The sequence below is a fragment of the Neisseria sp. P0021.S006 genome (genome assembly GCF_051956895.1).
Genome location: NZ_JBQCWZ010000002.1, coordinates 1 through 57,671 on the forward strand (window position 1 = coordinate 1; position 57,671 = coordinate 57,671).

Sequence of the window (57,671 nt, forward strand, 5' to 3'; positions counted from 1 at the left end):
ACGTGAAAACCGTGATGAGCAATCGCGGTATCGCCATGATGGGTTCAGGTTTCGCGCAAGGTATCGACCGTGCCCGTTTGGCTACCGATCAAGCTATCTCCAGCCCGCTCTTGGATAACGTTACTTTGGATGGCGCACGCGGTGTATTGGTAAACATTACCACTGCTCCTGGTTGCCTGAAAATGTCTGAGTTCAACGAGATTATGCGTATCGTCAACCAAAATGCACACCCTGAAGTGGAATGCAAATTTGGTGCTGCCGAAGACGAGAGCATGAGCGAAGATGCTATCCGTATTACCATTATTGCTACCGGCTTGAAAGAAAACGGTACTGACAACCAACTGCGTGCTGCTGCCCGTACCCAACAATTGGTACGCGGTGCGGAAGAAGCACCTCAAGCTCAAAGCCAAAGTAGTGCTGAAAGCCTGGTTCGTACCAACCGCAATATCCGTTCTATGAATCTGACTGCTGCTGATTTCAGCAACCAGTCTGTACTGGATGACTTTGAAATTCCAGCTATCTTGCGCCGTCAGCAACATACTTCTGATAAATAATCAGGATCATGTATGAAAAGACCTGCTTTTAAGGCAGGTCTTTTTTATGAGTAAAATAAACTTAAGGCCGTCTGAAAGTTTTCAGACGGCCTTAAGTTCAAATAAGGCAAATAACAAACTTACCCTTTATTGAGAATTTGCTTGTTTTCACCCTCACGACGCAACTCTTTGGGTAAGACAAATACAATGCTTTCTTCCGCACCTTCTCCTTCGCGTATGGTCTCGTGTCCCCAGTCTTGAATGGTTTGTAAGACTTCTCGAACCAAGACTTCGGGCGCAGATGCCCCGGCAGTGACACCGACCTTGGTTTTGTTTTCAAACCATTCTTTTTTCAGGTAGGAAGCATTATCGACCATATAGGCATCAACTCCTCGCAATGCGGCTACTTCACGTAAGCGGTTGCTGTTGGAAGAGTTGGGCGAGCCGACAACAATCACAATATCGCATTCTTCCGCCAATTCTTTAACGGCAGTTTGACGGTTGGTTGTGGCGTAGCAGATATCTTCTTTGTGCGGATTGCGGATATTGGGGAAGCGTTGGTTTAAAGCAGCAATAATGTCTTTGGTTTCGTCCACCGATAAAGTGGTTTGGCTGACGTAGGCAAGTTTGTCAGGATTTTTGATGTTCAGTCCGGCTACATCTTCCACTGTCTCAACCAAAAACATTTTACCCGGGGGCAACTGTCCCATTGTACCTTCTACTTCGACGTGGCCTTTGTGGCCGATCATGATGATTTCGTAATCTTGCTCATCGAGGCGGGCTACTTCTTTATGAACTTTGGTGACCAGAGGGCAGGTGGCATCAAAAACGCGGAAACCACGTTGTGCCGCTTCTTCCTGTACGGCTTTGGATACGCCGTGAGCAGAGTAAATCAGTGTGGCACCCTTTGGGACATCCGCCAAGTCATCGACAAAGACGGCACCTTTTGCCCGCAGATTGTCCACGACGAATTTGTTGTGAACGACTTCATGGCGGACGTAAATGGGCGCGCCGAATTCTTCGAGTGCACGTTCAACAATGCTGATGGCACGGTCAACACCGGCACAGAAGCCGCGGGGATTGGCAAGGATAATGGTTTTTTGAGTCATGTGCGTTCCGTTTTCAGACGGCCTTTGTGTCGTTTGAAGGTGTTTTTTTGTGCAGCAAACCGTCTATTACCAAGCAAACTGCGCCAACGCAGATAAAGCTGTCGGCAATGTTAAATGCGGGGTAGAACCAGTTTTGCCAATAGAAAAGCAGAAAATCGACAACGTGGCCGTGAATCAGACGGTCAACCACATTGCCAATTGCGCCGCCGATAATCATGGCTGCCCCCAGTTTGCCCCAGCGTCCAAACTCATCGCGCCAGATGGCACGGGCCAAATACAGGCTGATGACGACGGCCAGACCTAAAAAGAAGAATTTTTGCCAGCCGCCTTGGTCTGCCAAAAAGCTGAATGCCGCGCCTGGATTATAGGCAAGCGTCAGGTCAAAAAAGTCTGGAATGATATTGAGGCGTTCGCCTTCGGTAAAGTGTTTCAAGATTTCCCATTTGCTCAGTTGGTCAAGAATGATGGCAACGAGGGAAAGTAAGAAAAAGGGCGTTTTTGCAGAAGAGGATGAACTCATGTTTTCAGACGGTTTATGTAATAAAGGGCTTATTTTACCTGAAAGCAGGCAGGAAGTGTTTGCGATGGCATCGACGTTAAGGCCGTCTGAAAATAGAAACGCCGCCACTTGAATGTATCAAAGGGCGGCGTGGCATGTATGTGAGGGCTTATTGGTTTTTAAGTAATGGGAAGCCCAGTTTCTCGCGACTTTCAACGAATTTTTGCGCAACGATACGGCTCAGTGCACGAATGCGGCCGATGTAGGTTGCGCGCTCGGTAACGGAAATGGCGCCGCGTGCATCCAAGAGGTTGAACGTGTGGCCGGCTTTGAGTACAAGCTCGTAAGCAGGTAGGGCAAGACTGGTGTCTTCAACTGCAAGCAGGCGTTTAGCTTGTTCTTCGTAGTTGTTGAATTGGCGCAAGAGCCAATCGGCATCGCTGTATTCGAAGTTGTAGGTGGATTGTTCGACTTCGTTTTGATGATAAACGTCGCCGTAAGTGACGATGTTACCATCAAGGGTTTTTGCCCAAACGAGGTCGTACACGTTTTCTACGCCTTGCAAATACATGGCGAGACGCTCGATACCGTAGGTGATTTCACCAAGTACAGGGGAGCAGTCGATACCGCCGACTTGTTGGAAGTAGGTGAATTGGGTTACTTCCATACCGTTGAGCCAAACTTCCCAACCCAAACCCCAAGCGCCGAGAGTAGGGTTTTCCCAGTCGTCTTCGACAAAGCGGATGTCGTGTACTTTAGGGTCGATACCCAATTCGCGCAGGGAGTCGAGGTATAGGTCTTGAATATTGGCGGGAGCTGGTTTGAGCGCAACTTGGAATTGATAGTAGTGTTGCAGGCGGTTGGGGTTGTCGCCATAGCGGCCGTCTTTGGGGCGGCGGCTGGGTTGAACGTAAGCGGCAAACCAAGGCTCCGGGCCTAATGCGCGCAGGCAGGTGGCTGGATGCGAAGTACCGGCACCGACTTCCATATCGAAAGGTTGGATAACGGTGCAGCCTTTGTCTGCCCAGTAGTTTTGTAATTTGAAAATAATTTGTTGGAAGGTGAGCATGGTGGATGGAATAGATTGGAATAAAGAGGGTATTTTACTGTTTTGAGCTTGTTTTGGATAGGCTGAAGGAAGCGGCGTAGGTTATTTGCTGTTCAATAGGTCTGAAAAAGGGTCGTCTTCTGAAGAAACAGTGTATTTTTCTTGCGCCCATTCGCCTAAATCAATGAGTTTACACCGTTTGCTGCAGAAAGGGCGGTAGGGGCTGTCGGTGTTCCAAACGACTTTTTTGTGGCAGGTCGGACATTTTACAACAGGAGCGGTCATGCAGTTTCTTTCAGAGTTTTTGCAATGGATTGATAGTATTGATGCAAATGGGCAACCTTGATTTTTGCTTCTTCCATGCTATGGGTATTGTCCAATACATCGTCGGCATGCAGCAGTCTGTCACGTCGAGAAGCTTGGGTGGCCATGATTTGACGCGTTTGTTCTTCTGAAAAACCATTGCGCTGGTGTACGCGTTTGATTTGGACGGACTCTGGAACATCTACAACCAAAATACGGTCGGTCTCCGCTTTAAATGCCGGATTCTCAATCAAAAGCGGTACATCGACAATGCCGTAGGCGGATGAGGCAAGTTTTTGTTTCTGCTGTTGGATTTTGTTTAAGATTAATGGCAGAAGCAGGTTTTCCAGTTGTTTTTTAGATTGAGGCCGTCTGAAAACTTCTTCCCGTAAAGCCATACGATTCAGACGGCCTTTATGATCAAAAACCTCATCCCCGAAAAGCTGGCGGATGGCAGGAAGGGCTTCGCCGTTTTCAGCGGTCAGTGAGCGGCTGATGGCATCAGCATCGATAATGGGTACGCCAAGTTCGGCAAACATTTGGGCGATAGATGATTTGCCACTACCGATACCGCCGGTCAAGCCTATCCATAATGTCATTATCGGAATCCTGATTGTACGAGCCACCATTGTACCAGTTGGGTAATAGGTGCATTGGCAACCAAAATAATCCATCCTGCCACAGCAAGACTGGGACCAAAAGCAAAATATTGGCCTTTGCCGACACGGGCGATGAGTGCGCCCACCAGCCCGACTAAGGCAGCCATGAAGATCAGAACAGGCAAAATTCCTACGCCCAGCCATGCACCAAGCGCAGCCAAAAGTTTGAAGTCGCCATTGCCCATGCCGATTTTACCGGTCAGAAGTTTATAGACGGCGCATAAAGTATAAAGGCTCATATAGCCTGCGATTGCGCCTAAAACGGCTGAATGCAGGGGCACGAATGTATCATTCAGATTAAACAGCAGGCCGATCCAAATTAGGGGCTGAGTCAGGCTGTCGGGTAAATATTGAGTATTGGCATCGATAAAGGTCAGCGCAATCAATATGGCAGTCAGAATGAATCCGCCAATAGTTGCCCATGACCAGCCGTATTGCCATGCGACAATACCGAATAAGACACCTGTCAGCAGCTCAATCAGCGGATAGCGTATGCCGATAGCGGTTTTGCAGGAGTGGCATTTTCCTCCCAGGAAAACATAGCTGAGGATGGGGATGTTTTGCCAAAGTTTGATTGGGCTTTTGCATTTGGGGCAGCGTGAATCCGGTTTGCGCAGATTAAATGGCTGTTTTTCTTCGTCTTTCAGCTCGATGCCCAAATGCTCTTTAGAAAATTGTGTCCATTCGCGTTCCATCATTATCGGCGTGCGATAAATAACAACGTTCAGAAAGCTGCCAATCAGTAATCCCAAAATAACGGCTAAAGGAATAGCGAATGGCGCAAGAACGGAGAGGGCGTCGATGGCAGAGTAAATACTATCAAGCATATCAACCTACGACATTACCCAAGTTAAACAGAGGCAGATACATGGCAATCAGCAAGATACCGATGAGCGAACCCAATACCACCATGATGATAGGCTCCATCAAGGCAGATAAGCGGGAGACGGAGTTGTCTACTTCATCTTCGTAGAATTCGGCTGCTTTGTTCAGCATATCGTCCAAAGAGCCTGACTCTTCGCCGATGGCTGCCATTTGGATCACCATATTTGGGAACATATCTGTACTTTGCATACTGGATGTTAGCGACAGGCCTTGGGTTACCTTGGCTCGAATATCTTGAGTGGCTTCTTCATAGAGAATATTGCCGGATGCGCCTGCAACTGAATCTAATACTTCCACCAAAGGAACGCCGGCTGCGAAGAGGGTGGAAGTCGTACGCGCCCAACGGGCGATGGTCGCTTTTCGGACGATGGTGCCAAAAACAGGCAGTCTCAAAATCAAAGCATCGATTCGTTTTTGGAAAGTAGGCGATTTTTCATGGAGTTTGTACAGGCCGAAGGCCGAAACAATCAAAAGGATGATCATAATCCAGCCGTAGTCGACGAATAAATCAGACAAGTTCATGACAAGTTGGGTAAGGCTTGGTAACTCTGCACCCATATTGGCATAAACTTCTTTAAAGGCAGGTAGCACAAACATCATCATGATGAAGATAAGCGCAATCGCCACCACGATAATGGCAATCGGATAGGTCAGTGCGGTTTTGACTTTTTTCTTAATGGCTTGGGTTTTTTCTTTATAGACAGCCAGTTTGTCCAATAAGCTTTCCAATACGCCGCCGGACTCGCCTGCGCTGACCAGATTGCAATAGAAGCGGTCGAAATATTTTGGATATTTGGAGAATGATTTGCCTAATGCGCTACCTTGTTCGACATCGGAGCGAACCTGCATCAGCATTTCGGTCATGCTCGGATTGGAGTGGCCGCGAGCAACGATTTCAAAAGCCTGCATCAGCGGCAAGCCTGCCTTCATCATCGTTGCCAGTTGGCGCGTAAACACCGTGATGTCTTCTTGGGTAATACGGCGTTTGCGTGCGGTTTTAACTTTGCTGATACGCAAAGGGCGAATGCCTCTGCGTTGGAGTTTTTTGCGTGCTTCTTCTTCGTCTTTGGCAACTACTTCACCACGGACAAGACGTTCGGTCTCGGTATTTTTTCCTTCAAATGTAAAACGCTTGCCTTTGCTTCTTGAGCCGAACAGACTTCTTTTTTGCTCTGCTTGAGCCATGAGTTATCCCTTGTTTGTAAGAAATAAAGCGGACTGTTTCCCCGTACCGCTTTATTTTAATTTTCGAAAATATGGCAGTTTAGTCATTGGTATGAGCAGTCACTTCTTCCAACGAGGTCAGGCCTTGCATGACTTTCATGAGGCCGGCACGACGCAAGTCTACCATGCCTTCCTGATAGGCCATGTTCATGATATCAACTTCTGTACCGTTGTTCATAATGACTTTTTGCATTTCATCGCTGACCGGCATGACTTCATAAATACCGATGCGGCCTTTAAAGCCTTTGCCGCGGCAGCTGTCGCAGCCAACCGGGCGGTAGAGTTTCCAATCTTGAGCCAAGTCTGCATCGGTAAAGCCGGCTTTTTTCAATGCTGGAACCGGCGGGCGCTCAACTTCGCGTTTGCAGTTTGGACACAGTCTGCGCAACAACCTTTGCGCCATAATCAGGCTGACCGAGCTGGCGATGTTGAAAGGCGCAACACCCATGTTCAAAAGGCGGGACAGCGTGGCTGGTGCATTATTGGTATGCAGGGTAGAGAAAACCATGTGGCCGGTTTGGGCGGCTTTAATGGCGATGTCGGCGGTTTCCAAGTCACGAATCTCACCGACCATAATAATATCAGGATCTTGACGCAAGAAGGATCGGAGTGCGGCAGCAAACGTCAGGCCTTGTTTTTCATTGACGTTGACTTGGTTGACGCCTGGCAGGTTAATCTCGGCCGGATCTTCTGCCGTTGAAATATTCACATCTTCTGTGTTCAAAATACTCAGGCAGGTATAGAGCGAAACGGTTTTGCCCGAACCTGTCGGACCGGTAACCAATACCATGCCGTAAGGGCGGTTGATGGCTTCCAGCAGCATTTCTTTTTGGAAAGGCTCCAAACCGAGCTGGTCGATATTGAGCGATGTACCATCGGAATTTAGGATACGCATCACCACTTTTTCGCCAAACAATGTCGGCAAAGTGCTGACACGGAAGTCAATCGGACGGCCGTGTTTATGGAAGGCAATTTGAATTCTGCCGTCTTGCGGAATACGTTTTTCGGAAATATCCAAACGCGCCATCACTTTGATACGCGATGCCAACTGGCCGCGTACGGCGACAGGCGGCTGTACGACTTCACGCAATTGCCCGTCCACACGGAAACGGACGCGCGCCATTTGTTCGTAGAATTCAAAGTGGATGTCCGATGCGCCCGCGTTCAGGGCATCGGATAAGGTTTTGTGGATGAAACGGGGGATAGGGCCGTCTTCAGCTTCTTCATTGTCGATATAAAGCGATTGCGATTGCTGCGTTGCTTCATGTTCGTCGTTGATTTCTTTCAGAATGGTTGTCGAACGTTGACCCAGCCATTCCAGCAATGAGCTGAGCTGGTCGTCGGGAACTACGACCAAGTCGACACTTAAACCTGAAGCAAAAGCGATTTTTTGAAAGTTTTGGATTTGGGTTGGATCGGATACGGCGAAATAAACCTTGCGTCCGCGTTTGAAAATCGGAATGCAACGGTTTTGCACCATTTGCTCTTCCGTCAGAATGTCGCTGACTACATTATTGCGCGGGTAGTAGTGCAAATCCAAAAGGGGATAGCTGAATACGCGCGCAACTAACTCCCCCAAAGCTTTAGGGGAGATGATGCCGTCTGAAAACAGGTTGGGCAGGATTTCTTTGCCTGATTGTAAAAGGTTGTTGTAATGTTCCGCTTGTTGATTTGAGATGGTCTGGCTTTGAACCAAAACACGCAATAATCCGACACTCATTTTATTTTCCGTTTCTTGTGCAGTTTTCCCTTTAATTTAGAGGAAAGCCGTATTATTTTATCATTATTATGATTAAAGCATATATTTAATTATGCAAATCTGCTTAAGTTGCAAAGACATGCTTCTGCTTTAATTGTATTTTTATTTCAGACGGCCATTATAAAGCAAGGAGAATAGGCGTTAAACTCGATATTTTTGGATTATGATGAAAAAACAACAATTTTGTCGTATGAATCCAATCAATAACGAAATTATATTTCATGTTGCTATTGCTTGTTTGGAGATGGCAGAAAAGGTTGTTTTGATGGACAGACGGTTGGAATTTGAAATATGAAAAGGCCGTCTGAAACTGAGCAATCAGGTTTCAGACGGCCTTTTAGCTATTTAAATCCGATAGGATTGATTAGGCTTTGTTTTTCAGACGGCCATGCAATTCCTGTACGCTGTACACGCCCAAGTGTTCGCGGCTTTTTGCGCCTTCGCTCATGGCTTCGCCGCCGGCGATGGTGGTGTATTGCGGTACGCGTTGGGTGAGGGAGGTGCGGCGGATACTGTGGCTGTCGGTAACAGATTGTACTGTGCTGCCGACGGTGTTGACCACCAGTGCGATTTCGCCGTTTTTAATTGCGTCCACGATGTGTGGGCGGCCTTCCTGCACTTTGTTGACCGCTTGCACGATGATGCCGTGTTCTTTCAAGTATTCGGCGGTACCGCGAGTGGCGCAGACACCGTAGCCGAGTGCTTGGAAGTTTTGTGCGGTTTTGACGATGAGCGGTTTGTCTTCGTCGCGTACGGCGAGGAACACTTTGCCTGTTGTGCTCAAGCGTTCGCCTGCGCCGAGTTGGGCTTTGAAGTAGGCTTCGCCGAAGCTTGCGCCTACGCCCATGACTTCGCCGGTAGAGCGCATTTCAGGGCCGAGAATGGTGTCCACACCTGGGAATTTGATGAATGGGAACACGGCTTCTTTAACGGCGTAGAAGTCCGGGATGACTTCTTTTTCTACGCCTTGCTCTTTCAGCGAAATGCCTGCCATCACGCGTGCGCCGACTTTGGCGAGCGGTACACCGGTGGCTTTGGATACGAACGGTACGGTACGGCTGGCGCGTGGGTTTACTTCCAGTACGAAGACCACGCCGTCTTGTACGGCAAACTGTACGTTCATCAAGCCGACCACGCCCAGTGCGTATGCCATGGCTTTGGTTTGACGGCGGATTTCGTCTTGAATTTCTTCGTCCAAAGAGTATGGAGGCAATGAGCAGCCGGAGTCGCCGGAGTGGATACCTGCTTGTTCGACGTGTTGCATGATGCCGCCGATAACGACATCTTGGCCGTCTGAAACGCAGTCTACGTCCACTTCGATGGCGTTGTTCAAGAAGAAGTCGAGCAATACAGGGCTGTCTTCGGAAACTTGTACGGCTTCGCGCATGTATTTTTGCAACTCTTCGGCAGAGTGAACAATCTGCATGGCGCGGCCGCCGAGTACGTAAGAAGGACGGACAACCAACGGATAACCGATTTCTTCGGCTTTAACGAGGGCTTCTTCTTCGTTGTGGGCGATGCGGTTAGGCGGTTGACGCAGACCTAAGTCGTTCAACACTTTTTGGAAGCGTTCGCGGTCTTCGGCGGCGTCGATGCTGTCGGCAGATGTGCCGATGATGTTCACGCCGTTTGCCACCAATGCGTTGGCCAGTTTGAGCGGGGTTTGGCCGCCGTAATGCACAATCACGCCCCATGGGTTTTCGGTGCGGACGATTTCCAATACGTCTTCCAATGTCAGCGGCTCGAAGTATAGGCGGTCGCTGGTGTCGAAGTCGGTGGACACGGTTTCGGGGTTGCAGTTGACCATGATGGTTTCAAAACCGGATTCGCGCAGGGCGAGTGCAGCATGAACGCAGCAGTAGTCAAATTCAATACCTTGGCCGATACGGTTTGGACCACCGCCGAGAATCATCACTTTTTTACGATCGGAAGGACGGGATTCGCATTCTTCTTCGTAAGTGGAGTAGAGGTAGGCGGTTTCGGTGGCAAACTCGGCGGCACAGGTATCGACGCGTTTGTAAACCGGATGCAGTTTCAGCGAATAGCGGTGTTCGCGGACTTCTTTTTCACTTACGTTCAACAATTGTGCCAAACGTTTGTCAGAGAAGCCTTTGCGTTTCAGACGGCGTAAAGCGGCGTAATCCAAATCTTGCAACTGGCCGTCTGAAACCGATTTTTCTTCTTTCACCAAGTCTTCGATTTGCGCCAAGAACCAAGGATCGATGGCGCAGATTTCGTGGATTTCTTCCAGTGTGAAGCCTGCACGGAACGCATCTGCTACAAAAAGCATACGCTCAGGGCCCGGGTTGGCCAGTTCGCGGCGGATTTCCGCTTTGTCTTCGCTGCGCGGATTGAAGCCGCACAAGCCTGTTTCCAAGCCGCGCAGGGCTTTTTGGAAGCTTTCTTGAATGGTACGGCCCATCGCCATCACTTCGCCTACCGATTTCATCTGAGTGGTCAGGCGGTCGTCTGCGGCAGGGAATTTTTCAAATGCGAAACGCGGGATTTTGGTCACGACATAGTCGATGGAAGGCTCAAACGACGCGGGCGTGCGGCCGCCGGTAATGTCGTTGCGCAACTCGTCCAGCGTAAAGCCGACCGCCAGTTTGGCCGCTACTTTGGCAATCGGGAAGCCCGTTGCTTTAGATGCCAACGCGGAAGAACGGCTCACGCGCGGGTTCATCTCAATGACAATCATCTCGCCGTTTTCAGGGTTTACCGCAAACTGAACGTTTGAGCCGCCGGTATCCACGCCGATTTCTCGCAACACTGCCAACGAAGCATTACGCATGATTTGGTATTCTTTATCGGTCAATGTTTGTGCAGGCGCAACAGTGATGGAGTCGCCGGTATGCACGCCCATCGGGTCGAAGTTTTCAATCGAGCAGATAATGATGCAGTTGTCGTTTTTATCACGTACAACCTCCATCTCGTACTCTTTCCAGCCGAGAACGGATTGCTCAATCAGCAACTCATGCGTAGGCGAAGCATCAAAACCGCGTTCGCAAATTGCTAAGAACTCGTCTTTGTTGTAGGCAATACCGCCGCCCGAACCGCCCATCGTGAAAGAAGGACGAATCAGGGTAGGGAAGCCGACCTGTTCTTGCGCTGCCAAAGCTTCGTTCATGGTGTGGCAGACAAAAGATTTCGGGCAAGACAAACCGATTTTTTCCATCGCTTCTTTAAAGCGGCCTCGGTCTTCTGCTTTGTCAATCGCGTCTTCGGTCGCGCCAATCAGCTCGACGTTGTATTTCGCCAATACGCCGTTGCGCGCCAAATCCAGCGCACAGTTCAGCGCAGTCTGGCCGCCCATGGTAGGCAGAATCGCATCAGGTCGCTCCTTGGCGATAATTTTTTCCACCGTCTGCCACATAATCGGCTCGATGTAGGTAACATCCGCCATTTCAGGGTCGGTCATGATCGTGGCAGGGTTGGAATTCACCAGAATGACTTTATAGCCTTCTTCACGCAAAGCCTTGCAGGCCTGTGCGCCCGAATAGTCAAATTCGCAGGCCTGACCGATAACGATAGGGCCGGCGCCGATGATAAGGATGGATTTTAGGTCGGTACGTTTGGGCATGGGTGGGTCTCTTTGGGTTGGTTATTCAATATTTATAAGTGGTTTCAATCCGATAAATATATTCTTTGTCGTCAATCCAAACTGTAAACAATTCGTTTGGCTGTATTTTTTTCTCGCCTAAATTAGTATGCCAAATTTCAGTATCGAATGAACCAAAATTAAATTCACTGGCAGCTTTATCTAAAATGAAAGGATAAGTATTTTGTGCTTGTTTATGTTCTCCAAACCATCTTCCTTCAATAATTTTATTATTTTCTAATGCAGTCAGAATAATAAATTTATCTTCATTTTGAGGGCTGGCATTATCCAGCCAAACAGCAGTAATTCTTGAAAATTCCATTTCTCTATCCACAAAGATTGAATGACAGAAAGCAAGCGTAGGTTGGGTTGAAAACCCAACACAAACCGCTTAATTGTCTAAAGCATCGGGTTTGCTAACCCAGCAAGCTGTAGCCCACATGTAGGGTGTGTGCGGTACGCACGCACGCGTTCTCCATTTTTCCTGCAATTCCAACCTACCGCGTGCGTGCCTTGCGGCACATACCCTACCGATGGGTTCAAAGGTCGTCTGAAAAAATGCTCGCGGCGTTTGTTCCATCTGCCTTTCGATAAAAAGCTACCTGAAAAATTCCTGCCGTTGATATTTTGGTGACTCTTTTTCAGACGACCTTTTGCATTTTTATGTTGCACAGGCCGTCTGAAAACTTCCTTAAAAACTAGTGACAAACGTAATCAAGCCCAAAATGATGCCTGGGGCGTTCGCCAGCATGACGGGGTAGTCGCGTTTTTCTTTCAAAAAGCCGTAGGCAACCCATAATGTGCAGTTGATGGCGGCAACGAGGGGTTGCAACGGCGAGCCGGGGTTGCCGGCAAGGTTGTTTTGGATTTGTGGGATATAGGAAACGTACATACCGACGGCGGTTAGGGTGGCGACGACGGATAGAATGCGCATTTGCTTTTCTGTCATGGTTTTTCCTTTCTGATTAGAGGGTTGGGTTTCAGACTGTGTAGATGTTGAGAGAGTGTGTACCTGAATTTATATTTTTTGAGGTTTGGTTTTCAGACGGCCTGTTGTTGAGTTGAGTGTGGCCGTCTGAAACAATCAGCTTTATTGTTTTGCTGCTTTGATATTGTCAATGAATTTGTCGAACAGATAACCGACGTCTTGCGGACCCGGGCTGGCTTCGGGGTGGCCTTGGAAGCAGAACACGGGTTTGTCTGTCAGTTCGATGCCTTGTAAAGTGTTGTCAAACAAGGATTTGTGGGTAATGCGTGCGTTGGCAGGCAAAGTGTCAGCATCAACGGCGAAACCGTGGTTTTGGCTGGTAATGACGACTTTGCCGCTATCCAAATCTTGTACTGGATGGTTGGCACCGTGATGGCTGAAGCGCATTTTCAGGGTTTTTGCGCCGATGGCGAGGCTGATCAGCTGGTGTCCCAAACAAATGCCGAAAATCGGTTTGCCGCTTTCCATCAGTTTTTGTACGGCTTTGATGGCGTAGTCGCAAGGCTCAGGGTCGCCGGGGCCGTTGGACAGGAATATGCCGTCAGGATTGAGTGCCAACACGTCTTCCGCGCTAGTTTGCGCCGGAACGACGGTCAGGCGGCAGCCGCGTGAGGCGAGCATGCGCAGGATGTTAGTTTTGACACCGAAATCGTAGGCGACAACGTGGTAAGGCTGTTCGGAAGGGGTAATGAAACCTTTGCCCAATTCCCATTCGCCTTCGGTCCATTCGTAAGTTTCTGTGCAGGAAACTTCTTTTGCCAAGTCTTTGCCGACCATGCTGCCGAATGCGGCAATCAGTTCTTGTGCTTTTTCAACGGTGGCATCTGCACCGGTCAAGATTGCACCGCCTTGTGAACCTTTTTCACGCAACAGGGTGGTCAGGCGGCGAGTATCGATATCGGCGATGGCGACAGTTTTATTGCGTACCAAATAGTCGTGCAGGCTTTCGGATGCGCGGAAGTTGCTGTGCAAAAGCGGCAGGTCGCGGATAATCAAACCGGCGGCGTAAACGCTGCGGCTTTCTTCATCTTCAGCGTTGGTGCCAGTGTTGCCGATGTGTGGATAGGTAAGGGTAACGATTTGTTTGCAGTAGGAAGGGTCGGTCAGGATTTCCTGATAGCCGGTCATGGAAGTGTTGAACACGACTTCGCCGGAAGTCGAACCTTCGTAACCGATTGATGTGCCGTGAAATACGCTGCCGTCAGCGAGAACGAGAAGAGCCGGAGTGGTCATGATGGAATCCTGTTTGCCTGATGATGGTCGGTTCGAAAAAAATGGTCAGGCCGTCTGAAAAATAAAAATTGTTTACAAAAAAGACAGCCTTCGGAAATCTCGGCTAAAAAAAAACACGCTCCGCAGCATTGATTTTGCTGTGTAACGTGCTTTTTCAGACATAGCGGTCTATGCCGTAGAAGCAGTGTATTTTAAGTCAAAGTAATAGGAATTTCAAGCGTAGAGCCAATAATCGATAATTTAAAAACGTTTTATCTTTACGGTACAGTCCCTTGCTTTTGGAATGCCTGATGAATAAGGTTGAACTAAATATTCAGTCAGGCCGTCTTAAAACTGAGCAGGCAGATTGTTTCATTTTTGTTGTGTTTGAAATGCAGGTGTCGGGAAATTCAGCCGAATCAAACATGAAACAGGCTGTTTATGCTAGAATCGTAACCTTATAAAAAATAAAAACAACGTCATTTTTAGCTGAGATTATCCGATGAAAAAAGAACACATTATGCAAAACGCTCCATCAGGCCGCCATCGCCTCATTCATGCAAGCGTCGCTTCCGCTTTAGCGCTTATCAGCATTTCCGTTCAGGCAAATACGCAGCAATTTGCCCAAACTCCTTTTTACCTGCAAAACAAAACCGACGTCAGCGGCCAACCCAAAGTCAAACACAATATTATGTTTTTGATTGATGACTCGGGCAGTATGCAATGGAATGTACAAGGTAAGGAAACATCTGTACGGGCTGATAAAAGAATAACGATTACTAAGGAGGCCCTAAAATCGGTATTGAAAGAGTATGGCGAAAAACAACGATTCCAGTGGGGTTTGCAAACTCTGCATAACAATGGTCGTACTGATACTCCAGATGAGGGGGGCTTTACCGATGATTGGAAGGATGTTCAAAGGAGGGTAGATGGCATTGATCCTGGCCATGCTACGCCAATCACGCGCCGCTACTATGAAGTAGTCAAAAACTTTGTGATGCCCAATATCAAATACCGTTGTCAGAAGTCTTATGTGATTGTGATGTCGGACGGCGATGCCAATATGAGTTGTAGTAACCAGATTCCAGGTGAAGATCCTCGTTTATCTCGTAATACTAACTTCAACTACGATAGGGATTATTACTATTCAAACTATTACCGCGATATTGAACGTAGTGCGGGTACGTCTGCATACCAATATTTTGGTCCGTCTGAAGTGAAGGCTAATGATGATAGCTATGGGAAAGGTAAATTCTTTAATGGTGGAGGTCGTATCAAAGGATACTTTGATTTTCTACCTTATCAATATGATAATGATTTTGGCTTGCCTGAGAATGAAAAGAAATTGCTATGTCAATCTAGTAAATATAAGCATGAGTATGATCCTAATTATGGTAGGTATATGTGGGTAGCTGCAGGCGAAATTATTGTTCCTTATTGGGATAGGAACTATAAGGATGAAAAACGCGGTATGCGTTTCTTTAGCCAGACTTTGGCAGAAAAAGACATTAAAACAGCAAAAGACGGTTCAGATGCTGCGGGTAAGAGCTGGGATGGTGATCCAAGCGATCCCAAAGGCATAGATTACAGCAAGCAATTGGTTCAGACTTTTACTGTGGGTTTTGGTGAGGGGATCTCTGAAGTTGGGAGAGAGTATCTGGAAAAGGGTGCGAGCCGTCCAGACTGGTATTTTAATGCTGCGAAAAAAGAAGATTTGCTTGAAGCCTTTAAAACCATTGTCGACAATATTGAAAATGACAGCAAAAATACGAAATTTGAAGGAGTATCCTCTACTGCTCCGGCAACGACCAGTATGGGTATTCCCGATATGGCGGCAACGGTTCATTTGAATACCGGCTCTTGGAGTAGTCAATTGCGGTTTTATAAATTGAACCGTGATGGTACACCTATCAATACGACTGAGTTTGTTCAGCCATCATTTAATAACCGCCTTACTTTGGTTAATGACGGCAGTAAGACCTATTTCATCGATAGAGTTGCAGATAATGAGGCTTCAAATGCCGATTTTGGCATTTCAGACGGTAGTGCGAAAGATAAGTTGGAATGGAAAAATGCATTGCTGAAATGGACTGGCCGAGTAGGTAGTGATGAAACCATCAAAGCGGATGCAGAGACAAAAGGTTATAGCCAGTCTTATCGAATTCGTCCGACAGATTCTGCTGATTCAAGTAAAGATGAACGTAATTTAGGCGATATTTTAGATGGTTCGGTTGCAGCTATTGGCGATAAGCGCGACAACCGTCAAGAGTTTTTGGTCTCTGCTGCCAATGACGGCATGGTACATATTTTCCGTAATGGTACGCCTAGCAATCCTTATGACTTGAAACTCAGCTATATTCCGGCAGGCATGGAGCGCGAGGACGATCAAGGTCAAGCGACAACTTTGGGCAAGGTTCTGAAAGATATTGCACGCGATGGTTACGGCTCTGGCACGCCGCACCGTTATATGGTTAATGGTGGCTTTGTTCTCCGCCAAACACCTGATAAGCAAACCTTTATGTTTGGTGCGATGGGTCAAGGTGGACGCGGTGCGTATGCGTTGAATATTGGTGCGGTAGCTAACAGCGATCGTAGTGGTTGGAATACGACTGTGCCTTTGTTTGAAACAAAAAAAGGCTTTGACAATAAGCTGGGTTATACCATTGGTTCGACACAAATCGGCCGTGTTTCCATCAAACGCGATACCACTCCGGTCAATCTGGAATCGAATGTGCGTTATGCGGGCTTCTTGGCTAGCGGCTATCGTACTGAGGATGTGAACAGTGCCGACAATGAAACGGCTTTGTATGTTTATGATATGACAGGGAAAGAGGCAGGGACAAAAAATACTGGTACTAATGTTTCTTCTTCTAAAGCCGGCAAGCTCTTAGCTAGAATTCCTGCACCGAATGGCAAAGGCGGCCTCTCTACCCCTACTTTGGTAGACACCGATTTTGACGGTATTGTTGATATTGCTTATGCCGGTGACCGTTACGGCAATATGTTCCGCTTCGACTTGAGAGGTAAAACCGAGTCTGAATGGTCGGCGCAAATGATTTTCCAAGGTTCGGGGAATCAACCGATTACGTCTGCGCCTGCGGTATCACGTCGTGGTAAAGATAAGTATGTCGTTATTTTTGGTACGGGTAGCGAGATTTATCAGAATGAACTAGAAGGTACTAACGGACAAATCAATGCCGTTTACGGTATTTACGATGATGTATCTACTGATGCGGTTTTGGCAAAAAGTAGTGAGTTGGAACAGCAAACCAGAGAAAGTGACGACGAACATATTTATGTCAGCGACAATAAGGTTGGTGAAGGTAAAAAAGGCTGGAGTCTGACTTTAGATCCGAATGAACGTGTGACTGTCAAGCCGACGATGATTTTGCGTACAGCTGTTGTGACCATCCGCAAGTATGAAACCAAAACAATTCATACTGACTCTTCTAGTACCGATGTTTGTTTACCGGACAGTACATCCACACAAACGACAGCGAAAACGATTATTCTGGGTGTAAATGCTGAAAATGGCGGTCGTTTGGGCTTGCGTGATGCGCGTATCTCCAGCAAGGATCGTACATTTATCAAACGCGAGAATAATGGCCAGATTTATTACGCCAACGGTATGACTTTTGATGGTGTTATCAACTTTACTTATATAAATTCCAGCAAAGCCGATGATTCTCCGGTAACTGCCGATGGCGATAGCGGCGGCACGGGTACGGATAAGGAGTTGAACGCTACGCCGAGCGTGCCAAACAATAAATGTTTTGCAACCAAAGGCGATCGCAGTCTCTTGTCTAACCAGCTGGTTAGCCTGGAAGTACAAGGCCGTACATGCGGACTCAAACGCATCAGCTGGCGTGAATTGTTCTTTTAATTGGTAAGGATTAAGCATCGAGGCCGTCTGAATTTTTTCAGACGGCCTTTTCTGTTGAGTGGTAGTAATTGAGAGATGCTGGATTAAAAAATGGAAAACTTTGTTTGTGGATATAACAAGCTTTGATCAAATTGAGAGCTTGGATAAAGTTAAATGACAGACTTAGGCTATTCTTTTTTAATTTTCTACTATTTGGCTAAGAAGTTAAAAGGCCGTCTGAAAAATATCTTTTCAGACGGCCTTTGATTTAAAAAGAGCTAATCAAGGAGCGCATTGTTAGATGCTGTTTTTAATAATTTTCCGCAGAGTGGATAGTTGCCGGCGGCTGACGGGCAGCGGGGTCGGAATATCGAGAATTTTAGCGCCCCATGTGGATGCGTATTCGTCGTTTTCGTCGTCGTCCAGTCGAATCAGGCTGTCGAGGGTGTGGCGGAAGACGAGGGCATTGCGATGGATGCGGATGACTTTGTCGCCCAGCAATTCTTCCCAGTAAACCAAGGTCTTCGGTAATTCGTAGCTGTGGCCGTCGCCGGTAAACAGATAGACGGTTTTGTGTTCCGCCATCAGGTAACGCGCCTGTTGCCATGGGATTTCAACCATGCGTTCGCGGTTGTACACTTTGAAATGGGTGAAACTGTCTGCTTTTTCGCGGTTTTTCTCGATGATGCGGTCAAGCGCGGTTTGCAGGCGGGTCATTTTGATCGGTTTGAGCAGATAGTCTGCGGCGGCCAGCTCAAACGCGCGCAGGGCGTGTTCTTCGTAGGCTGTGGTGAATACAATTTCCGGCTGGCGTTTGGCGGTACGCTTAATGCGTTCGACAAACTCGAGACCGTCGATTTCCGGCATGCCGATGTCGGCAAATACGATGTCGACTTCGTGGACACTCAGCCACTCCAATGCTGGCATGGCATGGTGAAAGACGTTGAGCAGTACGACATTGCACTCTTCCAATAATACACGTAAGCGTTCTGCTGCTAATACTTCGTCTTCTACAATAATGGCACTTGGCATAGCGGTATTCTTTTTGTTGTATCGTGGGAGATCTGCCGCGCTTTGTCATCCTCAATAACGCGTCAGCCGTATGTTGTTACAACCTTGAAATTATCAGTTTGTGACAATTTTAGGAAATTTTTAAAATATACATGATTTTTCGCTTCTTGGGCATGGTTTGGGATGAGTCGGAAGATTACTTACATAATTTTATGAAATATTGTAATACCCAGAGTAATTTTGTTGTAATCATGCTAATTCAGTCCGTGATAATGGACGATTTTGGGATTTTGTCCATTTGCCAGTGTGCCACCGCCCAATCGAGCAATTCCTGCGGACGGTTCATAGCAGGTGCATCGGGCAGGTTGAGGTAGGTTAGGACTTGGCGGAGAAGTTGTTCTTTTTGATTCAAATCCAAAGCCGGGGCAAGGGTTTGTTTCGACCATTTTTGCCCTTGGCTGTTGGTCAATAGGGGAAGGTGTGCGTAGGCCGGTGTGGGAACGCCGAGGCATTGTTGCAGATAGATTTGGCGTGGCGTGGAAACAAGCAAATCTTGACCGCGGACAATATGGGTTATGCCTTGGTCGGCATCGTCAGCAACCACGGCAAGCTGATATGCCCAATAGCCGTCGGCACGGAGCAGGACGAAATCGCCGATATCGTGTGCCAGATTTTGTGCGTAATGTCCGACAATGCCGTCTGAAAAACCGATCACGCGATCGGGAACTTGAATGCGCCATGCCGGAGTTTTGTTTTGCGTATCGGGTCTTTGCTGAGGATTGCGGCAACGGCCGTTATATACAAATCCGTCTGCGCCATGTGTTGCCGCCGCCTGCCAGTCTTTGCGGCTGCAATAGCAGGGATACACCAGCTCGGCTGCTTTGAGGTGGTCGAGGGTGTCTTGATATAGGTCGTAACGGCGGCTTTGATAGACGACTTCGCCATCCCACTCAAAGCCGAAGGCTTCAAGCGTGCGCAAAATGTCGGCGGCGGCGCCGGGCATTTCGCGCGGGGGGTCAAGGTCTTCAATGCGGACCAGCCATTTGCCCTGATGAGCGCGCGCGTCGGTATAGGAGGCGACGGCGGTCAGTAGGGAGCCGATATGAAGCAGGCCGGTAGGGCTGGGGGCGAAACGTCCTATATACATGGCAGGGTGGTTTTGTAGGGCAGGGGAAGTATGCCTGCACGGTATTCAAATCGTGATAGAAAAGGGCGTGCCGTACACGTCCGAATTTGGGTTTCAGACGGCCTGAGACTTTTCAAAATGATTTAAGTTTCTCGGCCGTCCGTTCAATCCGCTTAAGCCAAGGGAGCCAGTAGTTTGGCGAAAGCGTCTTCAAATTGTTTCAAACCGTCTTCCTGCAAACGAGTTGCCAAAGTTTCGACATCAATGCCGAGTTTCGCGGTTTCGGCAAGCTGCGCTTTGGCTTCGTCCACACCTTCGGTCAAAGTAGCTTTGGCGGTGCCGTGGTCGATAAAGGCTTTGAGTGTGGCATCGGGAACGGTGTTGACGGTATGGGCGCCAATCAGGCTATCAACGTACAACGTGTCAGGATAGGCAGGGTTTTTCACGCCGGTAGATGCCCATAAAAGTTGGACGCGGTTGGCACCTTTTTCGGCAAGTGCGGCAAATTCGCTGCTGCCGAAGTATTGCGCCCAATCTTGATAGGCGGCTTTGGCCAGTGCAATGGCGACTTTGCCTTTGAGGTGGTCGGGCAGGGTGGCGTCCAATGCGGCATCGACACGGGAAATAAAGAAGCTGGCGACAACTTGGATATGGGAAACGTCGTGTCCTGCTTCCAAACGTTTGGCAATGCCGCGCGTGTAGGCCGCATAGGCTTTGAGGGTTTGGGCGCGGGAGAAGAGCAGGGTCAGGTTGACGCTGATGCCGTCTGAAACGAGGATTTCAAGCGCTTCGATGCCTTCGTCGGTTGCCGGTACTTTAATCATGACATTTTTACGGCCGATGGCGGCGTGCAGGCGGCGCGCTTCTTCAACCGTGCCTTGTGCGTCTTTGGATAATTCAGGCGAAACTTCGAGGCTGACGAAGCCGGTTTTGCCGCCGGTGGATTCATGTTCGGCAAGACATACGTCGCAAGCGGCTTGTACGTCGGCAACCGCCATGGTTTCGTAGCGTTGTTTCGGGGTCAGGTTTTGCTGTTTGAGTGCGGCTACTTTATCGGCGTACAGGGCATCTCCGGCAAAGGCTTTTTGGAAAATGGCAGGATTGGAAGTTACGCCACACACACCTTGCTTCAGCATTTCTGCCAATTCGCCGCTTTGTACCAGCGAACGGGAGAGATTGTCCAACCAGATTTGTTGTCCTAATGCTTTAACGTCCGATAAAATAGTCATCTCTGATTCCTTTTACATAATAGGTTTGTTTGTGAAGTGGCGGTAATGCTACGCCGATTCGATGAATTTGAACAGTTTACAGCCGATTAATTTGGGCAAAACAAACCTAAATTCAAGCACGAAAGGTGGCTTTGATGGCGGAAAACACACTTTATCTCGACTGGGCGCGCGATGTATTGGATACGGAAGCCGAAGGTTTGCGCGAAATTGCGGCGGCTTTGGACCATGATTTTATCCGTGCGGCGGAAGCATTGTTGCACTGCAAGGGCAGGGTCGTCATTACCGGCATGGGTAAGTCCGGACACATCGGCCGCAAAATGGCGGCAACCATGGCTTCTACCGGCACACCTGCGTTTTTCGTCCATCCTGCCGAAGCGGCACACGGCGACTTGGGCATGATTGTGGACCACGATGTCGTGGTTGCCATTTCTAATTCCGGCGAAAGCGATGAAATTGCGGCGATTATTCCGGCGTTGAAACGTAAAAACATCACGCTTATTTGTATCACTGCCCATCCGACTTCGACCATGGCGCGTCATGCCGATATCCATATTACCGCGGCGGTTTCCAAAGAAGCTTGTCCGCTCGGCCTTGCACCGACTTCCAGTACGACCGCCGTGATGGCCTTGGGCGATGCGCTGGCGGTGGTATTGCTGCAGGCGCGAGCGTTTACGCCGGATGATTTTGCTTTGAGCCATCCGGCCGGAAGCTTGGGCAAACGCCTGTTGCTGCGCGTGGCGGATATCATGCACAAAGACGAAGCCCTGCCAGCCGTTTTGTTGGGCACGCCGTTAAAAGAAGCCATTGTCCGCATGAGTGAAAAAGGCTTGGGTATGTTGGCGGTAACCGATGCCGAAGGCCGTCTGAAAGGCGTATTTACCGATGGCGACTTGCGCCGTCTGTTTCAAGAACGCGACAGCTTTGCCGGTTTGAAAGTGGACGACATCATGCACGCCTCTCCGAAAACCATCTCTGCCGATCGTCTCGCCACCGAAGCTTTGAAAGCCATGCAAAGCGGCCATGTGAACGGTTTGCTGGTGGTCGAAGAAAACGGCGTGCTGATTGGCGCGCTGAACATGCACGATTTATTGATGGCACGAATTGTCTGAATCGACGGCAAAAACGTTTTCAGATGGCCTTATGCTAGAATAGGCCGTCTGAAACAAGGAAACCTTATGCAAAACCTCTCTTCCGACCTGCAACAACGCGCTTCAGGCATCAAACTGCTGATACTGGATGTGGACGGTGTTTTGACCGACGGCCGCATTTTTATTCGCGACAACGGCGAAGAAATCAAATCGTTCCACACTTTGGACGGACATGGTTTGAAAATGCTTCAGGCCAGCGGCGTGCAAACGGCGATTATTACCGGCCGCGATGCGCCTTCCGTCGGTATCCGCGTGAAGCAGCTCGGTATCAACTATTACTTCAAAGGCATTCATGACAAACGTGTCGCCTACGCCCAATTACGCGAACAGGCCGGTGTGGAGGAGCATGAGTGCGCCTTTGTCGGCGACGATGTTGTCGATTTGCCCGTGATGGTGCGTTGCGGATTGGCGGTCGCCGTCCCGGAAGCGCATTGGTTTACTTTGCAATACGCCCATTATGTAACCCGACGTTCCGGCGGCGCAGGCGCGGTGCGTGAAGTGTGCGATTTGATTATGCAGGCGCAAGGTACGCTTGAACCTGCTTTGAAAGAGTATGTACGATGAAAATCAGATGGCGTTACGGAATCGCCTTTCCGCTGGTGTTGGCCGTTTCACTCGGCGCACTGGCGGCGTGGCTCGGCCGCATCAGCGAAGTGCAGGTCGAAGAAGTCGTCCTCAATCCGAATGAGCCGCAATATTCGATGAAAGGCATCAACGGCAAACGTTTTGACCAAGAAGGCCGTCTGAAAGAAAACCTGAGCGCGGTCGATGCCGTCCAATATCCGAATAGCGCAGACGTGCATTTGGACAAACCACATCTTTCGTTTTACCGCGACGGCAGCCTGCTGTACGAAGTCGGCAGTGACAAAGCAGCGTACAATATTCAAAACAAGAAAGTCGTTTTTGAACAGAATGTTGTCTTAAACAAAGCGGCAGATGCCAAGCGTTTGGCCGGCATCGTCAAAACCGAACGCTTGAATGTCGATACCGAGGCGCAATACGCCCATACCGACAGCCCCGTTACTTTCCAATACGGACAGTCCAGCGGTCAGGCAAACGGCATGACTTATGATCACAAAACCGGTTTGCTGAATTTCCCTTCCAAAGTGAAAGCCACAATTTATGATACAAAAAATTTGTAAAACTTTAGCCCTTGTTGCCGTTTTTGCCGCCAGCCCGGCCTTTGCCCTGCAAAGCGACAGCAAGCAGCCGATTCAAATCGAAGCCGACCAAGGCTCGCTTGACCAAAACAACCAAAGCACCACCTTTTCCGGCAACGTCATCATCAAACAAGGCACGCTCAATATCCGTGCCGGCAGCGTGACCGTTTCGCGCAACGACAAAAGCGAGCAGTTGATGAAAGCCACCGGCTCGCCCGTCAAATTCAGCCAAGAGTTGGACGGCGGCAAAGGCGTAGTCAACGGCCAAGCCAATACCGTCATGTATTCTTCCGCAGCCAACCTCGTTACTCTGTCCGGCAATGCCAAAGTACAGCGCGGCGGCGATGTGGCCGAAGGTGCGGTCATCACTTACAACACCAAAACCGAGGTTTACACCATCAACGGCAGCGCCAAATCCGGTGTGAAATCCGCCGCCAAATCCGGCCGCGTCAGCGTTGTTATCCAGCCGTCCAGTACGCAGAAAAACAAATAAGAAAACACACAAAAAGGCCGTCTGAAAAAGTTTCAGACGGCCTGAGGTCAATATCGAAAGTCAACAGAATATGAGCGCAAACAACAGCCGTCTTGTGGTTCAAAACCTGCAAAAAAGTTTCAAAAAACGCCAAGTCGTCAAAAGCTTCTCCCTTGAAATCGAAAGCGGCGAAGTCATCGGCCTGCTCGGCCCCAACGGCGCGGGTAAGACCACCAGCTTTTACATGATAGTCGGCCTGATTGCCGCCGATGCAGGCAGCGTAATGTTGGACGGCCAAGAATTGCGCCACCTGCCCATTCACGAACGCGCCCGCCTCGGCGTTGGCTATCTGCCGCAGGAGGCCTCGATTTTCCGCAAAATGACCGTGGAACAAAATATCCGCGCCATTTTGGAAATCAGCATGAAGGACAAAAGCCGCATCGATGCCGAACTTGAAAAACTGTTGGCAGATTTGAATATTGAGCGCCTGCGCAACAACCCTGCGCCGTCCTTGTCCGGTGGCGAACGCCGCCGTGTCGAAATCGCGCGCGTGTTGGCCATGCAGCCGCGTTTCATTTTGTTGGACGAACCTTTTGCCGGCGTTGACCCGATTGCCGTCATCGATATTCAGAAAATCATCGAGTTCCTCAAATCACGCGGTATCGGCGTATTGATTACCGACCACAACGTGCGCGAAACCCTCAGCATCTGCGACCGTGCCTACATCATCAGCGACGGTACGGTATTGGCTTCAGGCAAGCCGGATGATTTAGTCAACAATGAACAAGTCCGTTCGGTTTATTTGGGTGAAAATTTCAAATATTGAATGCATATTTGACGGTATATGAGACCCTCATTTCAATTGAGGGCGGCTATAAATATTGGAATAATCACTAAAAATACAAATATAATACCGATAAACTAATCTTTCAGACGGCCTGCCGTATAAAGGCCGTCTGAAAAACTATCCATACATTTCGAATTAAACACTATGTCTTCACTCGTCCTTAAACTCAAACAGACCCAGCAGCTCAACCAGCGGCTGCAACAGTCTCTGCGCATCTTGCAGATGTCGGGTCTTGAGCTTGAGCGCGAAGTGGAAGACTGGTTGTCAGACAATCCTCTGCTTGAGCGTCCGGAAAGCGATGAATTTGCCGATAGCGGGCTCAACCGTGCGGTAACCATGCCGCGCGCAGGTCAGCAGTTGAGCGGCGACGATGCCGAAGATATTTGGAGCAACATCGCCGAAGAAGAGGATTTCAAACACTATCTGCATGCCCAAGTGTGCGAGCATCCGCTCTCGCAAGTGGAAGCGGCCTATGTTCACGTCTTGATTGATTTTTTGGACGAACAAGGCTACCTCACCGACAGCCTCGAAGAAATTATCGACCACACGCCGTTGGAATGGATGCTGGACGAAGAAGCCCTGCAAAACGCGCTGGATGTATTGCAAACCTTTGAGCCGCCCGGCGTGGCGGCGGCGGATTTGACCGAGTCGCTTATGTTGCAGTTAATGCGTTTGCCGGCTTCTCCTGCCCGACAAATGGCCGCGCATTTGGTGCAAAGTTCGCTTCAAGACTTAGGCAAAAACCGCAAACAAAACGTTCTGCGTTTCCGCAAACTTTATCCCGATACCGACAGCAAAACCATAGAAGCCGCGCTCGATATGATTGCCGGGCTCAATCCCTATCCAGCCTACGGCTTCGCCTCTGCCACGCCTACGCCTTATATTCAGCCTGACGTTTGGGTCAAAGAGGGCAAGGACGGCTGGGAAGTCATCAGCAACGAAGCGGCTTGGCCGAAGCTGCAGCTCAATCAGGAATATTGCGACCTGATGAAATCAGAGGAAGAGGGCGCACCGGAGTGGAAGGAAAAAATCAACGAAGCCAAGCAGCGCATTGATTCTTTGGAGCTGCGTAAAAGCACTGTCCTCCGCCTTGCCGAGTATATCGTCAAAAATCAGGAAGATTTTTTCATCTTCGGAGAAATCGGCCTGTCTCCCATGCTGATGAAAGATGCCGCCGCCGAATTGGGTTTGGCGGAAAGTACCATCTCGCGTGCCGCCAATCAGAAATATTTGTCTTGCCCGCGCGGCCTGTTTGCGTTACGCTATTTCTTCACACAGGCAGTCAATGCCGATGATGATGGCGAAGGGTTCAGCCAAGGCGCAATCAAAGCCGTATTGAGCCAGTTGATTGAAAGTGAAGACAGCAGCAAACCCTATTCGGACGAGACCCTCGTCAAATTATTAAAACAACGCGGCATTGAAATTGCCAGACGTACAGTTGCTAAATATAGAGAATCATTAGACATCCCACCGGCACACAAACGAAAATTTACCGAGTAGATATATTCCGATCCGTTTTGACGGACTAACCAACCGAAGGAGCTGTATCATGAATCTGAAAATCACCGGTCTGAATTTTGATGTTACCGAAGCCATCAAAAACTACGTTTCCGACAAGTTGGCACGAATCAGTCGCCACGCCGACAACATCATTTCCGTGACCATCACGCTCTCGGTGGAAAAAGTCAGCCAGAAAGCCGAAGCCGATGTGCATTTGGCAGGCAAAGATTTGCACGTTGAAGCGATTGAACAGGATATGTATGCCGCGATTGATGTTTTGATGGACAAACTCGACCGCGCTGTTTTGAAACATAAAGAAAAAAGCGGCGATGTCCGCAGTACTGTCAAACCTGCTGCCGAATAAAGTTTTTGTATGATAAAGGCCGTCTGAATATTCAGACGGCCTTTTGTTTTGCTAGATGTTTTAGACTGGCAATCTAGTTACTCACTTTTTCACCATTCCACGGTGCCACTTTAAACAGCAGCAACATGCCCGGTATGCCCAAAGCGAAACACAGCCAGTAGAAATTGAAGTAGCCCATCGCTTCAATCAGATAGCCTGCCGAAGCATTGATAAATGTACGTGGAACGGCTGACAGGCTGGTAAAGAGGGCTAATTGTGTGGCCGTAAATGCAGGATTGGTTTCACGAGCCATGTAGGCAACAAACGCCGCTGTACCCAGACCTACGCCCGCTGCTTCTGCCCCAATCACGGCCGCAAGCATCATTTGCTCTGTCAGTGTGATGGTTTCAAACTTGCCAAAATTTGCCAACCAAGCAAAGCCTAGAATAGTAACCCATTGCGCCACGCCGAAAATCCACAAAGCTCTATTGATACCGAGCTTTATCATCCAAATACCGCCTACAATACCGGCAATGACAGCAGGCCATAAACCGGCATTTTTGGCGATGAGGCCGATGTCGGTTTTGCTGAAGCCTATGTCCAGATAAAAAGGTGTAGCCAAAGAAGTGGCCATGCTGTCGCCCAGTTTGTAGAGAAAGATAAACAGCAATACCAATATGGCCTGTTTGATTCCTTTGCGGGAGAAGAACTCACTGAAAGGGTCAGAGACTGTTTGGGCAAATGTACGCGACACAGATGGTGGAATGTCAGGCTCTTTAGCTAAAAACAAGGTCATCAGCAGACCGGGCAGCATAAATAGTGCAGTAATGATGAATACGTTGTGCCAAGGCATCAAGTCGGCCAAAATCAAGCTGAGCGATCCGGGTACCAAAGCGGCGATACGGTAGGCGTTGACGTGGATAGAGTTGCCTAAGCCTAATTCTTCATCTGACAAAATTTCGCGGCGAAATGCATCCAATACAATATCTTGGCTGGCAGAGAAAAAAGCGACCACCAACGATAAGCCCATAATTACATATAAATGCTGAGCAGGATTTAGGAAGGCATAAATGAGCAAGGTCAGCAGCAAACCAATTTGCGTAACCAGCATCCAACCGCGTCGCCGTCCTAAAAAAGGTAATCTGACCAAATCAATGACGGGAGACCAGATAAATTTCCAAGTGAAAGGCAGCCCGATAAGTGCCATCAGGCCGATGGTTTTCAAATCGACATGTTCGCTGCGCAACCATGCCGGAATCAGGTTGATCAGAAAATAAAGCGGCAACCCCGAAGTGAAGCCTGTGAAAATGCAGATCAGCATTTTGCGCGAGAAAATTCGCTGCATAGTGCTGGTTTGGGGTGCGTTGGTCATAGTGGAATCAATAAAAAAGAAAAGGGATATTGTAGCAAAGATGGGGGATATGGCGAATGAACTTCTGCTATCTTTATTGAATAATAAAAGGCCGTCTGAAACTTTGACAAATTAAGTTTCAGACGGCCTTTTGTTGGAACAAGCCGATAGGTTTTTGAAATGTCCGTAAGACAGGCAGATATGTTTGTTTTACGGATATTTTATTTTCAGACGGCCTTCGATGCTGCGTTGCAGTTGCGGTAGAAGGCAATCAGACCGTTGGTGGAGCTGTCGTGTGCCGGGGTGCCGCGTTCGAGTTCGGGTTCGATGGTTTTGGCCAGCTCTTTACCGTATTCCACGCCCCATTGGTCGAAGGGGTTGATACGCCAAATTACGCCCTGAACGAAGGTGCGGTGTTCGTAGGCTGCCATCAGCATGCCGAGGTTGAAAGGTGTCAGGCTGTCGATGAGCAAGCTGTTACTCGGACGGTTGCCGGGGAATTCTTTTTGCGGCGCAAGACGGTCGCGTTCGTCTTGGGGCAGTGCGGCCAATTCGACTTGTACTTCGTCTAAGGTCTTGCCTTTCATCAGCGCTTCGGCTTGGGCGAAGGCATTGGCAACAGTAAAGCGGTGTTGGCGGTGGTTGCCGTAGATTGTGGTCATGGGGACGATGAAATCAACGGGAATCAGACGCGTACCTTGGTGCAGAAGCTGGAAGTAGGCATGTTGGCAGTTGACGCCTTCATCGCCGAAGACAATGCCGCCGGTGGTGCAGGAAACGGGTTGGCCGTCTGAAGTACGCTGTTTGCCGAGGCTTTCCATATCGAGCTGGTTGAGCCATGGGGTAAAGAGGCGCATATTGTGGCTGTATGGGACAACGGTTTGGCCGTCTGAATGTTGGAAGTTGTTGTACCAAACATTGATGAGTGCCATCAGGACGGGAATGTTGCGGCGGAATGGGGCCTCGAAGAAATGGGTGTCCATCGCGTGTGCACCGGCCAGCATTTTGCGGAATGCTTTTTCGCCGACTGCAACCATCAGCGGCAGGCCGATAGGCGACCAGACGGAATAGCGGCCGCCGACCCAGTCGGACATAGCAAAGACTTTGTCGGGGGAGATACCGAAATTTTGGGCTGCGGCCACATCGGCGGAAATGGCGCAGAAGTGGCGGTAGATGCCGGAATCAGGCAAACCTGCATCACGGTACCAAGTACGCGCCGCATAGGCATTGAGCAGGGTTTCTGGTGTGCGGAATGATTTACTGGCAATGCTGAATACGGTGGTTTCGGGGTTGAGACCGAGAAGGGTTTGGGTCAGGTCGGCATCATCGGAGTTGCTGACAAAGTGGACGCGGATGTTCTGCCAATAGGGTTGCAGCGCCTGTGTGGCCATGCGCGGGCCTAAATCGGAGCCGCCGATGCCGATGTGAACCAGGTCGGTAATCGGTTTGCCGGTAATGCCTGCGTGGGTGCCGTCTAAAAGTTGGCGTGCGAACTCGAGTGCGCGGTTGAGTTCGTGATGAACATTGGGCACGATGTTTTCGCCGTCAACGTAAACAGGTTTGGCATTGGCAGGCAGGCGCAGAGCAGTGTGGAGAACGGCGCGGTGTTCGCTGGTGTTGATTTTTTCACCGCTGCTCATGGCCTGCATATATTGTGGCAAATCGGCTGCTTCGGCCAGTTGGCACAATAAATCAAGGGTATTTTCATCCAGACGGTTTTTGCTGTAATCAAATAACAAACCGTGCAGAATTTCGTGCATATTGTTGAAACGTTCGGCATCTGCAGCGAAACGTTCGCGCAGGGTAACGTGTTGCGTATCGGCATGATGGGCTTCCAAGGCCTGCCATGCGTCTGAGTATGCGGTCATCTCGTTTCCTTAGTATGTAACGGTAAAATAAGCAGGATAGATAGGTATTTCCTGCTTTTTTGTAGTGGCTTGTAGTTTAACAAATTTGAACAGGTTTTGGGAGGTGGCGGGGGTGTTTTTGTTTAAGAAATGTATGCAAAATGAAAAAGAAATGATTGATTATCATCAAGTTTCTGTAAAAAAAAGGGGTATGACACCGATGTCTGCTGTGTTATCCTATGTAACATTATTGAAATCTTGTCGGGACGGGTCCGTAAGATGGCTACAATTTATGATGTCGCTGCTTATGCCGGGGTATCTCCCAAGACGGTCAGCCGGGTGATTAACGGCGATGCGCCGGTCAGTGATAAAACCCGTTCTAAAGTAGAAACAGCGATTGCTGCTTTGGGCTATATCCCGTCTTCTGCGGCGCGGATTATGCGGTCACACCGTTCCGGCTTGGTCGGTCTGATTACCGGCGCCATTTCGCGGACAGGCGAGAATACGGGCGGACACGGCATACCGGATATGTTCTTGATTAAGGGCATTCAGCAGCAGATTCGTGCACAAGGCAAGATTTTGATGATTGCCGACATCGACAACAAGCCAGGGCAGCCCGGTCAGATGGAGCCGCTGATCCGTACCTTTATGGAGCATCGTGCCGAGGGGATTTTATATGTGGCCGGTTTCCATCAGGAAGTATTGCTGCCGGAAGTGCCCAACCGTTGCCCGATGGTGTTGGTCAACTGTTTCGATTTGGCAGGTACGCCGTCGGTTTTGCCGGACGATGAAGCAGGGCAGTATGGCTTGGTGCGCCGGATTATCCAAAGCGGACACAAACGGATTGCTTATGTGACTTTGCAGCCGGGCGTAGAAGCAACGAGATTGAGATTGGCCGGATACCGCCGGGCTTTGGCGGATGCGGATATTGTCTTCGATCCTGATTTGGTGCAAACTGGTTATCCTGACTTCAGCAATGACAGCGGATCTTTGATTTCGGCTATTTTGAAACTGTTGTCTTTGACGCTTCCGCCGACGGTCATTTGCTGCGGTAACGATGAAATGGCAGTACGCGTGTACGGGATTTTGAGGACGCGCGGCGTGCGGGTTCCCGAGCAAGTTTCGGTTGCCGGCTATGATAACCACAGCGCGATTGCGGAGACGCTGTTTCCGCCGTTGACCAGTACCGAGCTGCCTTATCTGCGCATGGGCGCGATGGCGGCGGATTTGCTGTTTCAATACATTGAACACCCGACCGGCTCGGTTCAGTCAGTCAAGGTCGTTGGGGAAACCATCTGGCGTCAGTCTGTGATTAATAAATAGTTTCAGACGGCCTGAAAATAAGCTTTAAACAACGCAAACACACATCAAAATAAGATTATGTAAACGGTCAAAATAAAGGCCGTCTGAAAACAGGATTGCCTCATTAAAAAGGCGGCCCAATACAATAAAAGCGTCATACCGCTGAAATTGGAGTTTGTTGTTTCCATAGTTTATTATCCAGGAGTAGCCTTACTATGAAAATCTCCCCACAAGTGGCGATGACACTTCGCCAGATTATGCTGATGAACTTCGGTTTCTTCGGTATTCAATATAGCTTCGGGTTGCAGCAAACTGCGATTAACCCGATTTTCAGCTTTCTTCATGCCGATCCGAGCCAATTGCCGATTTTGAATATGGCAGGCCCGATTACCGGTTTGCTGGTGCAGCCGATGATTGGTGCGATGAGTGACCGCACTTGGGTGCCCGGATTGGGCCGCCGCCGTCCGTATTTCTTGATTGGCGCCATTGGTTGCAGTCTCTGTCTCTTTATCTATCCGCACGTTACCGCCTTGTGGGTGGCCGTATTGCTGCTGTGGCTCTTGGACATCAGTAATAATACTGCAATGGAACCTTTCCGTGCCTTCATTGCCGATACCGTTCCTGAACACCAGCAATCCACCGGTTTCTTGATGCAGTCTGTGTTTACCGGCTTGGGCATTACCCTGGCCAACGTTTCCCTCTATATCTTCCAACAAATCGGCTGGTTGCAACAAACTTCCGAAGCAGGCATTCCGTATTGGGTATTCGGTTCGTTTTATATTGGTGCGGTCTGCTCCATCGGTTCGGTTTTGATTACCGTTTTATCAACGGCCGAACGCGAGCCCAGCCCTGAAGAAATGGCGGCCATTAAAGCCCAGCCGAGCGGTCCGGCCCATGCTGTTAAAGATATTGTCGTTGCCGTGCGCGAAATGCCGACTGCCCTGTGGCAACTGGCCTTGGTGTATCTCTTCCAATGGTACGCGCTCTTCATCTACTGGCAATATATTTCCCACAGTATCGTCCAATCCGTCTGGGATTCGACCGTTGAAAATACCGAAGCGTATAGCCAAGCGGTTGCATGGACCGGCCTGGTAAACGGTTTTTACAACGTGATAACCTTTATCTCCGCCTTTGGCCTGATGTGGATGGCGCGCAAATACGCCGCCAAATATGTTCACGCCTTTGCCGTAACCCTTGCCGCACTAGCCTTGCTCACCATTCCGCACATCGGCAACAAATACCTGATGTTTGCGCCGATGATTGGTTTCGGTGTCGGTTGGGCAAGTATGATGGGCGTGCCGTTTATGATTGTGGTCGGTTCTATTCCGAAAGAACGTTACGGCGTGTACATGGGTATTGTGAACATGATGATTGTGATTCCAATGCTGATTGAAACCGTATCTTTCGGCTGGGTGTACAGAACTTTCTTGGGTTCAAACCCTGCCAACGCGATGACTTTTGCCGGTGTTTCCCTGGCCATTGCCGCAGCGGTGACCTTAACCATTAAAACTGCGGCCAAACCGGCTACTGCAGAATAACGAAGTTTTGATTTAAAACCAAAATGAAAAGGCCGTCTGAAACATGAAAGGGTTTCAGACGGCCTTTTTTGTCGAAACGGATTCCATTTGCTGACCTGATTCGGAAAGCCTTATTGTCGCTGCGCTACCGTTCATCACTCAAATTGGCTATGACTACCGATTTTGCTTTACAATATCCTTCTTTAATTTATTTCGTTTTACCATCCTGATGACAGAACACATTTCCGCTCCAAGTCCATCTCCTGTCGGTGAAGACTACCTGCTGTTAGGTCAATACGCCGAACGCGCCTATCTCGAATACGCCATGAGCGTGGTCAAAGGCCGCGCGCTGCCTGAAGTTTCAGACGGCCAAAAGCCTGTACAACGGCGTATTTTGTTTGCCATGCGCGATATGGGTTTGACGGCGGGGGCGAAGCCGGTGAAATCGGCACGCGTGGTCGGCGAGATTTTGGGTAAATACCATCCGCACGGCGACAGTTCTGCCTATGAAGCGATGGTTCGCATGGCGCAGGATTTTACCTTGCGCTATCCCTTAATCGACGGCATCGGCAACTTTGGTTCGCGCGACGGCGACGGGGCGGCGGCGATGCGTTACACCGAAGCGCGGCTGACGCCGATTGCGGAATTGCTGTTGTCCGAAATCAATCAGGGGACGGTGGATTTTGTGCCGAACTACGACGGCGCGTTTGACGAACCTGTACACCTGCCCGCCCGTCTGCCTATGGTGTTGCTCAACGGTGCGTCGGGCATTGCGGTGGGTATGGCGACCGAAATCCCATCGCACAATTTAAACGAAGTCACACAGGCGGCGATTGCGTTGTTGAAGAAACCGACGCTGGAAACCGCCGACCTGATGCAGTATATCCCTGCGCCCGATTTTGCCGGCGGCGGTCAAATCATCACGCCGGCAGACGAATTGCGTCGGATTTACGAAACCGGCAAAGGCAGCGTGCGCGTGCGTGCGCGTTATGAAATCGAGAAGCTGGCGCGCGGACAATGGCGCGTGATTGTGACCGAGCTGCCGCCGAACGCCAATTCCGCCAAAATCCTTGCCGAAATCGAAGAACAAACCAACCCGAAACCGAAAGCGGGAAAAAAGCAGCTCAACCAAGACCAGCTCAACACCAAAAAGCTGATGCTGGATTTAATCGACCGCGTGCGCGACGAGTCAGACGGCGAACATCCTGTGCGTCTTGTATTTGAACCAAAATCCAGCCGCATCGATACGGATACTTTCATCAACACGCTGATGGCGCAGACTTCTCTGGAAGGCAATGTGTCCATGAACTTGGTAATGATGGGTTTGGACAACCGCCCTGCGCAGAAAAACCTGAAAACGATTTTGCAGGAATGGTTGGATTTCCGCGTCGTTACCGTAACACGCCGTCTGAAATTCCGTTTGAGTCAAGTGGAAAAACGGTTGCACATCCTCGAAGGCCGTCTGAAAGTCTTTCTGCACATTGACGAAGTGATTAAAGTCATTCGTGAATCAGATGATCCGAAAGCCGATTTAATGGCGGCGTTCGGGCTGACCGAAATCCAAGCCGAAGACATTTTGGAAATCCGCCTGCGTCAGTTGGCGCGATTGGAAGGGTTCAAACTCGAAAAAGAATTGAACGAGTTGCGCGAAGAACAAGGTCGTCTGAATATTCTTTTGGGCGACGAAAACGAAAAACGTAAGCTAATTATCAAAGAGATGCAGGCGGACATGAAGCAGTTTGGTGACGCGCGCCGCACGCTGGTGGAAGAGGCCGGACGCGCCGTGCTGACACAAACCACCGCCGACGAACCCATCACGCTGATTCTGTCGGAAAAAGGCTGGATACGCAGCCGTGCCGGACACAACCTTGATTTGAGCCAAACCGCGTTCAAAGAAGGCGACCGCCTCAAGCAAACCATCGAAGGCCGCACGGTTTTACCCGTCGTCATCCTGGATTCATTGGGCAGAACCTATACGCTTGATGCCGCCGAAATCCCCGGCGGACGCGGCGACGGCGTGCCGGTTTCATCCTTAATCGAGCTGCAAAACGGCGCGAAACCCGTCGCCATGCTCACTGGTCAGCCCGAACAGCATTACTTGCTTTCAGGCAGCGGCGGCTACGGCTTTATCACCAAGTTGGCCGATATGATCGGACGCGTGAAAGCGGGTAAAGTGATCATGACCGTGGACAGCGGCGAAACCGTCCTGCCGCCGGTTGCCGTCTATGCTTCTTCGCTGATCAATCCCGACTGCAAAGTCGTACTGGCCAGCAGCGACCACCGTCTCTTGGCGTTTTCCATCGGCGAACTCAAAGTCATGCCTAAAGGCCGCGGTTTGCAGCTGATGTCGTTGGCTGAGGGTGCATCTTTGGAACACATTATGGTGACGACCTCTCCTGAGTTTACCGTTGTATCGGTCGGCCGACGCGGCGCAGAACATCAGGAAAAACTGCGTATTGCCGATATTGACGGCAAACGCGGTAAAAAAGGCAAGGTATTGGAAATATCAGGCCGTCTGAAAAGTTTGTCCTGAAACAAGAACAAATATATCTAAATAAATTAAATTTATACGACATTGCATGATAATAAAAAAGGTTCACTTATGAACAGAGCCAATCTTCAAGAACTGGGTAATCTGAGGGAGCGGATTCCCGGTGTAATCAACATTGCCCGAATAGCCATCGTCTTGCCGCTTTTGGTTTTGCACGCGTTCGGCAGCTACACGGGTGGCAACCTGATTGGCGTTTCGTTGCCGGCCGTTGAGTTTTATATCTGGGTAACGCTGTATTTCTTCCTGATTATGCTCTCCGTGCTCCGCCCGGGCTGGCAGTGGCAGTCTTTGGATTTGCCCAATGCCAGTGCCGTGGTCGACATCACCATGATGATGGTTTTGGTGTATATCTCCGGCGGTACGGCTTCTGGTTTCGGAATTTTGGTTTTGCCGTTTGTCGCCACGTCGTGTCTGCTCAGTTATGGCCACTATCCTATGCTGTATGCAGGCTATACGGCAATGTTGTTTATTTTGAACCTGTTTTTAGACGGCAGTATGCGTTTCGATTCATTTAATTGGGATGCAAAATCAGTGGCGAATTCTTTGATGCTGATCGGCGCCAGCTATCTGGTGGCGATGCTGACCTCGTTTGCCGCCCGTTATCTGGAGCAGGCCACAGAGTCCGCCAGCCGCCATCAACTGGCCTACCGCCGTATCAGCGGCTTGAACCATTTGGTTTTGAACCGCGTACAGGAAGCGGTTGTGGTGATTGATGCGACCCAACGCGTGTGGCTGTTTAACAAACAGGCAAAAATCTATTTCCCCAGCCTGATTATCGATCAGCAGGAAATCGTGTTCGGCGAACTGGTGGCTCGCTGGCAGCGTCAACCCGACAAACCTTTTGAAACCGATATCCATATTTTCCAACACGCCATGCACGTCCGAGCCGTTCCGCTGATTCAGGAGCAAACCGAGCTGCTGATGTTGTACGTCCGCTCATTGCGTGAAGTGGCTGCGGAGGCCATGTCCACCAAGCTGACTTCGCTCGGACAGTTGACTGCCAACCTCGCCCACGAAATCCGCAACCCGATGTCCGCCATCCGTCATGCCAGCGATTTGTTGCAGGAAGGCGATGAGGCAGATCCGCTCAAGGCCAAGCTCTACAACATCATCGACAGCAATATCCAACGTATCGACAAGATGTTGGAAGACGTATCCCTGCTTAACAAACGAGACAACATCAGCCGCCAGCCGATTAATCTGATGAAATTCTGGTTAGAGTTCAAGCAGGAATTTACCTTGAATAATCCCGATGCCATCGGTTGTCTGCGTATGAATATGGACGGCAACAATCTGACCGTATTGGTTGACCCCATGCATTTGCAGCAAGTGATGTGGAACTTGTGCAACAACGCTTGGAGACACAGCCGTCAGGACGAAAACGCCATTACCGTCCTTATCCGTTCAAGCGGCAGGATGCATATTTCCATCGTCGTGGCGGACAACGGCAAAGGCGTGCCGCCCGATGTACGAAATCATTTGTTCGAGCCGTTTTACACCACCGAAAAACAAGGCACCGGCTTGGGGCTTTACGTCGCACGCGAGTTGGCACACGCCAATATGGGGCAGCTGCATTATCACCCTGAAATGAACGGGTTTGAATTGATTTTACCGAAGGAGCAAGCGCAGGATGAATAAATTGCAAGAGCCGGTTTTGGTTGTCGATGACGAGGCAGACATCCGCGACCTGATGGAAATGACCCTGATGAAAATGGGTCTGCACGTCGATACTGCGGCTGGTGTTGAAGAGGCTAAAGACAAGCTGGACAACAACGATTATTCGCTGGTGTTGACCGATATGCGTATGCCTGACGGCTCCGGCCTCGAGGTTGTCCAATACATCGATGAACTGATGCTCGATACGCCCGTCGCCGTGATTACGGCTTTCGGCAATGCCGACCAAGCTGTTGAAGCCTTGAAAGCAGGGGCGTTTGATTATCTGCAAAAACCGATTACGCTGTCGCAGTTGCGTTCATTGGTTAAATCGGCAGTGTCGGTTTCAGACAATACTGCCGAACCCACGCCGTCTGAAAAAGTCAAATCGCAGCCTGCGCCTGTTTCTGCCGCCCTGTATAAACCCGAACCTCAGCCGGCTAAGCCTGTCGTTACGCCTCCTAAGAGCGTACAGAGTGAATTTAACCGGCCTTTGACTGTTCCGGAAGGGCTCAATTCCTTAAAAGAGCGTTTTTCGGCCGGCAGCATCAATCCTGCTTTGCAACAAGACGCACCTGTATTGGAAGGCGAGGACGATATGCCGCGCCTGTTGGGTACTTCGCCGCAAATGGTCGAAGTACGCCACCTGATTCGCAGATTGGCCCGCAGCCTTGTTCCTGTTTATATCTCCGGTGAATCCGGTACGGGTAAAGAGCAGGCGGCGCGCACGATTCACGAGCTGTCCGACCGCGCCGACAAACCATTTATTGCCGTCAACTGCGGTGCCATTCCTGAAAACCTGATGGAAAGCGAATTTTTCGGCTACAAAAAAGGCAGCTTTACCGGTGCGGATCAAGACCGTTTAGGTTTTTTCCAACACGCTGACGGCGGCACTTTGTTCCTTGATGAAGTTGCCGATTTGCCACTTGCCATGCAGGTCAAACTCCTGCGCGCCATTCAAGAAAAAGCCGTGCGTCGTATCGGCGATGCGCGGGAAACCTTTGTGGATGTGCGCATTATTTGTGCGACCCATAAAAACCTCGAAGCTTTGGTTGAAAGCGGCGCATTCCGTCAGGACTTGTATTACCGCCTCAACGTAGTCTCTCTGCATATGCCGCCTTTACGCGAAATGCGCGAAGACTTGGGCGCGCTGATTCTGTATCTGCTGTATAAACACCGTCACGGCAATCAAACCTACAAACTCAGCCCGAAAGCCCAAGAAGCCCTGTTGCATTACAGCTATCCCGGCAACTTCCGTGAGTTGGAAAACATCCTCGAACGCGCCGTTGCGCTAACGGTAGGCCAAGTGATACAAGTGGACGACTTGCAGATTCAAAATGCTCCGCAGGTTAAGGCAGAACGCAGCGGCTTCTCTTTTGACGATATTGCCGAACCCGACGCGCGTGAAACTACGCTCAATCACAGTCCCATTCCACCGTTTGATCCACGCACCATGCAGATACAGGATTACCTCGACCAAGTGGAACGCAGCATCATCGAGCAGGCTTTGCAGCAAACCCGTTACAACCGTACCCAAGCCGCCAAGCTTTTGGGCATCAGCTTCCGCTCTATGCGCTACCGTATGGAACGCTTGGACATCAATTAAAACGTTCAGACGGCCTGAGTTTTCAAGGCCGTCTGAAACATAAGCCTTATGTACAAGATTTATTTTGACGAAACCGCATCTACCGAACTTCGCAGCCTTGCTGCACCTTTCGGGCTGACCGTTATTGATCGGCAGCCTGAAGAAGGCAGTTTCCTTATCGCTGACGAAAGCGGCATCAGTTTGTGCCGCGCCGGTGAAAAAGGCCGTGTTCGCGTTGATTTTGATGGCGGTGCCGCCCATTATCGGCGCACTAAAGGTGGAGGCGAGTTGATTGCCAAAGCCGTCAACCATACTGCGCAACCGACTGTCTGGGACGCTACCGGCGGACTGGGGCGCGACAGTTTTGTGCTTGCCTCGTTGGGCTTGAATGTACAAACTTTTGAACAAAATCCTGCTGTTGCCTGTCTACTTTCAGACGGCCTCAACAGGGCAGGGCAAAGTGAAGAGACACGGGAGATTGCCCAGCGAATTATTTTGCACTTCGGCAATGCCGTTGATTTAATGCAGGAATTGTCCACGCAAAACGGCAGCCCCGATGTGGTGTACCTCGACCCGATGTATCCGGAGCGTCGCAAAACCGCCGCTGTGAAAAAAGAAATGGCTTACTTTCACGATTTGGTCGGTGCGGCACAAGACGAAGCCGAGCTTCTGAACGTTGCATTGAATACCGCCAAAAAGCGCATTGTCGTCAAACGCCCGCGCTTGGGTGAATTTCTCGATAGGCGCAAACCTGCTTATCAATATACAGGCAAAAGCACGCGTTTTGACGTTTACCTTCCGACAAGGCCGTCTGAAGACTAAAAGCAAACTTGCAACATATCAAAAGAAACCGCCGGCGTTATCAGCGCGGCGGCAAAGTGTGATATAAATACCCTTTCCCAAACTTCATTGGAGCAAACTATCATGGAATTAGTATTCATCCGTCACGGACAAAGCGAATGGAACGCGAAAAACCTTTTCACCGGCTGGCGCGACGTCAAGCTGAGCGAGCAAGGTTTGGCAGAAGCCGCAGCAGCAGGTAAAAAGCTGAAAGAGAAAGGCTACGAGTTTGACATCGCCTTTACCTCCGTTCTGACCCGTGCCATCAAAACCTGTAACATCGTTTTGGAAGAATCCGACCAACTGTTTGTTCCACAAATCAAATCATGGCGTTTGAACGAACGCCACTACGGTCAGCTGCAAGGTATGGATAAAAAACAAACCGCAGAAAAATACGGCGACGAGCAAGTCCACATTTGGCGCCGCAGCTACGACACCCTGCCTCCGCTGCTCGATCCTAAAGATCCTAACTCCGCCCACAACGACCGCCGCTATGCCAACCTGCCTAGCGATGTCGTACCTGATGGCGAAAACCTCAAAGTTACCCTCGAGCGCGTCCTGCCTTTCTGGGAAGACCAAATCGCTCCGGCCATCTTGAGCGGCAAACGTGTATTGGTTGCGGCACACGGCAACTCCCTGCGTGCGTTGGCAAAACACATCGAAGGCATTTCCGACGAAGACATCATGGGCTTGGAAATCCCAACCGGTCAGCCGCTGGTGTACAAATTGGATGAAAACCTGAAAGTGATTGAAAAATTCTACCTGTAAGGTAAAGAGAAAAAAGGACGTGTTGGACACGTCCTTTTTTGTACTTGTCAGTATCGAGGCCGTCTGAAGGCAGTTGATGGCGGGTGACATGAAAAAAGGACGCGTAAAGCGTCCTTTATGGAGATTAAACCCTGTATTACTGGTTTTTCTCGATAATTTCTTTGAGGTGAGGCATAGGGCTGTAACCGCTTTGGCTGCGGCCGTTAGGGAAGACCACGGTCGGTGTGCCGTTGAAGCCGAATTGTTCGCCCAATGAAGTGGTTTCTGCAACAGGGTTTTCGCAGTTTGCTTTGCCGCTTGGGAGTTTGCCTTTGCGCATCCAGTCGATCCATGCCTGGGTCGGATTAGGTTGACACCACAACAGCTCGGCTTTGCGCGCGGCATCAGGGTGCAGGCTCGGAATCGGCATCATGAATGTATAAATCGTGATGTCGGTCATTTTTTCAAACTCATGCTCCAAGCGTTTGCAGTACGGGCAGTCCGGATCGGAGAAAACAGCGACTTTCAGTTTGCCGTTGCCGCGTACTTCTTTGATGGCTTTATCCAAAGGCAGGGAAGCGAAGTCGATTTTGTTCAAATCGGCGGCGCGTTCTTCAGTCATGCTTTGGCGCGTATTGACGTTGATGAGGTCGCCAACGAGCATATAGTCGCCTTTAGCATCGGTATAGATGATTTGTTTGCCGCTGACGACAACTTCATAAATGCCTTTAATCGGTGTTTCACTGACGCTCAAAACTTTCAAATCTTGGGCGGCATAGACTTTTTCCAGACGCGCTTTCAAAGAAGCGGCAACGGATTTGTCGGCAGGCGCTTCCGCTTTGGCGGCCGGAGCAGGCGCCGCATTGGCGTTGGATACGGCAGGTTGACCGCATGCCAACAAAGGAAGGACGGCAAACGGCGTTAAGATTTTGATTAACTTGGTTTTCATGCGAGAGACTTGCGTGTGTTGAAAGTAAGGCATTGTATCAAACCTCTGTCATGTCTGCATTGTACTAAGGCTCAAATTATCGTCTGAAAATAGCTTTCGGCTGTTAAAATACGAAAAAATGATTTGATTGTTTGTATGATCTACCACCGTATTGCCGTAAACGTGCCGCTTTCAGACGGCCTTTTGACGTATTCCTATTCCGAGCCGCTTCCTCCGGGAACGCGGGTGCTTGTGCCTTTCCGCAATAAAACCGTTGTTGGGGTTGTGTGGGAAACGGATATTGCGCCGGATATGGATACGGCGCGGATTTTGAGTGTTCAGACGGCCTTTATGGAAGAAAAGCCGTTGCCTCAAAGCTGGCGTGATTTGTTGGCATTTACGTCGCGTTATTACCACTATCCGACCGGGCAGGCGGTGTTTGCCGCATTGCCGCAAGGTTTGAAGGAAACGCGCGTGGTGGAAATGCCGCAGCCGCCGTTGTTTTACGCTTTGAACGAAGCGGGTAGGGCGCAAACGCCGCCGCCGTCTCGGTTCAACAAAAAAGCGGCTTTGTGGGACGCGCTGCTGTCGGGCGGGATGACGATGGCGGCGTTGAAGCAGGTGAACGCGCAGGCGGCGAAATTAATTGAAGATTGGGCGGAACAGGGTTGGATTGAAACTATGGAAGCGGCGAAACCCGTTTTAAGGTCGTGCAATGGGCAGGCTTCGCACTCTGAATTTGTATTAAATGCTGACCAGCAGAAGGCTTCCGATGAAATTCAGACGGCCTTCGGTAAATTTCAGCCGTTTTTGCTGTACGGCATCACCGGCAGCGGCAAGACCGAGGTATATTTCGATGCGATGGCGAAAGTGTTGGCGCAGGGGCGGCAGGTGTTGTTTCTGTTGCCCGAAATCAACCTCACGCCGCAGCTTTTGAAGCGGGTGGAAGACCGTTTTGCCGATGTGCCGACCGCTGTGTTGCACAGCCAAATGGCGGCAGGCAAACGCACGCAGGATTATCTGCGCGCGATGTTGGGACAGGCGAAATTGGTCATCGGCACGCGGCTGGCGGTGTTCACACCGATGGATGATGTCGGGCTGATTGTGGTCGATGAGGAACACGACGGCTCGTTCAAACAGGACAACGAATTACGCTACCACGCCCGCGATTTGGCGGTGTGGCGGGCGAAGCAGAGCGGCTGTCCCGTCGTCTTGGGCAGCGCCACGCCCAGCTTGGAGAGCTGGCACAAGGCGCAAAGCGGCGCGTACCGCCTGCTGCAACTGACCGAACGCGCCCATACCACTGCGCAACTGCCGCAAGTAGACATCCTCAACGTAGGTCGTCTGAAACTCGACAACGGCTTCTCGCCGCAAGCCTTGCAGCTTTTGAAACAGAACTTTGAAGCAGGCGGCATGTCGCTGGTGTACCTCAACCGGCGCGGCTTCGCGCCCGCGCTGTTTTGCGGCGACTGCGGCCATACCTTCGGCTGCCCGAACTGCTCCGCCAAGATGGTGCTGCACCAACGCGCCCGCCAACTGCGCTGCCACCACTGCGACCACCGCGAACCCATCCCATTCAAATGCCCCGACTGCGGCAACCAAGACCTGACCGCCGTCGGCCACGGCACGCAGCGCGTCGAAGAAACCCTGCGCGCCTTCCTGCCCAAGGCCGCCGTCGTCCGCGTCGACAGGGACAGCACCGCGCACAAAAATGACTGGGCGGATTTGTACCGCCGCATCGCCGACAACGAAATCGATATTCTGGTCGGCACGCAGATGCTCGCCAAAGGTCATGATTTCGCGCGACTCAACCTTGTTATCGTGTTAAACGCCGACGGCAGTCTATACAGCGCGGATTTCCGCGCGCCGGAAAGGCTGTTCGCCGAGCTGATGCAGGTGTCCGGCAGGGCGGGGCGCGCCGACAAACCCGGCAAGGTGTTGATACAGACCCAACTGCCCGAACATCCCGTCTTCGCCGCCGTCAAAGCGCAGGACTACGCCGTGTTTGCCGAAAACGAATTGAACGAGCGACAAATGTTCGCCATGCCGCCCTTCGGTTTCCAGACTGCCGTCCGCGCCGACGCGCCGCGCGTTGCCGATGCGATGGAGTTTCTCAACGCCGCCAAAGAAACCATTGCTCCGCTTTTGCCTGAAAGCGTCTCCCAGTTCGGCGCCGCCCCCATGCTGATGGTGCGCCTTGCCGAACGCGAACGTGCGCAAGTTTTCCTCGAATCGACATCTCGACAAGATTTGCATCGCGCCGTGAGTTTGTGGGTACAAGTGTTACAGCAAAACAGGGACGGCAAAATCCGATGGTCGGTGGACGTTGATGTGCAAGAGGCTTGATTGAAATGATTCAATCAATATAGAAATAAAAGGCCGTCTGAAAATCTGTTTTTCAGACGGCCTTAAGTTTTGGAATCAGTTTAGAAGAATTTTGCAGCGATATAGCCGAGTGCAAGCAGACTCAAAACGGCGAATACGATAGCCATTGTAAGCAGAAACTGTGTTTTCTTCCTTGCTGCAAGTGCGGCCAGCTCAGGATTTTGGCCTAACTCTTCGCGTAGTTGGGATTCCAATTCAGCACGGATTTTCTTGCGCAGCTTTTTCTCTTCCTGCTCGCGTTCATATTTGAGCTTGTGGGCAATTTCGGTTTGTTTTTTATGCTCGAAAGAGATTTTTTCCTGCCATTCAATGCGCTTGCGCTGGATGGCCAGCTCATTTTTTTCTGTCAAATCAAAGTGGCAGGTTTTACATTCCTGTGCGTCGAGTTCGTCGATAATCGTCATGCAGACTGGGCATTGGATAGGGTCGGGCGTGTTGACTGCCAACACGGGTTCTTCTTCAACCGCTTCCAACTCCATAGCCTGACGGACGATTACGTCCAAACCTAAATAGCTGAAGTAATGCTGCGCATTTTCGCGCTCGTCTTGGGTGCATTTCTCGGCCACAATAGCTTGCGGACGCTCGGCCAAAGCTTGAATCAGACTCTCGACTTCGTTTTCAGGCAGGTTGTCATACAGGCAGGCATGGATGCGCTCCCTATCCGTGTTCGGCGGATAGGAAACGTATACGTCGAAAAATTTTTCTTGTTTGCTCATTGATATCCCATGAATATTTCGACTGCATCAACCAAATGGGTTGGGTCTGAGGTTTTGTTATTGTGTTTGAGCTGTTTTGGCTTGCGATGCAGGCAAAAACAGAGGCCGCAGTCTTAGGCAGACCGGATAGGGGGTGCCTTTGTGTCGTTAATCGGCTGGACAATGATTTTTTATTTATATGGCAATATGCATGTCCAATGTTATGTCTATTGTAGAGTAAATATTCACGCCCGATATTATTATTATAAGATAAATCCAATATTGTTTAAAATAAATTCACACAAAAGGCCGTCTGAAGATACAGACGGCCTGTTTTTCATGAAGAAACGGATTATTTATACGGAGAAGGACGAGCCGCAACCGCAAGTTGTTTCGGCATTCGGATTGCGGATGACGAATTGAGAACCTTGCAGGCTTTCGGTGTAGTCGATTTCTGCACCAACCAGATATTGGTAGCTCATCGGGTCGACCAAGAACGTCAGGCCGTTTTTTTGGATTTCGAAATCGTCGTCGTTTTTGATTTCATCAAAGGTAAAACCATATTGGAAGCCGGAGCAACCGCCGCCGTTGACGAATACGCGCAATTTCAAATCGGGATTGTTCTCTTCGGCGATCAGGTCGGCAACTTTGGTGCAGCAGCTGTCAGTAAAGATAATAGGGCTTTCGTCTGACATGATGTGATTCCTTTTATATGAATATTTTTACTATTGTCGCTCAAACCGTTAGCCAAGGCAAGTTTGTGCAGACAGGGTCTGCCAGCTTACATGGAGGGCATGGCAGAAATTTCAAGCACCAGTATGTCAGATTTAGATGCTTCTGCCAAACCATTCTACACGGCCGATGATGGCAACGTCGTCGGTCGGGTTTTTCAAGTCGATTTCAAAAGTAGGGTAGGCTTCGTTGGCAGAAATGACGTTGACGATGCCACCGGGTATCAGTTGCAGGCGTTTGACCAAAAGGTTTTCATTGAGGCGTAAAACATAGAGGCCGTCGCGCGGCGTGGTTTGGCCGTGGTTGATGAGGATGGTGTCGCCATCATTCAGCACGCCTTCCATCGAGTCGCCTTTGACTGAGATAACGGAAAGGTTTTTGATGTCTCGCGTTACATAATTTTCAATCCAATAGCGTCGGAACGCCATGGCGAATATGGGTTGCTCATCGCCGACGAGCTGGCCGTGTCCGGCCGCGGCCTGGATGTCGTAACGCGGTACGAAGACAAATTCGTCTATATCGACAGGGTTGCCTAGTGTGTCGGTTGCTGTGGCCTTTGGGGCTTCGGAATCAGGGAAGGGAGAACCTTCGCCTGTTAAAAGCCAGTCTATGCTGCAGCCTTTAAGTTGTTTGATTTTTTTTAGCGTTTCCGATTTCGGCAGGCCTCCTTCGTTCCAGATACGGCTGAATCCGGCGATGGTCATATCGATGTCGGCGGCAATTTTGGCTTGGCGGGCTTCATCTTTCCATAAGAAAGCCAGGCGGTCTTTAAAGGTATCCATGTTTATGCCTTTGTGGAGGTATGTTTTTTATATGGTTTGGACGATTTGAGTGTATTTTACCTTAGTTTTTATAAAATTGTAAGAAAAAAATTACTTCATCTAAGAAAAAGTATTGCATATTCTATTTTTTCTTAGTATTATTCGTTTTGTCTTAGATAAATCGATATTTCTAAATTTCTGTTCGATTTTTCTTAGTTTAATTTTATTTGGTTTAGTTTTTCTGATTTAAACCTGCTATATGATTATGATGAGAGGTGTGAAATGACTCGTTCGCGTAAAAATACTTTTTGGGTGCTGCTGGCGTTGGTACTGGGTTTTTTTGCTCTGCCTTTCGGATCTTCGGAGGCGCATGAGGCGGACGGTAATCTGACGGCTTCGGAATGCGAACGCTTGGGCAGCTTGAGTCTGGATCAGATGGACGGCAGGCTGCTGGCTTTTGCCAAAGAATGCGATATGGTGGAGGCTACCCACGATTGGGAGCAACAGTACGGCAACTTGAATGAAGAAGAAATGCTTGCCGGCGTAGTGTATGAGTGATGTTTGTGAATGAATCGATAAAGGCCGTCTGAATGATCAAAGTTTCAGACGGCCTTGTGTTTTTAATAATGATGGCTTAAGGCATCAATGGTGCATTAGTCAGGCCGGTGGTTTCGGGTAGGCCGAACATGATGTTCATATTCTGCACGGCTTGACCGGCTGCGCCTTTGACCAAGTTGTCGATGACGGAAAGAACAATCCACACATCGTCTTGTTCGGGCGCTTTTTGAACGCTGATACGACAAAGGTTGGCGCCGCGCACGCTGCGGGTTTCAGGTGTCGAACCTGAAGGCAGGATATCGACAAAAGGACTGTCGCGGTAGTATTCGCGCAGTAAGGCTTCAGGATCGGTATGTTCTTGCAGGTGCAGATACAGGGTGGCGTGCATACCGCGTATCATTGGAACAAGGTGTGGCACGAAAATCAGGCCGTCTGAAACATGGTCTTGCAGCCCGGACAGGGTTTGTCGGATTTCAGGCAGATGGCGGTGGCCGCCGACGCCGTAGGCTTTGAAGTTGTCGCCTGCTTCGCACAATAGGGCGTGGGTGCTGGCTTTGCGGCCTGCACCGGAAACACCGGATTTACAGTCGGCAATCAGCGGCGCATTGGCTTTCAGACGGCCAGCCTGAAGCAGTGGCAATAAGGGCAGGGAAACGCAGGTGGGGTAGCAGCCCGGATTGGCCACCAGCATGGCTTTGGCGATGTCGTCTTTGTGAAGTTCGCACAAACCGTACACTGCTTGGGAAACGAGTTGCGGCGCGGCATGGGTCATTTTGTACCATTGTTCCCATGTTGAGATGTCGCGGATGCGGAAGTCGGCAGACAGGTCAATCACGCGTACGCCTTTTTCGACAAGGGACGGTGCTTCTTTCATGGCCACGCCGTTGGGTGTGGCGAAGAACACGAGGTCGCAACGGTCAAGCCCGGCATCTTCGGGCGTTTGGAATGCAAGGTCGTAAATGCCGCGCAGGCTGGGAAAGTAGTCGGCAACCGCAATACCGGCTTCGCTTCGGCTGGTGACGGCAGTGACTTCTGCGTTGGGGTGGCTGCTGAGCAGGCGTAACAATTCAACGCCTGTGTAACCGGTTGCACCGACGATACCAATTTTAATTTTTGTGGTCATGGTGTGGCTCCTTTGTAGGGATGATGATGCGTTTGATTATATAGTAATTAATTGCCGTCGGTCAGAGGTGCTTGTGCCAAGCTTTGCAATAGAGGGTTAAACAGGCTGTCTGAAATATGGCATGAATAATATTCGAGAGCGGGTTTCAGACGGCCTGAGCGTTTGGAAAACGCAGTTTGCGGTTCGATTTGTTTGTTGATTTGTGGTGGGTGTTTCGTCTTTATCCTATCCATACGAACACAAAATAAAAATGTAAAAAAATGCCCCCGGGTTGGAGGACCGGAGGCAAGTATCCAAGGAGTATCTCTCATCAATAAGAACTAGTTATTTAGTACTATATCTCTTGTTAGGATTGAAAGCAAGCGTTTTGCACATTTTAACATTTAAATAATTTTTTCATTCAAATTCAGTGAGTTATCAGATAGGGATTGAATCTTGAGATGATGGTAATAGAGGATAGGCTAAGGACAATTAAAACGGCAGGCATCAGTGATTGGGAGCAGCCATACTCTGAGCATTACTCTGATGTGTGTGTACATGGCCATATTGATTGAGTCGGTCGGGGGGGGAAAGCTGAAATCTCCTGACTAACCGAATTGAGTTAAAGTGAGGGCTTCTTCAAACTGTTAGATAAAATAGCTGCAAGGCATGAAATGCGTGCGCAGATGAGGAAGGGTTTGTTTTTAAATATAGATCCCTGAATCATTTTATTTCATTTAAATTTGATATTGTCAAACCATCGAGCCAAAAAAAAGGTTGCCACCGGAAAGGAAGTCGTTGGCAACGAATGGAGGTGGTAATGCAATGAAAGCTAGATATAAGGAGTAGTGCCAAACTAGCTATAAGTAACTATATCGAAACTGTAAGAAAAATCAACACAAGTTGCCTGTTACTGGCAAAAATTTTTAGTCGGCTTGCCTAAAATCAAATTTTTGAGTAATTACTTGGTTGATGCAGGGGTTGGTAGCTCTAGCTGAATTTGTTTCCAGGCCGTCTAAAAATTTTCGGGGTGGTTGGCTATAATGCTGTTTTGGTTTTTTAAGGTCTTCGCAAAAATACGGTTTCGGGGTTTTAGGCTGAATGTGTACCCGATCTGTTTGCAAAGGTTTTGGGGTATGAGGAGAATGAGATGAAGAAAGTTTTGGTGTTGCAACATGGGGATTTGGGCGCGTGCGACTGGTCGGCGTTTGGCGGTTTGGTGTCTGCGCCATCAGGGAAGTCGGTGTTGCGTGTGCCGGTTTCGGATGATTTTGAATTGACGGACGAGATGCGTGCGGCGTTGATTGCGCAGCAGATAGATGGCGCGATGTTGCCGGATATGGCTTTTGCTGATTTGAGGCTGATTGTCAGCGATATGGATTCGACGCTGATTACGATTGAGTGCGTGGATGAGATTGCGGCCGGTGTCGGGCTGAAAGATGAGGTGGCCAAGATTACGGAGCAGTCGATGCGCGGCGAGCTGGACTTTGAGCAGTCTTTGCGCAAGCGTGTGGCTTTGCTGGCCGGTTTGGACGAGCGCGTGTTGGAAGAGGTGTACGAGAATGTGTTGCAGCTGTCGCCGGGCGCGGAATTTTTGTTGGAAGAGTGTAAACGGAATGATGTGAAGTTTATGCTGGTGTCGGGCGGATTTACGTTCTTTACGGAACGCCTACAACGGCGTTTGGGCTTGGATTTCCATTTTGCGAATGTGTTGGAAGTGGAAAACGGCAAGCTGACAGGCCGTCTGAAAGGGCGGATTATCGATGCACAGGCTAAGACGGATTTGTTGCGTGAATACCGTGAGCGTCTGGGTTTGGCTCCGTGGCAGGTGGTGGCGATGGGTGATGGTGCGAACGATATTCCGATGATAAGGGAGGCGGGATTCGGCATTGCTTATCGGGCGAAACCGAAAACTGAGGCGAATGCGGATGCGTGTGTGCGCTTTGGTGGTTTGGAGCGGATACGCGGTTGGTTTGCGTAAACCGGTTGAGGATATTTGTCAGTCAGGCTGTCTGAACAATCGGGAAACCGGTTTTCAGACGGCCTGATGTTTTATAAGGCGATAAAACGGTAGCCTTCGGCATCGACTTCGAGAATGGAGGCGTAATTGTCGCGCCAGTCGCCAAGTACGATGCGGGTGTAATCGGCGTTGCGATGGATGTTTTCGCGGTGGGTATGGCCGTGGATGAGCAGGGGCGTGTGGAAGCGTTGGACGGTTTCGTGGGTAAAGGCCGGATTGACATCCATGATGTCGGCGGTTTTGTGTTGCTTGTCCTGTTTGCTCTGTTTGCGGATTTTGGTGGCGATGTTCAGTCGGAGTGTGAGCGGCAGGAGCAGAAACAGGCGTTGCAGCCATTTTTGATGGACGGTACGGCGGAATTTTTGATAAGAATGGTCGTCGGTGCAGAGGGTGTCGCCGTGACAGAGCAGGGTGGGTGTGCCGAACAAGTCGATAACGGCGTACTCGGGCAGTAAGGTCATGCCGGTATCGCGGGCGAAGGTTTTGCCGATGAGGAAGTCGCGGTTGCCGTGGATGAAATAGCAGGCGACACCACGCTCGGTCAGGCTGCGGATGGTTTGCTTGATGATTTGAACCAAAGGGCTGTTTTCGTCATCGCCGATCCAAAAATCGAAAAGGTCGCCAAGAATGTATACGGCTTGGGCATGAACGGCTTTTTCTTGGATAAATTTCTGGAAGAGTGCGGTCAGTTGAGGATGGGATTCGCTCAGGTGCAAATCGGCGATGAAGTAAATCGGCATGATGATGTGGGACGTGTGGGAAGGGTTTTATTATAACTTGGGTTGTCGCGTTTGGTTGGGTTTGGTGTTTTTCGTTTGTAATGTAGTGATTTTATTGTTTTGATTTGGTGTGATAAAGGCCGTCTGAAACATCTTTTCAGACGGCCTTTGTGGTTTATAGGGCTTTGCCCTGATAAGTGATTTGTTTCAGCGTATCTTCTTGGTACAAGTCGCTGATGGGGACGGTATAGAAGAATTCGTTGCTGCGGACAAAGCGGTTGACCAAGTCTTTGTCGAGATGGAGGACATGGTGTCGCAGTTTGTTTAGGCCTTTGAATATCATGGTACTCCAACGCATATAGCCGTCTGAATTAGGACGGATGTCGTTCATGGCGTCAAGGGCGAGAAGTTTGCGGTTTTGCTCTTCTCTATCCAAAGGATGGGAATAGATGCTTTGGAAGTAAAACGGTTGCTCGGAGGATGGCGGCAGGCTGAGGGAAGAGCCTACTTTGCCGATAGGGAAGTCGTCGCTCAGATAATGTATGGTGTGCAAAAACAGATTGCCGCGGCGGTAATCGATTTTGCGCAGGGCTTCGATGGCGGCCAGCGCAGTATGTTGGTGGTCGGGATGCGCATCAATATTGGGGGACGGCGACACGATAATATCCGGCTGGAACGTTTCTATCAGATAGCCAAGGTTGTCTACCAAGCTGTTCCAAGTTGAGCCGGGTTTGAGGTGTTTCGCCAATGGGGATGTATTGGCACGACGGAAAATATAGACGTCGGTCGTATCGATCTTGGTCGATTTAATCTCTTTTTCCGGATTTTGGCGCATGGCGGTCAATGTGCTGTCGAAGTAGCCCAGTTGCAGGATGTTTTCAGACGGCACACCGGCCAAAAGGGGAACGGTCAGGCTGTTCCAAACGCGCATCCGGCCTTTTTGCAGATATTGTGCCTGGGTGTCGCAGTCGCACGTGCTATAAAGGTTGCCATAGTGGAAGCTGCCGCCTTCGCTAGCGGTTAAGGTGCAGATCATTGAATTGGCGGCGTGTTTTTCGTACAAACCGTATGCGCTGAGTTCAGCATCGTCGGCATGGGGCGCGAGGACAAGGATTTTTTTGCCGTCGAGGTTTTCACGCGGATAAACGGAGAGTTCGATTTCTTGATCGGGCAAGGACAGGTATTTGCCTTCCAAACGGATGGTTTTGTCACTGTCGGAGAAGGTGTCGCTCAGATTGATATAGCGCACGCCTTTTGCGCCGTATTCGAAATATTGCTTCCATTTGCCTTTGGATGAAATGGTTTCGATAAAAGGCAAGAACAGCAGTCCCATCCAGTTGGACTTGATACGGATTTTGGCAATGACGGTATCCTGTCCGCTGACAGTGGCGGGCAAGGTTAGGCTGCCGCCTTTGAGGGTAGCATGCGCGGTAGAGGGAAGGGAGGGATAGTTATAGTCTTGGTGTGTGTTATAGGCAAACTGTTTTTTGTGAATAATTGAAGTAATAATAAACAACAAAATAAAAAAAGTCAGTATCAGCCCCGTCAGTATCAGAAACATTGTTTGGTTCCTTTATTGTTGTAACAGTCATGATAGTGCTTGTGGAGCTTATTTGTTTGTTTTTCTTACAAACGGTTGTTTTTCATACTCTAACGTCATTAAAGTGAACATTTAAAATAAAACAGTTTGCGGGTTGATTATATATAAACGACCAAAATGTAGAAAGGCCGTCTGAAAAATTTGAAAGAAATTTCAAAAATTTCAGACGGCCTTGATATTTTAAAGGTTAAGCCGGTAAATTATGCTTCTTTTGTTTCAACTGCTTTCTGACGCAGACGTAGGCTTAACTCGCGAAGTTGTTTGTCGTCGACCACATTAGGTGCATTGGTCAGCAGACATTGTGCACGTTGTGTTTTTGGGAAGGCAATCACGTCGCGGATAGATTCTGCACCGGTCATCAGGGTAACCAGACGGTCGAGGCCGAATGCAAGGCCGCCGTGCGGAGGCGCGCCGAATTTCAGGTTGTCCAAGAGGAAGCCGAATTTCTCTTGTTGCTCTTCAGGGCTGATTTTCAGCGCGGCAAACACTTTCTCTTGTACGTCTGCGCGGTGGATACGGATAGAGCCGCCGCCGATTTCCCAGCCGTTCAATACCATGTCGTAGGCACGGGCCAGGCAGTTTGCAGGGTCGGAAACCATCAGGTCTTCATGACCTTCTTTAGGCGCTGTAAACGGATGGTGTACGGCTACGTAGCGGTTGGCTTCTTCGTCGTATTCGAACATTGGGAAATCGACAACCCACAAAGGTTTCCATTCGTCTACGAAGTAGCCGTTGTCTTTACCGTGTTCCAAGCCGACTTTAATACGCAATGCGCCGATGGCTTCGTTCACAACTTTGGTTTTGTCTGCGCCAAAGAAGATGATGTCGCCGTTTTGCGCGCCGGTACGCTCGATGATTTCTTTCAGGGCGTTTTCGGACAGGAATTTCACGATTGGAGATTGCAGGCCGCTGTTTTCGCCGTTGGAGAGGTTGCTGACATCGTTTACTTTGATGTATGCCAGACCTTTCGCGCCGTAGATGCCGACAAATTTAGTATATTCGTCGATCTCTTTGCGGCTGAATTTCGCACCGTTAGGCACGCGCAGAGCGACTACGCGGCCGCCTTTCATGTCGGCTGCACCACGGAAGACTTTGAATTCTTCGGTCTTCATTAGGTCGGTCAACTCGGTGAATTTCAAGTTGATGCGCATATCCGGTTTGTCAGAGCCGTAGTAGAACATGGCTTCAGAGTAAGGCATGCGAGGAAAGTCGCCCAAATCTACGTTTAAAGCATCTTTGAAGACTTGTTTGGCCATGCCTTCAGTGATGTCCATGATTTCATCCTCGTTCAAGAACGAGGTTTCTAAGTCGATTTGAGTAAATTCAGGTTGGCGATCGGCACGCAAGTCTTCGTCACGGAAACATTTGGTGATTTGGTAGTAACGGTCGAAACCGGCAACCATCAGCAATTGTTTGAACAATTGTGGAGATTGCGGCAGCGCGAAGAATTCGCCCGGATGAACGCGGCTTGGTACGAGGTAGTCGCGCGCGCCTTCCGGAGTGGAGCGGGTCAGCATCGGTGTTTCGATGTCGATGAAGCCTTGTGCGTCCAAGTAGCGGCGAACGCCCATGGCCACTTGGTAACGCAGGCGCAGGTTGCGTTGCATGGCAGGACGGCGCAAGTCGATAACGCGGTTGGTCAGGCGAACGTTTTCGCTGATGTTTTCATCGTCGATTTGGAACGGAGGCGTAGCGGCAGCGTTCAAGACTTCGATTTCTTTGGCAAGGATTTCGATTTTGCCGGAAATCATTTTGTCGTTGGTTGTACCTTCTGGACGGTTGCGTACGCGGCCGGTAATGCTTAAAACGTATTCGTTGCGGGAAGAGTCGGCAGCGGCAAATGCTTCCGGAGTATCAGGGTCGATAACGACTTGAACGATGCCTTCGCGGTCGCGCAGGTCGATAAAAATCACACCGCCGTGGTCGCGTCGGCGGTGTACCCAGCCTTTGACGGTAACGGTTTGGTCTAAGTATTGCTCGCTGATAAGGCCGCAATAGTTGGTACGCATAAAATCACCTTTTTATATTGTTCAATTTGAAAAGAAGGAAAGGCCGTCTGAAAAAAAGAAGACCTTAATTGTTGTGTTCGGTATCACCGTCTTCAGACGGCTTTTGGGCAGGTAGGGCTTTAACTGGTAAGTCGTCCGGCATCACCATGCCCAGTGAAATTACATATTTCAATGCCTGATCCACACTCATGTCCAGCTCGCGAACGTCGCTTTTTTTAACCATGATGTAGTAGCCGCCGGTCGGGTTGGGCGTGGTTGGGACGTAAACGGAAATATAGTCGTCATCTTGCGGCAGGCTGCCTTTGAGTTTGTCGGGGATATGGCCGGAAACAAAGGCTATCGTCCAAATGCCCGGTTGCGGAAAGGGAACCAGTACGGGGGTTTTGAACGAGCGGCTACTGTCGGAGAGCAGGGATTCGGAAACTTTTTTAACGCTGGAGTAGATGGATTTGACGACGGGAATGCGTCCTAAAAGGCTGTCCCATGCGCCGAGAATCCGTCTGCCCAATACGTTGGCGGCGAATACACCGGTAACGAACAAGACGACTGTGGCGGCGACGATGCCCAAGCCGGGAATGTTGAACCCCCAGAAATGCTGGGGCTGCCAGCTTTCCGGTAATAGGTTGATCAGTTTGTCGGCGGCGGAGATGATATAGCTCATCGCCCAGATGGTTACGGCAATCGGCAACCAAACCAGCACGCCTGTAATCAGGTATTTCTTTAAAGCCTTGGCGATTTTTCCGCTTTCGGCTGCGGCTTCTGTCATCTTTGTTTCATTCCGGCAAGTTTTGCCCAAACTTTGCATTATACGCGTTTGGACGCTAGGAAACGAGTATTTTAAACGAATGGCTTGTTTTGTTTCATTGTTTCAGACGGCTGCCTTGATTGCAAAGGCCGTCTGAAATAATATGGGGTCATTTAGATGCCGTCCCAGTCGTTGAACATCAGGCCGAAGCCGATGCCGTTTTGTTTGTGGTTGTAGTCAATCAGACTTTCGCCGTAGCCGTGGAAGCCGCGGACAACGCCTTTGAGTTTGCCTTTGATGGGGAAAGTATAGGCCGCTTCAACGGCACCGCGTCCGCTTTTCGGGTTGTAACGCAGGACGGAATAAACATTTTGCTTATCGTTGAAACGGTATTGGACTTTTAAGTCGCCGTAGCCCATGTATTTGTTGATGTCCGGATTGTCATCGTCATCCCCTTTTTGGTCGAAGGCACGCACCCAAACTCTAGGAATAACGGTCAGCTTGCCCCATTCCATACCGGCCATGGCGTAAACGCGGTTCCATGAGCGTGATTCGGGGCGGCTTTGACCGTTGGATTGGTGAACAAAACCTGCGCCAACCATGCGCAGTTTGCCGCCGAAAGGCAGGTCTGCTTTAACGGGTTGGGTAATGAAGATTTCAGGCTCGTAGTCGGTATTGCGGAACGGAGCGGATTTGCGGCCTTGGTTAAAGATTTGCCAGTCGGATTTTTGGGTGTAGCCAAACCATACGTCGGCACGGGTCTTGAATAAATCTTCGGCAATCTTGCTTTTGAAGGAAACCTGCATTTTGGTTTCGAGGCGTTTTTGCTCGCTGAATTTTTCCTGTGTGGTTACGCCGCGGCTGGGGGATTCCGGGTAATAGTTGGGGCTGCTGTTGTACCAAACGGGCATGAGGTACATAGGGTTGTGCTCGCGTACGCTCAACAGGCCGCGTGTGTCGTTTTTATCCAAATCGTACATCAGGCTTAAAGGTGTGTAGCTGTCGGTAGTTTCGCTTAATACGTCGTCTGAAATATTCGGATGGGTAGGGTTGTCGAATACGATGGCCGCTTCTTTTTTCTCGATGCTCTTGCGGACGCTTTGTTCGAGGTCAACTGGTGTTTTGGCGGTTTCGGTTTGCGCTTGCGGCAGTGGGAATTGAGGGGGGAGTTGCGCCGAGTAGATGTTGTCGTAACACGCCAAACGGGTGGCGTTGTCTTGAATGGTGGTGCAGTGTAGGGCGGTATCGGCGGCGGCCAGCGGGGCGGCGGCAATGAATCCGATACTTAGGGAATGTTTCAACATCTTGTTCATGAGAGTTTCCGTTGTTTTCCAGACGGCCTGATGAAAGGGTAAATGGTTTTATTTAGTTGGTTTGGACTGTGAATACGGCAATGCCCCTGAAAGGCAAGACCTCAGGGGCATCGTATCAGCTCGATTATCCTGCTTTGGTTATCAGGACTTCCAGCATCTGCATCAGTATTAAGCCAAAGCTTTTACTTTAGCAGACAGACGGCTTTTGTGACGGGCTGCTTTGTTTTTGTGGAATACGCCTTTGTCAGCGATACGGTCGATGACTTTAACGGATTCTTGGTAAACTGCTTGAGCAGCAGCTTTGTCGCCGGCTTCAACTGCTTTCAACACTTTTTTCACAGCGGTACGGAATGCAGTACGCAGGCTGGCGTTGTGGGCGCGTTGTTTAACCGACTGGCGGGCACGTTTGCGGGCTTGTGCGCTGTTTGCCATATTGAATATCTCCTGAAAAATAAATTCTGTAAACGCGCAATTTTAAAGACAGATTTCCTTATATGCAAGCTTTTTCTCTATAACGCGCGCAAATCAGCCGTATTTTGCCCAAAAACTACAGCCGGTGCAACGCTTTTGGTAAAAAGATGGTGTTGCTTTGCCTTATTTCAATAAAAATCAGATGGATATTGCTTTGCGTTTGCTTACGTTTCCATTACAATAACCTAACTCTGCGCCGGGGTGTTTATGGGGTGCAGGGTTTCTTATTTATTGACATTAACCACTCTTTCATCAGGAATCTGCCCGTATGAAAAAATCCGTATTAGCCGTATTGGCCGCATTGTCTTTGGCCGCGTGCGGCGGTGGCGAGAAAAAAGCCGAGCAACCTCAAGCAGGCAGCGCGCCTGCTGCCAATACCGAAGCAGCCGCCACCGATACTTTGAATATCTACAACTGGTCAAACTACGTTGACGAAAGTACAGTCGAAGACTTCAAAAAAACCAACAATTTGAAGCTGACTTACGATTTGTATGAAAACAACGAAACGTTGGAAGCCAAAATGCTGACCGGCAAATCCGGCTATGACTTGGTTGTACCCGGTATTGCCTTCCTGCCGCGCCAAATTGAGGCAGGTGCATACCAAAAAATCAATAAGGATCTGATTCCGAACTACAAAAACATCGACCCTGAATTGCTGAAGATGTTGGAAACCGCCGACCCTGGCAATCAATACGCCGTTCCATACTTCTCAGGTGTGAATACGATTGCGATTACGGCGAAGGGCAAAGAGCTTTTGGGCGGAAAATTGCCTGAAAACGGCTGGGATTTGCTGTTCAAACCCGAATACACCAACAAGCTGAAATCTTGTGGCATCGCTTTGTGGGATACCCCGAGCGAAATGTTCCCAATCTTGTTGAACTACTTGGGTAAAGATCCTAAAGGCTCGAATCCTGAAGATTTGAAAGCGGCGGCGGAAGTGTTGAAGTCTATCCGTCCTGACGTGAAACGTTTCAGCCCTTCCATCATTGACGAATTGGCGCGCGGCGATATCTGCTTGGCGGCAGGTAACGGCGGCGACTTGAACTTGGCCAAAGCGCGTTCCGAAGAAGTGAAAAACAACGTCGGCATTGAAGTGTTGACACCGAAAGGCATGGGCTTCTGGATTGAATCTTGGTTGATTCCGGCTGATGCAAAAAACATCGCTAATGCCCACAAATACATCAACTACACACTTGATCCCGAAGTGGCTGCGAAAAACGGTATTGCCGTGACCTTCGCCCCGGCCAGCAAACCGGCACGCGAAAAAATGCCTGCAGAGCTGGTGAATACACGTTCTATTTTCCCGAACGAGCAAGACATGAAAGACGGTTTCGTCATGCCTCAAATGAGCGCAGATGCGAAAAAACTGTCTGTCAACTTGTGGCAAAAAATCAAAGTCGGTTCAAATTAATTGTGAGCTGATTGTTTGAAGCAAAGCAAAGGCCGTCTGAAATTTTTCAGACGGCCTTTTTTGATGTCCCAATTTTTATCGTTTCAAAGCCAAAGTCAATACGCCTGCGGTTACCAAGCCTAAGCCTATCCATTCCTGCGTGCTTGGGCGCTCGTCTAAGAAAACGACGGCCATCAGGGCAACCAAGACCAGGCTGAATTTGTCGACGGGCGCGACTTGTGAGGCGTTGCCCAGTTGCAGGGCTTTGAAGTAGGCAAGCCAAGATGCGCCGGTAGCGAGGCCGGATAGGATGAGGAATGTCCAGTTGCGGCCGG

Annotated in this window: 50 protein-coding genes and 1 pseudogene (1 of these 51 running past the window's edge); 21 read left to right on the top strand and 30 right to left on the bottom strand. The window is 49.7% G+C overall.

The genetic code is table 11. The features are described 5' to 3' along the window. Nucleotides 1-554 (top strand): annotated as a pseudogene (locus ACTHUM_RS00630) (cell division protein FtsZ); the annotation flags it as partial. A 119-nt stretch (nt 555-673) separates the two neighbouring features. Here ACTHUM_RS00630 and ispH read toward each other — a convergent pair. From ispH to ACTHUM_RS00680, 10 genes are all read right to left on the bottom strand, one after another. Continuing rightward, the gene (ispH, locus tag ACTHUM_RS00635) at nt 674-1,642 is read right to left on the bottom strand and encodes a 4-hydroxy-3-methylbut-2-enyl diphosphate reductase (protein WP_440361233.1); all 969 of its coding nucleotides are present in this window, start codon (nt 1,640-1,642) and stop codon (nt 674-676) included. Nucleotides 1,643-1,655: 13 nt separating this feature from the next. Beyond that, nucleotides 1,656-2,162, bottom strand: a complete 507-nt coding sequence (lspA, locus tag ACTHUM_RS00640; RefSeq protein WP_039861846.1) for a signal peptidase II — start codon at nt 2,160-2,162, stop codon at nt 1,656-1,658. Nucleotides 2,163-2,310: 148 nt separating this feature from the next. Next, nucleotides 2,311-3,210: a glycine--tRNA ligase subunit alpha gene (gene glyQ / locus ACTHUM_RS00645; protein ID WP_004518869.1), complete on the bottom strand. Its 900-nt coding sequence runs from the start codon at nt 3,208-3,210 to the stop codon at nt 2,311-2,313. Between the two features lie 81 nt (nt 3,211-3,291). Then, a complete protein-coding gene (yacG, locus tag ACTHUM_RS00650; protein WP_004518868.1) occupies nt 3,292-3,474 on the bottom strand; it encodes a DNA gyrase inhibitor YacG in 183 nt (60 codons plus the stop codon). Continuing rightward, nucleotides 3,471-4,091: a dephospho-CoA kinase gene (coaE, locus tag ACTHUM_RS00655; RefSeq protein WP_004518867.1), complete on the bottom strand. Its 621-nt coding sequence runs from the start codon at nt 4,089-4,091 to the stop codon at nt 3,471-3,473. Before coaE ends, yacG begins: the two co-directional genes overlap by 4 nt. Further along, on the bottom strand, nt 4,091-4,978 hold the full coding sequence (locus ACTHUM_RS00660; RefSeq protein ID WP_004518866.1) for a prepilin peptidase: 888 nt from the start codon (nt 4,976-4,978) through the stop codon (nt 4,091-4,093). The genes coaE and ACTHUM_RS00660 overlap by 1 nt, the downstream gene beginning before the upstream one ends. 1 nt (nt 4,979) lies before the next feature. Next, complete coding sequence (locus ACTHUM_RS00665) at nt 4,980-6,221, bottom strand: type II secretion system F family protein (protein WP_004518865.1); 1,242 nt, start codon at nt 6,219-6,221, stop codon at nt 4,980-4,982. A gap of 79 nt (nt 6,222-6,300) precedes the next feature. Next, the gene (gene pilB, locus ACTHUM_RS00670; protein ID WP_004518864.1) at nt 6,301-7,980 is read right to left on the bottom strand and encodes a type IV-A pilus assembly ATPase PilB; all 1,680 of its coding nucleotides are present in this window, start codon (nt 7,978-7,980) and stop codon (nt 6,301-6,303) included. 403 nt (nt 7,981-8,383) lie between these two features. Next, nucleotides 8,384-11,599, bottom strand: a complete 3,216-nt coding sequence (gene carB, locus ACTHUM_RS00675; protein WP_070695288.1) for a carbamoyl-phosphate synthase large subunit — start codon at nt 11,597-11,599, stop codon at nt 8,384-8,386. 25 nt (nt 11,600-11,624) lie between these two features. Continuing rightward, the gene (locus tag ACTHUM_RS00680) at nt 11,625-11,939 is read right to left on the bottom strand and encodes a hypothetical protein (RefSeq protein WP_070695289.1); all 315 of its coding nucleotides are present in this window, start codon (nt 11,937-11,939) and stop codon (nt 11,625-11,627) included. 129 nt (nt 11,940-12,068) lie between these two features. Between ACTHUM_RS00680 and ACTHUM_RS00685 the strand changes: the two genes are divergently transcribed. After that, a complete protein-coding gene (locus ACTHUM_RS00685) occupies nt 12,069-12,251 on the top strand; it encodes a hypothetical protein (RefSeq protein ID WP_168165176.1) in 183 nt (60 codons plus the stop codon). Nucleotides 12,252-12,308: 57 nt separating this feature from the next. Here the strand turns inward: ACTHUM_RS00685 and ACTHUM_RS00690 are convergent, their stop codons facing one another. Then, nucleotides 12,309-12,566 (bottom strand): SemiSWEET family transporter, encoded by a 258-nt coding sequence (locus ACTHUM_RS00690; RefSeq protein ID WP_049331825.1) that lies wholly within the window; start codon nt 12,564-12,566, stop codon nt 12,309-12,311. Between the two features lie 141 nt (nt 12,567-12,707). Further along, nucleotides 12,708-13,838 (bottom strand): glutamine-hydrolyzing carbamoyl-phosphate synthase small subunit, encoded by a 1,131-nt coding sequence (carA, locus tag ACTHUM_RS00695; RefSeq protein ID WP_150540610.1) that lies wholly within the window; start codon nt 13,836-13,838, stop codon nt 12,708-12,710. Nucleotides 13,839-14,337: 499 nt separating this feature from the next. Between carA and pilC the strand changes: the two genes are divergently transcribed. Next, entirely contained in the window at nt 14,338-17,700 is a 3,363-nt protein-coding gene (gene pilC / locus ACTHUM_RS00700) for a PilC family type IV pilus tip adhesin (protein WP_224783384.1), read from the top strand. A gap of 276 nt (nt 17,701-17,976) precedes the next feature. Here pilC and ACTHUM_RS00705 read toward each other — a convergent pair whose 3' ends face one another. The 3 genes from ACTHUM_RS00705 to tal all read right to left on the bottom strand — a co-directional run bounded on the left by ACTHUM_RS00705 (nt 17,977) and on the right by tal (nt 21,045). Next, nucleotides 17,977-18,711, bottom strand: a complete 735-nt coding sequence (locus ACTHUM_RS00705) for a LytR/AlgR family response regulator transcription factor (RefSeq protein ID WP_003686784.1) — start codon at nt 18,709-18,711, stop codon at nt 17,977-17,979. Between the two features lie 238 nt (nt 18,712-18,949). Beyond that, nucleotides 18,950-19,837, bottom strand: a complete 888-nt coding sequence (gluQRS, locus tag ACTHUM_RS00710) for a tRNA glutamyl-Q(34) synthetase GluQRS (RefSeq protein WP_440361234.1) — start codon at nt 19,835-19,837, stop codon at nt 18,950-18,952. A gap of 152 nt (nt 19,838-19,989) precedes the next feature. Continuing rightward, a complete protein-coding gene (tal, locus tag ACTHUM_RS00715) occupies nt 19,990-21,045 on the bottom strand; it encodes a transaldolase (protein ID WP_004518856.1) in 1,056 nt (351 codons plus the stop codon). Nucleotides 21,046-21,179: 134 nt separating this feature from the next. Here tal and ACTHUM_RS00720 point away from each other — a divergent pair, with 134 nt between their 5' ends. The 7 genes from ACTHUM_RS00720 to hpf all read left to right on the top strand — a co-directional run bounded on the left by ACTHUM_RS00720 (nt 21,180) and on the right by hpf (nt 26,536). After that, nucleotides 21,180-22,154 carry a KpsF/GutQ family sugar-phosphate isomerase gene (locus ACTHUM_RS00720; protein WP_004518855.1) on the top strand — a complete coding sequence of 325 codons (975 nt, stop codon included), beginning with the start codon at nt 21,180-21,182 and terminating at the stop codon, nt 22,152-22,154. A 66-nt stretch (nt 22,155-22,220) separates the two neighbouring features. Beyond that, nucleotides 22,221-22,757, top strand: coding sequence for a KdsC family phosphatase (locus ACTHUM_RS00725; protein WP_004518854.1), 537 nt, complete (start codon nt 22,221-22,223; stop codon nt 22,755-22,757). After that, nucleotides 22,754-23,335, top strand: coding sequence for an LPS export ABC transporter periplasmic protein LptC (gene lptC, locus ACTHUM_RS00730; protein ID WP_004518853.1), 582 nt, complete (start codon nt 22,754-22,756; stop codon nt 23,333-23,335). The genes ACTHUM_RS00725 and lptC overlap by 4 nt, the downstream gene beginning before the upstream one ends. Continuing rightward, nucleotides 23,316-23,846: a lipopolysaccharide transport periplasmic protein LptA gene (gene lptA, locus ACTHUM_RS00735; protein WP_004518852.1), complete on the top strand. Its 531-nt coding sequence runs from the start codon at nt 23,316-23,318 to the stop codon at nt 23,844-23,846. Before lptC ends, lptA begins: the two co-directional genes overlap by 20 nt. A gap of 70 nt (nt 23,847-23,916) precedes the next feature. Then, nucleotides 23,917-24,651, top strand: coding sequence for an LPS export ABC transporter ATP-binding protein (lptB, locus tag ACTHUM_RS00740; protein ID WP_003679854.1), 735 nt, complete (start codon nt 23,917-23,919; stop codon nt 24,649-24,651). Between the two features lie 165 nt (nt 24,652-24,816). Then, on the top strand, nt 24,817-26,172 hold the full coding sequence (rpoN, locus tag ACTHUM_RS00745; protein ID WP_004518851.1) for an RNA polymerase factor sigma-54: 1,356 nt from the start codon (nt 24,817-24,819) through the stop codon (nt 26,170-26,172). Nucleotides 26,173-26,221: 49 nt separating this feature from the next. After that, nucleotides 26,222-26,536: a ribosome hibernation-promoting factor, HPF/YfiA family gene (hpf, locus tag ACTHUM_RS00750; RefSeq protein ID WP_004518850.1), complete on the top strand. Its 315-nt coding sequence runs from the start codon at nt 26,222-26,224 to the stop codon at nt 26,534-26,536. A 73-nt stretch (nt 26,537-26,609) separates the two neighbouring features. Here hpf and ACTHUM_RS00755 read toward each other — a convergent pair whose 3' ends face one another. Further along, a complete protein-coding gene (locus ACTHUM_RS00755; protein ID WP_191620593.1) occupies nt 26,610-27,860 on the bottom strand; it encodes an AmpG family muropeptide MFS transporter in 1,251 nt (416 codons plus the stop codon). Between the two features lie 233 nt (nt 27,861-28,093). Next, nucleotides 28,094-29,734: a glucose-6-phosphate isomerase gene (gene pgi / locus ACTHUM_RS00760; protein ID WP_070695292.1), complete on the bottom strand. Its 1,641-nt coding sequence runs from the start codon at nt 29,732-29,734 to the stop codon at nt 28,094-28,096. Nucleotides 29,735-29,992: 258 nt separating this feature from the next. Here pgi and ACTHUM_RS00765 point away from each other — a divergent pair, with 258 nt between their 5' ends. The 7 genes from ACTHUM_RS00765 to ACTHUM_RS00795 all read left to right on the top strand — a co-directional run bounded on the left by ACTHUM_RS00765 (nt 29,993) and on the right by ACTHUM_RS00795 (nt 39,929). Then, nucleotides 29,993-31,036 (top strand): LacI family DNA-binding transcriptional regulator, encoded by a 1,044-nt coding sequence (locus ACTHUM_RS00765; RefSeq protein ID WP_049344511.1) that lies wholly within the window; start codon nt 29,993-29,995, stop codon nt 31,034-31,036. A gap of 194 nt (nt 31,037-31,230) precedes the next feature. Next, nucleotides 31,231-32,553 carry an MFS transporter gene (locus tag ACTHUM_RS00770; RefSeq protein ID WP_049344509.1) on the top strand — a complete coding sequence of 441 codons (1,323 nt, stop codon included), beginning with the start codon at nt 31,231-31,233 and terminating at the stop codon, nt 32,551-32,553. Nucleotides 32,554-32,761: 208 nt separating this feature from the next. Then, the gene (gene parC / locus ACTHUM_RS00775; protein ID WP_004518843.1) at nt 32,762-35,065 is read left to right on the top strand and encodes a DNA topoisomerase IV subunit A; all 2,304 of its coding nucleotides are present in this window, start codon (nt 32,762-32,764) and stop codon (nt 35,063-35,065) included. 69 nt (nt 35,066-35,134) lie between these two features. Beyond that, nucleotides 35,135-36,721, top strand: a complete 1,587-nt coding sequence (locus ACTHUM_RS00780; protein WP_004518842.1) for a two-component system sensor histidine kinase NtrB — start codon at nt 35,135-35,137, stop codon at nt 36,719-36,721. Continuing rightward, on the top strand, nt 36,714-38,342 hold the full coding sequence (locus tag ACTHUM_RS00785) for a sigma-54-dependent transcriptional regulator (protein ID WP_004518841.1): 1,629 nt from the start codon (nt 36,714-36,716) through the stop codon (nt 38,340-38,342). Before ACTHUM_RS00780 ends, ACTHUM_RS00785 begins: the two co-directional genes overlap by 8 nt. A 48-nt stretch (nt 38,343-38,390) precedes the next feature. Beyond that, the gene (locus ACTHUM_RS00790; RefSeq protein WP_004518840.1) at nt 38,391-39,143 is read left to right on the top strand and encodes a class I SAM-dependent methyltransferase; all 753 of its coding nucleotides are present in this window, start codon (nt 38,391-38,393) and stop codon (nt 39,141-39,143) included. Nucleotides 39,144-39,245: 102 nt separating this feature from the next. Beyond that, nucleotides 39,246-39,929 (top strand): 2,3-diphosphoglycerate-dependent phosphoglycerate mutase, encoded by a 684-nt coding sequence (locus tag ACTHUM_RS00795; RefSeq protein ID WP_049337039.1) that lies wholly within the window; start codon nt 39,246-39,248, stop codon nt 39,927-39,929. A 136-nt stretch (nt 39,930-40,065) separates the two neighbouring features. On the opposite strand, the gene ACTHUM_RS00800 is transcribed toward ACTHUM_RS00795, so the two are convergent. Beyond that, nucleotides 40,066-40,857: a DsbC family protein gene (locus tag ACTHUM_RS00800; RefSeq protein WP_004518838.1), complete on the bottom strand. Its 792-nt coding sequence runs from the start codon at nt 40,855-40,857 to the stop codon at nt 40,066-40,068. 135 nt (nt 40,858-40,992) lie between these two features. Between ACTHUM_RS00800 and ACTHUM_RS00805 the strand changes: the two genes are divergently transcribed. Beyond that, on the top strand, nt 40,993-43,182 hold the full coding sequence (locus ACTHUM_RS00805; protein WP_004518837.1) for a primosomal protein N': 2,190 nt from the start codon (nt 40,993-40,995) through the stop codon (nt 43,180-43,182). A gap of 80 nt (nt 43,183-43,262) precedes the next feature. Here the strand turns inward: ACTHUM_RS00805 and ACTHUM_RS00810 are convergent, their stop codons facing one another. From ACTHUM_RS00810 to ACTHUM_RS00820, 3 genes are all read right to left on the bottom strand, one after another. Then, complete coding sequence (locus ACTHUM_RS00810; protein WP_004518836.1) at nt 43,263-43,937, bottom strand: hypothetical protein; 675 nt, start codon at nt 43,935-43,937, stop codon at nt 43,263-43,265. A 335-nt stretch (nt 43,938-44,272) separates the two neighbouring features. Then, entirely contained in the window at nt 44,273-44,611 is a 339-nt protein-coding gene (gene erpA / locus ACTHUM_RS00815; protein ID WP_003680162.1) for an iron-sulfur cluster insertion protein ErpA, read from the bottom strand. Nucleotides 44,612-44,743: 132 nt separating this feature from the next. After that, nucleotides 44,744-45,430 (bottom strand): S24 family peptidase, encoded by a 687-nt coding sequence (locus ACTHUM_RS00820; RefSeq protein WP_004518834.1) that lies wholly within the window; start codon nt 45,428-45,430, stop codon nt 44,744-44,746. Between the two features lie 261 nt (nt 45,431-45,691). On the opposite strand from ACTHUM_RS00820, the gene ACTHUM_RS00825 reads away from it, so the two are divergent. Beyond that, nucleotides 45,692-45,967, top strand: coding sequence for a hypothetical protein (locus ACTHUM_RS00825; protein ID WP_003680156.1), 276 nt, complete (start codon nt 45,692-45,694; stop codon nt 45,965-45,967). Nucleotides 45,968-46,043: 76 nt separating this feature from the next. On the opposite strand, the gene argC is transcribed toward ACTHUM_RS00825, so the two are convergent. Beyond that, a complete protein-coding gene (argC, locus tag ACTHUM_RS00830) occupies nt 46,044-47,090 on the bottom strand; it encodes an N-acetyl-gamma-glutamyl-phosphate reductase (protein ID WP_004518832.1) in 1,047 nt (348 codons plus the stop codon). A gap of 47 nt (nt 47,091-47,137) precedes the next feature. Next, nucleotides 47,138-47,323, bottom strand: a complete 186-nt coding sequence (locus ACTHUM_RS00835) for a hypothetical protein (protein ID WP_004518831.1) — start codon at nt 47,321-47,323, stop codon at nt 47,138-47,140. Between the two features lie 896 nt (nt 47,324-48,219). Between ACTHUM_RS00835 and serB the strand changes: the two genes are divergently transcribed. Then, on the top strand, nt 48,220-49,050 hold the full coding sequence (gene serB / locus ACTHUM_RS00840) for a phosphoserine phosphatase SerB (RefSeq protein WP_039861844.1): 831 nt from the start codon (nt 48,220-48,222) through the stop codon (nt 49,048-49,050). Between the two features lie 71 nt (nt 49,051-49,121). Here serB and lpxH read toward each other — a convergent pair whose 3' ends face one another. The 6 genes from lpxH to rpsT form a co-directional block, all read right to left on the bottom strand. Next, on the bottom strand, nt 49,122-49,832 hold the full coding sequence (lpxH, locus tag ACTHUM_RS00845) for a UDP-2,3-diacylglucosamine diphosphatase (RefSeq protein WP_198400576.1): 711 nt from the start codon (nt 49,830-49,832) through the stop codon (nt 49,122-49,124). 151 nt (nt 49,833-49,983) lie between these two features. Beyond that, entirely contained in the window at nt 49,984-51,369 is a 1,386-nt protein-coding gene (locus ACTHUM_RS00850) for a PIG-L deacetylase family protein (protein WP_004518827.1), read from the bottom strand. 239 nt (nt 51,370-51,608) lie between these two features. After that, entirely contained in the window at nt 51,609-53,417 is a 1,809-nt protein-coding gene (gene aspS, locus ACTHUM_RS00855) for an aspartate--tRNA ligase (RefSeq protein WP_004518826.1), read from the bottom strand. A 64-nt stretch (nt 53,418-53,481) separates the two neighbouring features. After that, complete coding sequence (locus ACTHUM_RS00860; protein ID WP_039861915.1) at nt 53,482-54,183, bottom strand: DUF502 domain-containing protein; 702 nt, start codon at nt 54,181-54,183, stop codon at nt 53,482-53,484. Between the two features lie 152 nt (nt 54,184-54,335). Then, complete coding sequence (locus tag ACTHUM_RS00865; RefSeq protein WP_004518824.1) at nt 54,336-55,475, bottom strand: phospholipase A; 1,140 nt, start codon at nt 55,473-55,475, stop codon at nt 54,336-54,338. A 168-nt stretch (nt 55,476-55,643) separates the two neighbouring features. Then, a complete protein-coding gene (rpsT, locus tag ACTHUM_RS00870; RefSeq protein WP_002212556.1) occupies nt 55,644-55,907 on the bottom strand; it encodes a 30S ribosomal protein S20 in 264 nt (87 codons plus the stop codon). Nucleotides 55,908-56,214: 307 nt separating this feature from the next. Between rpsT and ACTHUM_RS00875 the strand changes: the two genes are divergently transcribed. Beyond that, entirely contained in the window at nt 56,215-57,357 is a 1,143-nt protein-coding gene (locus tag ACTHUM_RS00875) for an extracellular solute-binding protein (protein ID WP_004518822.1), read from the top strand. A gap of 75 nt (nt 57,358-57,432) precedes the next feature. Here the strand turns inward: ACTHUM_RS00875 and ACTHUM_RS00880 are convergent, their stop codons facing one another. After that, nucleotides 57,433-57,671 carry the 3' portion of an EamA family transporter gene (locus ACTHUM_RS00880; RefSeq protein ID WP_003680126.1) on the bottom strand. Its footprint extends 193 nt past the window's final position, so the window shows 239 of its 432 coding nt (coding positions 194-432); its start codon lies beyond the right edge, outside the window; the stop codon is at nt 57,433-57,435.

Excerpts from the sequence above, each read along its gene's own strand:
- serB (WP_039861844.1), top strand. The coding sequence starts at position 48,220 with ATGAAGAAAGTTTTGGTGTTGCAACATGGGGATTTGGGCGCGTGCGAC.
- pilB (WP_004518864.1), bottom strand. The coding sequence starts at position 7,980 with ATGAGTGTCGGATTATTGCGTGTTTTGGTTCAAAGCCAGACCATCTCA.
- lptA (WP_004518852.1), top strand. The coding sequence starts at position 23,316 with ATGATACAAAAAATTTGTAAAACTTTAGCCCTTGTTGCCGTTTTTGCC.
- rpoN (WP_004518851.1), top strand. The coding sequence starts at position 24,817 with ATGTCTTCACTCGTCCTTAAACTCAAACAGACCCAGCAGCTCAACCAG.
- ispH (WP_440361233.1), bottom strand. The coding sequence starts at position 1,642 with ATGACTCAAAAAACCATTATCCTTGCCAATCCCCGCGGCTTCTGTGCC.
- ACTHUM_RS00835 (WP_004518831.1), bottom strand. The coding sequence starts at position 47,323 with ATGGATAGGATAAAGACGAAACACCCACCACAAATCAACAAACAAATC.
- aspS (WP_004518826.1), bottom strand. The coding sequence starts at position 53,417 with ATGCGTACCAACTATTGCGGCCTTATCAGCGAGCAATACTTAGACCAA.
- ACTHUM_RS00770 (WP_049344509.1), top strand. The coding sequence starts at position 31,231 with ATGAAAATCTCCCCACAAGTGGCGATGACACTTCGCCAGATTATGCTG.
- tal (WP_004518856.1), bottom strand. The coding sequence starts at position 21,045 with ATGACTATTTTATCGGACGTTAAAGCATTAGGACAACAAATCTGGTTG.
- erpA (WP_003680162.1), bottom strand. The coding sequence starts at position 44,611 with ATGTCAGACGAAAGCCCTATTATCTTTACTGACAGCTGCTGCACCAAA.
- ACTHUM_RS00820 (WP_004518834.1), bottom strand. The coding sequence starts at position 45,430 with ATGGATACCTTTAAAGACCGCCTGGCTTTCTTATGGAAAGATGAAGCC.
- lptB (WP_003679854.1), top strand. The coding sequence starts at position 23,917 with ATGAGCGCAAACAACAGCCGTCTTGTGGTTCAAAACCTGCAAAAAAGT.
- pgi (WP_070695292.1), bottom strand. The coding sequence starts at position 29,734 with ATGACCGCATACTCAGACGCATGGCAGGCCTTGGAAGCCCATCATGCC.
- carA (WP_150540610.1), bottom strand. The coding sequence starts at position 13,838 with ATGACCACTCCGGCTCTTCTCGTTCTCGCTGACGGCAGCGTATTTCAC.
- ACTHUM_RS00720 (WP_004518855.1), top strand. The coding sequence starts at position 21,180 with ATGGCGGAAAACACACTTTATCTCGACTGGGCGCGCGATGTATTGGAT.
- yacG (WP_004518868.1), bottom strand. The coding sequence starts at position 3,474 with ATGACCGCTCCTGTTGTAAAATGTCCGACCTGCCACAAAAAAGTCGTT.
- lspA (WP_039861846.1), bottom strand. The coding sequence starts at position 2,162 with ATGAGTTCATCCTCTTCTGCAAAAACGCCCTTTTTCTTACTTTCCCTC.
- ACTHUM_RS00785 (WP_004518841.1), top strand. The coding sequence starts at position 36,714 with ATGAATAAATTGCAAGAGCCGGTTTTGGTTGTCGATGACGAGGCAGAC.
- ACTHUM_RS00665 (WP_004518865.1), bottom strand. The coding sequence starts at position 6,221 with ATGGCTCAAGCAGAGCAAAAAAGAAGTCTGTTCGGCTCAAGAAGCAAA.
- ACTHUM_RS00875 (WP_004518822.1), top strand. The coding sequence starts at position 56,215 with ATGAAAAAATCCGTATTAGCCGTATTGGCCGCATTGTCTTTGGCCGCG.
- ACTHUM_RS00800 (WP_004518838.1), bottom strand. The coding sequence starts at position 40,857 with ATGAAAACCAAGTTAATCAAAATCTTAACGCCGTTTGCCGTCCTTCCT.
- ACTHUM_RS00725 (WP_004518854.1), top strand. The coding sequence starts at position 22,221 with ATGCAAAACCTCTCTTCCGACCTGCAACAACGCGCTTCAGGCATCAAA.
- hpf (WP_004518850.1), top strand. The coding sequence starts at position 26,222 with ATGAATCTGAAAATCACCGGTCTGAATTTTGATGTTACCGAAGCCATC.
- ACTHUM_RS00865 (WP_004518824.1), bottom strand. The coding sequence starts at position 55,475 with ATGAACAAGATGTTGAAACATTCCCTAAGTATCGGATTCATTGCCGCC.
- ACTHUM_RS00860 (WP_039861915.1), bottom strand. The coding sequence starts at position 54,183 with ATGACAGAAGCCGCAGCCGAAAGCGGAAAAATCGCCAAGGCTTTAAAG.
- argC (WP_004518832.1), bottom strand. The coding sequence starts at position 47,090 with ATGACCACAAAAATTAAAATTGGTATCGTCGGTGCAACCGGTTACACA.
- ACTHUM_RS00680 (WP_070695289.1), bottom strand. The coding sequence starts at position 11,939 with ATGGAATTTTCAAGAATTACTGCTGTTTGGCTGGATAATGCCAGCCCT.
- ACTHUM_RS00765 (WP_049344511.1), top strand. The coding sequence starts at position 29,993 with ATGGCTACAATTTATGATGTCGCTGCTTATGCCGGGGTATCTCCCAAG.
- rpsT (WP_002212556.1), bottom strand. The coding sequence starts at position 55,907 with ATGGCAAACAGCGCACAAGCCCGCAAACGTGCCCGCCAGTCGGTTAAA.
- parC (WP_004518843.1), top strand. The coding sequence starts at position 32,762 with ATGACAGAACACATTTCCGCTCCAAGTCCATCTCCTGTCGGTGAAGAC.
- gluQRS (WP_440361234.1), bottom strand. The coding sequence starts at position 19,837 with ATGTATATAGGACGTTTCGCCCCCAGCCCTACCGGCCTGCTTCATATC.
- ACTHUM_RS00850 (WP_004518827.1), bottom strand. The coding sequence starts at position 51,369 with ATGTTTCTGATACTGACGGGGCTGATACTGACTTTTTTTATTTTGTTG.
- ACTHUM_RS00660 (WP_004518866.1), bottom strand. The coding sequence starts at position 4,978 with ATGCTTGATAGTATTTACTCTGCCATCGACGCCCTCTCCGTTCTTGCG.
- pilC (WP_224783384.1), top strand. The coding sequence starts at position 14,338 with ATGCAAAACGCTCCATCAGGCCGCCATCGCCTCATTCATGCAAGCGTC.
- ACTHUM_RS00780 (WP_004518842.1), top strand. The coding sequence starts at position 35,135 with ATGAACAGAGCCAATCTTCAAGAACTGGGTAATCTGAGGGAGCGGATT.
- lptC (WP_004518853.1), top strand. The coding sequence starts at position 22,754 with ATGAAAATCAGATGGCGTTACGGAATCGCCTTTCCGCTGGTGTTGGCC.
- ACTHUM_RS00790 (WP_004518840.1), top strand. The coding sequence starts at position 38,391 with ATGTACAAGATTTATTTTGACGAAACCGCATCTACCGAACTTCGCAGC.
- glyQ (WP_004518869.1), bottom strand. The coding sequence starts at position 3,210 with ATGCTCACCTTCCAACAAATTATTTTCAAATTACAAAACTACTGGGCA.
- ACTHUM_RS00825 (WP_003680156.1), top strand. The coding sequence starts at position 45,692 with ATGACTCGTTCGCGTAAAAATACTTTTTGGGTGCTGCTGGCGTTGGTA.
- ACTHUM_RS00810 (WP_004518836.1), bottom strand. The coding sequence starts at position 43,937 with ATGAGCAAACAAGAAAAATTTTTCGACGTATACGTTTCCTATCCGCCG.
- carB (WP_070695288.1), bottom strand. The coding sequence starts at position 11,599 with ATGCCCAAACGTACCGACCTAAAATCCATCCTTATCATCGGCGCCGGC.
- coaE (WP_004518867.1), bottom strand. The coding sequence starts at position 4,091 with ATGACATTATGGATAGGCTTGACCGGCGGTATCGGTAGTGGCAAATCA.
- ACTHUM_RS00755 (WP_191620593.1), bottom strand. The coding sequence starts at position 27,860 with ATGCAGCGAATTTTCTCGCGCAAAATGCTGATCTGCATTTTCACAGGC.
- ACTHUM_RS00805 (WP_004518837.1), top strand. The coding sequence starts at position 40,993 with ATGATCTACCACCGTATTGCCGTAAACGTGCCGCTTTCAGACGGCCTT.
- ACTHUM_RS00690 (WP_049331825.1), bottom strand. The coding sequence starts at position 12,566 with ATGACAGAAAAGCAAATGCGCATTCTATCCGTCGTCGCCACCCTAACC.
- ACTHUM_RS00795 (WP_049337039.1), top strand. The coding sequence starts at position 39,246 with ATGGAATTAGTATTCATCCGTCACGGACAAAGCGAATGGAACGCGAAA.
- ACTHUM_RS00705 (WP_003686784.1), bottom strand. The coding sequence starts at position 18,711 with ATGCCAAGTGCCATTATTGTAGAAGACGAAGTATTAGCAGCAGAACGC.